Source organism: Helicobacter macacae MIT 99-5501, from assembly GCF_000507845.1.
GTDB lineage: Bacteria > Campylobacterota > Campylobacteria > Campylobacterales > Helicobacteraceae > Helicobacter_B > Helicobacter_B macacae.
Map to the genome: position 1 here is coordinate 776,971 of NZ_KI669454.1, position 57,671 is coordinate 834,641.

Below are 57,671 nucleotides of genomic sequence, written 5' to 3' on the forward strand. Positions count from 1 at the left end.
TTGCCTCTCTTTTCCAAAAACTTATCCACGATGAGATAGGCACACCCACAGAGCGAACAAGCTAGATTTAGCTAGAATCTAAAGTGATTTTAAAAAACAAGCCGATTTAGATTCTAGCCAAGCACGACAAAAACAAAAAAGCAAAAATCTTTAAGGAGACAAAATGGCACTAAACCAACGACAAAGAGCGCAATATGATGAACTCTCAATGAGTGAGAAAATCGCCATTTTGCTTATTCAGGTGGGCGAGGAACTCACTAGCGAGATTTTCAAAAATCTTGATATTGATGGAATCACAGAAATTTCGCGACAGATTATGCAGCTAAAAGGCACAGATAAAGCCATAGGTGGCGCAGTTATTGAGGAATTTTATGCGATATTTCAATCAAATCAATATATCAATACAGGTGGTTTGGATTACGCACGAGATTTGCTTACAAAAGCATTGGGACCAGAAGAAGCCAAGCGGATTATGGATAAGCTGGCTAAGACTATGCAGTCTGCCAAAAACTTCGCCTATCTCTCAAAAGTCCGCCCGCAGCAGCTTGCAGACTTTATTGTCAATGAACACCCTCAAACTATCGCACTTATCTTGGCTCATATGGATGCCACAAGTGCAGCAGAGACTTTGGGGCAGTTTAGCGATGACAATACACGCGCAGAAATCGCCATTCGTATGGCAAATCTAGGCGATATATCGCCAAATGTCGTAAAAAGGGTATCCACCGTGCTAGAAAACAAACTAGAATCACTCACAAGCTACAAAGTCGAAGTGGGCGGACCTCGCGCCGTTGCTGAAATGTTTAACCGACTAGGGCAAAAAGCAGCAAAAGCCACGCTAGCCTATATTGAGCAAATCGATGAACAGCTAGCAAGCGAAATCAAAGAAATGATGTTTACATTTGAAGACATTATCGGGCTTGATAAAAATGCTATTAGAGAGATTCTAAAAGTCGCGGACAAAAAAGACCTCACTATGGCACTAAAGTCCGCCCCAGATATGCTAAAGCAAAAATTCCTAGAGCAAATGTCATCGCGTGCTAGCGAGCAGTTTGTCGAGGAAATGCAGTTCTTAGGTGCAGTTAGAATGCGTGATGTCGAAGCCGCACAGCGCAAAATTGTCGAAGTAGTCCAAACCCTTAGCGAACAAGGCGTAATCCAAGTAGGCGGAGATGACGATGTCCTTGTCTAGTTTTGGCGAAGAAAACCTTATCGCAAAAGACCGTGCTAGCAAGCACAAAATCACTCGCTATGAGTTTAGCCCTATTGTGATTGATGAGCCAGATTCCACAAAAGAATCTATCATTGAGGAGCAAATCCCGCAAATCCCAAAAGATGACCCATTGGAGAAAGAGTTGATAGAAAAATTGCTAGGCAAAATTGATGAGCTATCCACTTCGCTTGCCAAACTTCAACTTCAGTTTGAAAAACAACAGCAAGAAATGGAAGCCCAAATCACTACCGCTCGAAATGACGCATACAAAGACGGGCTGCGAGATGGCGAGGAAAAAATAAAAACACAATTCCAAGATGAAATCCAAAAAGAAAAAACCTCTCTTATTGATTCTGCTATCACGCTTGGGAATGCGATGAAAAACTCGGAGACTCATCTGCGTGAGCTAGAAAAAGAGCTAAGTGGCATAGCCGTAGATATTGCCAAAGAAGTCGTAGCAAAAGAAGTCGATAAAGATTCTAGCGCGGTAGCAACTGCGCTAGCAAAGGAGCTTTTGGGCTCTATTGCCAATGCCACAGACATTCATCTACGCGTAAATCCGCAGGATTTAAAAGAGCTGCAAGAAGCCTTGCAAGACTACCCAAAGCTAAAAATACAAGCAGATAATGCAATCACAAAAGGTGGCGTGATAATCGATAATGGCGGGGGAATCATCGATGGCACTATCTCAAATCGCTACAAGACTTTGAAGCAATCCGTGCTAGAAAATCTAAAAGACTAACTGCAAATACCACAACACCAAAACCTAGCCTAGAAAGAATCCAAAAATGCCTAGTAGCCACACAAATAAGACACAATATAAACTTCCTAAAAAACCCATAGAATATATGGACATAGCCGAGCTATACGAGCTTGCAGAGATTTTGCGAAATAGGATTTTGGAAGTGGTAAGCCACAATGGAGGGCATCTAAGCTCTTCTTTGGGTGCGGTGGATATTATCGTGGCTATGCACTATGTGTTTGGCAAAAAGCACAATCCATTTATTTTTGATGTTTCTCATCAAGCATACGCACACAAACTTCTAAGCGGGCGGTTTGAGGAGTTTGATACACTTAGATGCTTTGGTGGGATTAGTGGATTTTGCAATCCCAAAGAATCAGATGCGGATTATTTCATCGCTGGACATAGCTCTACTTCGATTTCGCTAGGTGTGGGTGTGGCAAAGGCTTACAAGCTAGAGGGCAAAAACGGCTTGCCTGTGGTGCTTATAGGCGATGGCAGTATGAGTGCGGGGCTGACTTATGAAGCACTAAATGAGCTAGGGGATAGAAAATACCCAATGGTAATAATCCTAAATGACAATGAAATGAGTATCGCTCGCCCCATTGGCGCGATTAGCAAGCATTTATCCCATCTCATTTCTCACCCTATGTATCAGTCATTTCGCAATTTTACAAAGAAGTTTTTGGAGAAAATGCCTGATTCTGCGAGCTATCTAGCAAAGCGTGTAGAAGAGAGCTTTAAGCTAATTACCCCGGGGATTTTGTTTGAGGAAATGGGGATTAGCTACATAGGACCAATCGATGGGCATAAGCTAGAAGAGCTTGTGTTTTGCCTAAAAAGAGCACGAGAAATGGAGCGACCCGTAGTGGTGCACGTCCAAACCATAAAGGGCAAGGGCTACAAAATCGCAGAGGGACCTTATGAGAAATGGCACGGAGTGGGGGCGTTTGACTTAGAGACAGGCTTACCGCTAAAAAAACCAAGTCAGCTAAAGCCACCCACAGAAGTGTATTCTAACGCGCTTTTTGAGCTAGCAAAAAATGACAAAAAAGTCGTAGGAATCACTGCTGCTATGCCCGGGGGTGTGGGACTAGGCAAACTTATGGATTTATACCCTGATAGATTTTGGGATGCGGGAATTGCCGAGCAGCACTGCGTAACCTCTATGGCAGCAATGGCAAAAGAGGGGTTTATCCCTTTTGTAAGCATTTACTCGACATTTTTGCAAAGAGCGTTTGACCAGATTATCCACGATGTAGGGATTTTAGCCTTGCCTGTGAGATTTAGCATAGATAGAGCGGGAATCGTAGGCGAAGATGGCGAAACTCATCAAGGGCTTTTTGACATTGCATATTTGCGGATAATCCCAAACTTCACGCTTTTTGCTCCGCGTGATAATGCCACCCTCATTGAAGCGGTAAATTTTGCTTATGGCTTTAGCAAATCCCCTTGCGCGTATCGCTATCCTCGTGGTAGCTTTGTGCTAGATACGCTAGAGTCAGCTTCTTATCCACCTAGTGCGTTTGCTATGGGCAAATGTGAAGTGCTAAAGCAGGGCAAAGAAATCCTCCTTATCGGCTATGGAAATGGTGTAGGTAGGGCACACTTAGTGCAAAGAGAACTAGAACTTCTAGGTTTTGCTCCTAGCTTGGTGGATTTGCGCTTTGTCAAACCACTTGATAGAGAGATTATACACATTGTTGAGGAGCATTCTATCGCGTTTGTGTTTAGCGATAGCTACAAGCAAGGTGGCGTAGCAAGCGCGATAAGTGAGCTACTAAATGAGTGTGGCGTATGCAAGCCTATCGTTAGCTTTGAGCTAGATTGTGGATTTGTCCCGCACGGCAGTGTAGCCGATATAGAAAAGCACTTAGGCATTGATAGTGCTTCTCTTATCTCACGCACGATTGAAATACTAGACAAATACGGCATCACTCATAGCGCAGAGTCTAAGTCCTCTTAAAAGCAAAGCGATGATTGATTTTGGAGAGGACAAAATGACTTCACAAAGTAGCAATCCAAATGCTAAAAATGTTGGCGAAGTGCGAGAATTTGATTTTGCCAAAGCACAAGATTTTGGCAAAAATTTTATCAAAGCAAAAAAATGCAGTCAAGCAAAAATTGCAATCAAAGATTTTAGCTTTGAGTTTGTGCCAAGTGCGTGCAAAGAGTGCGGTGGCAAATGCTGTGTGGGCGAGAGTGGATATATATTTCTTAGTCTAAGCCAAGCAGAAGCGATTGCAGATTTTTTGCACCTTTCGCTAGAGGATTTTGCTAGGAAATATTTGATAAAGGTTGGGTATCGATTCTCGCTTATTGAGAAACGATATGAAAATGGCTTTGCGTGCGTGTTTTTTGATGAAGTGAAAAAATCCTGCCAAATCTATCCGCTTCGCCCAAAGCAATGCGTGGATTTTCCTTTTTGGGATAAAATGAGGGGCAAGAAGTGCGAGGATTTGGGAGAGCTTTTTGCTTTGTGTAGGGGGGTAAGAAATCCTGCTAATAGCGTGGATTCTCTCATAGACACAAAAGATTGCGCTATGAAGTGAGATTTTGCGTAAAAATCACAAGAGAATTTTATTATCCATTTCTTAAGGAATCAAGGTGAAAACACACTCACAAAGCATACAAATCACAAAAGACAGCAAAGGCAGTGCAAAAGTCGCAAAATGCGCCTTTGCAAAATTTGCTTTATCTTGTGCTATGTCTTGTGTCTGTATCTGTGGAGTGCTAGCAGAGCCTACCAGCACAAAAAACACACAAAAAGACACCACAGCAAACACAACAAAATCCACAAATTCTACGCCAAACGAAGCGACACCTAAAAAAACAAAAACTACCGATGAAGAATCCGCCTTTGCTTCCTCTATACAAGACTCCAAAACCACGACCGCTCAAATCGCCCTAAGACAGCCTTATAACGACTTAGAAACCGCGCTTCCTAGCGAGGATTTTGGCGAGAATTTCACTCTGCCTAAGATTGCAGATTCTAGTATGGATTTGCTACTTTTGCAGGGGGCTGATGATTTGTATCATAGTAATTTTGCCGAGTCTTTAGAGAATTTTTTGCTTTTGTATGACAAGACAAAAGAGCCCTACTATGCCAAGCTAGCTGCCCAAGCCGCACTTGGCAAAGGCGATATACAAACCGCCTTTAGCCTAGCAAATCTCTATGTAGAGCAAAGTGGCGATGAAAACGATGTCATCATCAATAAGATTTTAGCCGATGCTTTTGTGCAAAATGGACAAATGGACAAAGCAATCATCGCCCTAGAAAAAGTCAAAAAGCTAGAAGATACAGAGGCACTAAATGATGTCCTAGCAAATCTATATATGCTCCAAAAGCAGCTTCCAAAAGCACTAAGCCTCTTTGAGGAGCTGTATGAGAAAACCAAAAACCCAGAAGTGCTAAAAAAGATTTTAGTCATATTTCTATCCCAAGAAAAAACCCAAAAGGCATTAGGTGTTTTAAGCGAGCATTTGCTAAGCGAGGGGTGCGAGGATTTGTTTTGTGAGGAGGCGTTGAGCTTTTATGTCGACTCAAACGCGCTAAATATGGCAAAGGCAGTGTTTGAGAAAATCTACCAAAAATCCCCCACGATTCCCAATGCCACAAACTATATGCGTGTCCTAGTCGCACTCAAGCAATATCAAGAAGCACAAGGCATAGCCCAAAGCTTTCCATTTGACCAAGGGCTTTTGTTAGATTTGTATGTGATGCAGGGGGATTTTGAAAAAGCGCGTGATTTGAGTGCTCAAATCTACGCCCAAAGCAAAAATCCTAGATTTTTGGCACTAGAAGCGATATATGGACTAGGAGAGGGCGAGATAGCAAAAGAATCTGCCATAGAAGCAATCAAAAAGCTAGAAAAGTCTATCAAAGAGCGCAAAAAAGAACTCCAATCAAACAAGCAAAAGCCCACCAATCAAGATGCGTTTTTTTATAATTTTTGCGGATATTTGATGATAGATTTTGACATAGACTTAAAAAGAGGAATCGAATATGTCAAAGAAGCACTGCTTGTTGAGCCCTACTCGATTTCCTACATTGACTCGCTTGCGTGGGGGTATTATAAGCTCGGGGATTGCACCAAAGCAAGCCAAATATTTGGGCAAATCCCGCAAAATCGTGTCGAAAAAGAGCCCGAGCTAAAAGCGCACTCTATGCAGATAAATGCTTGCAGAAAATAGACTAAAGGCTTTATTTTATGCGGTTTTTTTTAAAGTCCGTTTTTGCAGGCAATGCAAAAAAACTTATGAAATAGATATTTTGCTTGCGTTTAAGAAATTTTATAAAACTTTAGATTTTTAAGTCATTAGCGATGCTTAAGTGCGCAACCCAAAATATCTCTATTGTTTCTCATACTAAGGTTTGGCACAAACTGAAGTATCCAAATATTCTACTACTTGTCATATTGAGATTTCGCAAGAAAGCAAAATATCCAAAAAAGAGATTTTCTAACGACTTGAATTATATATCTTTTGAGATATTTTGCTTGCACTTAAGTAAGACAAATACTTTGGTTTGTGTAGAAACTTCTTTAAGCCCCCTCCCTTAGCACGAGGATATTTGCTTTTTTAAGCCCCCTCCCTTGAATCCACTTTTTTTTCAAAGTGAGGGTGTTTGCCACTCTTAAAGCCCCCTCCCTTTGCAAGTGGTAATTTTGCGAGTTCCCCCTCCCTCTGCGGAGGGGGATAAAGGGGGTGGGTAGATTTCCGTCATTGCGAGCAAGTCGTAAGACTTGCGTGGCAATCCACCACACCGTCATTGCGAGCGAACGAAGTGAGCGTGGCAATCCAAGCATAGCGCAGTTGCTTTAGTGATGACTAAAATATCTGCATTGCCAGTAGTTGTTAGCCCTGTTTGAGATTTGGGGGAACTACCCACCCCCTAATCCTCTCCGCTTAAAGGAGGGGACACAAAAAGCAAAATCCACATAAAACACCTAAGATTTGCCAATATTTCCCTGATATTTCCCAAGTTTTTGGCATTTTTTTGTTTGCGTTTGTTATAATTTGTCCAAAGTATAGGAGAGAAACAAAGGCAAAAAGCCAAAAAGGAGAAATAATGGAATACTATGTCTTTGGCTCAATTTTTTTGGCATTTTTGGGAATCGCTTATAGCATTTTTAGTGCTACTTTGGAAGACAATTAGATTTCAAAAAGCAAACAAAACAAATCCCTTGAATCAAGGAGCAAAAATGAAACACAACAAACTTAACAAAATATTACGACAAATCACAAAATCAAAAAAAGTAAAATCTAGCGCACTGCTCCTAGCACCTGCCTTGCTAGCAAACGCGCTTTTTGCCCTAGAGTTTGGCGGGGTGGGCAATGTCTCTGCAGGTATGGGTGGCGCAGGTGTCGCGCTCAAGCAGTCCCAATGGACTCTCTACTACAACCCAGCCCTGCTAGGAATCGTAAATAAATCTAGTTTTGGGTATAGCTTCGGTGCGGAGTATAAAGAGACAAACTTGCTAGCTGCTACAAACATAGATAAAAACAATATCGAGGAAATGTATAAGGAGCTAGATGGGCTATTTAAAGGCACTGCTACAAATAACGGTAGGGGGGGGGATAGCCAGCCTGTTGTCCTAAGTGGTAGAAGTGCTACCCCGCAAAATGTCTCCCCGCAAGCAAATAGCAAAAATTTGCAATTAAATGGGGTATTTGGCGATGTGGTGAGAAATCTACTAGGCAAAGGAAGTAGTGATACCGTAACAGATAGTGATTTGACAGAATATCTAAAAAAACACGGAGGAGGCGATAATCCTAGTAGCGTAGATGATGCTTTGAAAAAAATGTCATCTAGTGATTTTGAGGGGGTAAAAAAGGATTTGGAAGCCGCTATAAAAAAGACAGAGGACACACACCCTGATAGTGGGCTAGGCATACTAGCTGGCATCGTAAGCGGGCTTACTCCCGAAAACCTAAAAAAAGCACTAGAGCAGGTAGGAAGTGGAGATAATATCGACATAACAAAACTACTTGGCAAAATGGGTGGAATCACGCTTAAAGCTGGCTCTAGCTCTACGCTAAATACATTTCTAAAAGATATGCAAACCATAAATGGCATAATAGCGCAAAACGACTTAAATGTATCTACGCAAAATGGGCTTATCATCACTTATAGTGGCAAGGACAATAATTGGGGAATCTCGCTAGGGCTACTTGCTAGTGCGTATGCCAACGCCCACGCTGACATAGACAAAACACACAATCAAATCATCATAAAATCAGGTAGCGACTACTATGGAATAAGCGTGGGTAGCGGTGGCGTAACGATAGACAAATCAGATGATACAAAATATAATGCCTCATCAATCCTCACAGGAAATCATCACATAACCTCAAATGCGATTGCCTTTGGCGAGCTACCTATCGGCTATGGCTATGCGTGGCATAGCAGAGCTGGGACATTTGGGCTTGGGCTAGCTGGCAAATATATCCACGCAGCAGGCTATATCCTAGAAGCTAGTGGCAGCTATGATAGCATAGGCAAAAGTATCAGCTTCAGCTCCAAAGACATCGTGCAGACTTCTACTTGGGGCGTGGATGTGGGGCTTGTCTATGTGCCGACATTTTCCAAAAACCTAATCTTTGGCTTGGTGGGCAAAAATCTAAACGCACCCAAAATCAAAACAAACAAAAAAACTATCGAGCTAAATCGACAAGTAAGGGCGGGGGTGAGCTACTCTCTGTGGAAAGAGCGCATAGTCTTTGCGCTAGATGCGGACTTGCTAGCAAACCAAACGCTTTCCACCGTGCGCCCATACTCACAGATGATAGGTGGGGGTGTGATGTTTGACTTTAAGTATGTGGATTTGCGGTTTGGCAGTATGTATGACTTCCGCGACACGACAAAAGAGGGCGTAATCCTAACGGGCGGTATCAATATACTAGGATTTTTAGACATTGCCGTGCAAAGCAATCTAAACCTAACGAGTATCCCACAAATCTCTAAAAATCTACAACTCCCAAGCTATCTAAATGTCAAAATCGGCGGTGGCTTTAGCTGGTAGGGATTTTTTTTGGAGGGATTTGGGGGGTTGGATTTTTGCGGGGTTTGTGATTTTTTGGAGGCGGATTGATTCCGTCATTTGCGAGAAAGTGAGCGTAGCGAAGTTTCTTTGGTAATAACAACTTTGCTTTGCAAAATCTAGCAAAATACACCCACCCCCAAACCCCCTCCGCAAAGGGAGGGGGCTTAAAAAAAGCAAATATCCTCGTGCTAAGGGAGGGGGCTTAATAGTGTGTGTTTCGCAAAAAATAAAATCCCTCCCCGTAGCAGAGGGATTTAGGGAGGGGGTGTTTGTGATTTTTGTAGGGCTGTGGGGGAATTTGAGTTTTTTTGGGTTTTTAGGGTTTTTTAGCTGGGGGATTTTTTGGTTTTGTCATACTGAGGTTTCGCTAAGAAACCGAAGTATCTATAAAAGATTCTAGCGAAATATCTCTAAATTCTACTACTTGTCATATTGAGGTTTCGCAAGAAAGCAAAATATCCAAAAAAAAGATTTTCTAACAACTTACATTATAGCTTGAGATATTTCGCTTGCACTCAATATGAAAAATACTTTGGTTTGTGTAGAAACTTCTTTAATCTCCCTCCCTTAGCACGAGGATATTTGCTTTTTTTAAGCCCCCTCCCTTGCGGAGGGGGTTTGGGGGTGGGTTCTTTCCGTCATTGTGCGTTGATTGTTCGTCATTGTGAGAATCTGCGTTAGCAAATTCGTGGCAACTCACCACACCGTCATTGCAAGACTTGACGAAGTCAAGTCGTGGCAATCTATGTCTTTTCTGTTTTTTTGTGTGGATTACTAAAGAAACTGCGCTTCGCTTGTTTTGCCACGCTCGCTTTGTTCGCTCGCAATGACGGTGGTGGCATAGATTGCCACTATTTTACTAAAGAAACTTCGCTTCGCTTGTTTTACTAAAGAAGCCAAAGGCTTTCTAAAGAAATTTCGCTTCGCTTGTTTTGCAACGCAAGTCTTGCGACTTGCTTACAATTACAAAACCCACCCACAAAAACACCCACACAAAAAATACCAAAAAAAACCACAAACTCCTACCCAAACTCTCTCAAAGTCTCCAAAATCAGCTCCCTATCTATATCATCTCGTATATCCACGCCACCGATTCCGCGTGGCAGGACAAGCGTGATTTTCCCACCCTTTGATTTTTTGTCCAAAAACAGCTTCTCATAAAACTCCTCTATACTATCGATTTTGTAGTCAAAGTCTAGCCCAAACTTGCTTAGCACACTATCTATGCGCTGCACTTGCTCGCGTGAGAGATTGCCTAGCTTTAGTGCTAGCGCGTTTGCCATACGCATACCCATAGCCACCGCCTCGCCGTGCAAAAACTTCGTATAGTGTGTGAGGTTTTCGATAGCGTGCCCGAAAGTATGCCCGTAGTTTAGCCCCGCGCGGATTCCCGCTTCTTTTTCGTCTTTTTGGACGACTGCGGATTTTAGCTCTATGGCTTTTTTGATATGCGGGGCTAGGCTATCTAGGAAATCTAGCGAATTTATATCGCCCGATACCTCCAAGCCCTCCAAATCCTCAAGTGCTTTTTCCTCAAAGCACACGGCGATTTTTATCATCTCGGCTATACCTGCGCGTAGCTCGCGCACTGGAAGTGAGCGCAAAAAGTGCGTATCGACAAACACCGCCTTTGGCTGATGAAAAAGCCCCACTAGATTTTTGCCATAAGCGTTGTTTATCCCGCATTTGCCACCCACAGAAGCATCTACTTGGGCTAGCAAAGTCGTAGGGATACTCACAAAGCTGATTCCGCGCTCATAGATTCCGCTTGCAAAGCCCACTATGTCGCTTACTATCCCACCACCTAGCGAAATCATAAGCGACTTTCTATCTAGCTTGTTTGCAAAGGCAAAGTCCAAAATCCCCTCGATGCTAGACATATTTTTGTGCACTTCGCCGTCCTCTATGCAGTATGTCAAAATCTCAAAATTCTTTCTAGTGCTTGTATCTGTGGTGCTTGCTTGCAAAGCCTCTTGTAGATAGGGCAAGTAGAGGGATTTTATCATTTCATTTGTGATAAGCAGGATTTTGGTGGGCTTTAGTGCGCTAAGTGTAGTGTGTAGATGCTCACGCAGGGGGGCTATGTGTATGGGGTAGCCAAAGTCTTGCTTTGTGAAGTCTAGGTGCAGGGTTGGCATTGTGCTTCCTTTGGTGTGGTAATTGGTGCTATGGTGATTTGTCGCTGTGGCGATTTGGCATTTTTGGCTTATGCTTGTTTGTGCTTTGGTTTGATTTTGCTTTGTGTTTTGGTTTGCGCTTGGCTTTACGCTTTTGATTTTATGCTTTTGTCCGTGCAAAATAAAATAACGGATTTTATCAAAAATTTGTGTATATGATTATATTGTGCTTTATATGTGGGGTAATTTTCTAGCGTGCGTAATCTGCCTGCTTAGATTTTGTAAAATCAACGCTTTTTGGATATTTCGCCTAAGTATGACAACACACATTACAAAAAAGATATTTCGCTTTCGCTTAAGTATGACAAAAAATTATTTTTCAAACAAAAAAAAAATATACCCACCCCCAAACCCCCTCCGCAAAGGGAGGGGGATTTTAAAAAGGCAAACTCACTTTGCCACACTTTTATCATTTGGGGAGGGGGCTTAATAGAATGGCGACTTTTCAAAAAACAGAAAAAATAGGAAAGAAAATAGTGGCATTCATCACAAAAAAGTCCCTCCCCTTAGCTGAGGGACTTAGGTAGGGGTGCATTTGCATTAAAAAAGTAGATTTTATAAAAGTTTTTTATCGTATTTGGGTTGTTTTATTTGTCTTATTTGGTGGCTTTTAAGCCCGAAGTATCAAGGGATTATCCTCTTAAACCCCCTCCCTTAGCACGAGGGGGCTAGGGGGTGGGTATATTTTAGGCTAGCTTACTTTTTGGTTGCCTAAAATCTACTTTTTTTGCAAAAATTTGCAAAATCTTGTTAAGTAGTTTTTGTAAAAACCTTATTAGGTGTGTTTTTTGTATTTGCTGTGTTTTTTTGTGATTTGAAAGTGGATACCCACCCCCAAACCCCCTCCGCAAGGGAGGGGGCTTTTAAAAAAGCGTAAAAAAAATATTGTCATATTGAGCTTTTGTAAAAAAGCGAAATATCCAAAAAGCATAAATGTAGCTTTACAAAATTTTGCAAAATATAGGGCAGTTCTTTAAGAAGTCTATTTTTGAGATACTTCGGTTTGTCCCAAACCTTAAGTATGACAAAAAGCTAAATCTTAAGTATGACAAGTAGTTGGCTTTAGGTATGACAACAAAAGGCAAAATACAACAAATCCCATAAAATCCCAAAATCCATTACAAATCATCACACAAAGACTTCAAAGCATACTCTGCACAAAATATATGCAAAAATTTTCACAAATTCCACCTCTACAACATTTCAAACATTTTAAAATTCTTTCAATTTTACAAAACTTCACAAAATCCCCTTGTGCTTCCCCACATTAGTATTCTGTTTTTTTTTTTTTTTTTTTGTAGTATCGGGTTTTGTGTGAAATCACAAAAATTAGCAGTGCTATTGGCAAAACTAAAAAAATCTACAATAGGAGATGAAATGAAAAAACTAGCGTTAGTGTGTGGAATCTTAGCAAGTGTAGTAAGCGTAAGTATGGGGGCGATGAGTTATGAGGAATTGGAAAGGGCTAGGCATAATTGCTTTAATAATGATAAAAGCGCGTGTCAAGCACTTATAAACGATGGTTTGCCAAGTGTGGAGCAGTGTGATAAAGATACTTGCACCTCTGTAGGGACAGTTTATTTGTTTGCAGAGCGTTATAGGGAGGCGATACCCTACTTTGAAAAAGCTATTGCTTTGGGGGATAATAGGGGATATGCAGCATTAGGACAGAATTATGCTGAATTACAAGATTACTATAATGCAAAGAAATACTATGAAATCGCGTGCAATAAAGGTGTAAGTGAAGTTCAAGGAGAGAGTTGCTACAATCTGGGGGTAATGTATGCTAATGGCAAAGGTGTGCGCCAAGACTACTATAAGGCACACGAATTCTACAAAAAAGCCTGTGATATGAAAAATGGCCACGCGTGCAATAATCTAGGTGTGTTATATGCCAAAGGACAAGGAGTAAGGCAAAATCTATCCACTACTAAGCAATACTATGGCAAAGCCTGTGATTTGGGAGACCAACTAGGGTGTGATAATTATAAATTGCTACATAATCAAGGAGTGCAATAATGGAGAAACAACAAATATGTGAAAATCTACACTTTGATTCTACAAAAGATAAACTCATACTTAGCATAAAGCAAGGAAAGTCATTTATCTTTGAAAATGCTTTGGATAATGCGTGTAAGCAGTGGCTAGAGGAGGGAAAGCCACAAGATGAGCTAGAAAAACTTATAAAAAAGCAAGGCAATAAATATATTATCTACAAGCCTTTGGAAATATGCACTGAAAATACCAATGATATAGAACCTAAAAAATCCACACAAGAATCTAGCGAGTGCGACAAAGAATCTAAAGAATCTAGTCGCAAAACTCTCTACATACAAGATGAGCTATCGTTTAAAAATTGCGTATTTAATGGCGAAGTAAGGTTTGAGTATATTTGCTTTGCTCCGTTTAACTCTAAAGTGCGTGATGGTAGCGAAGCAAAACAAAATGAGAAAAAACCAAATGATTTTAGCCAAAGCGCACAACCTCTGCGAATAGACTTTCAGCATTGTGAATTTCACAAAAAAGTGTGTTTCACAAATTGTGAGTTTAACGGCAATGTGTTTTTTAACCACGCAAAGTTTTTTAAATATGCAGACTTTCACGAGAGTATATTTAATGGTGTGGTGTCGTTTTATAATGCAGAGTTTAAATATGCTCCAAACTTCTCTACTTGTGTATTCCAAAACCTCCAAGCTACAAACTTTATCAATGTGAAAATAGAGGGTTTAGATTTTGACAAAGTAAATGATTTTATTGCAGAATATAAGAATGACAAAATGTATGAAAAAGAACTTGATTTACTAAGAGAAAAATACAGAGCAAAAACTAAAAAAATCAAACTACTAAAGACTCAATGCAAGCAAGAAACAAATAGATATAGAGAAAATAAACAAAAATTACATAGTAAAAAATTTCAAGCGTTCAAGCAAGAGAAAATAAAAAAGTATGAAATCCGCTATGCAAGCAATGCTCGCGATTCATTTCGCACGATAAAAAATGTGCTGATTGCAAACAACAACTTACTGGACGCTTCTACTTGGCATAAGCTAGAACTATATGCCAAAGAGCACGAAATAGATTTGAAAGCTCCTACAAAGTTTAGCAAAGAGTGGATTGAGAAGATTCAGCTTTGCTTTTATCGCCACACTTCAGCGCACCATACGGATTTGCTAAAGATTCTCTCTTGGTTTGTTGTATTGGTGGGTGGATTTGCAGTCGCACTATTTGCCACAAAGAATTTATGCAATGTGGGGGAAGTATTCTCTCTAATTGTATTTATTGTATTGACTATTGTTGCCTACAAAAAAGATTTTTTCAAAATTTGGACTTTTATAAATGTCATATTTTTCTTGGCATTACTAGCTTGGAATCCAAAATATATCTTTGGTGTGGCAAATCTCTTTGGAAATGACACAAACCAAAGCGACATATTGCTTAACTTGATTTTATCGCTTTATAGCATTGCTTTTATCCTAGTGATTTTCTCTCTACAAAAAACTGCGCGTAAAAATTCCATAATACCAAACTAAAAGGAGTAAAAATGAATAATTACAACAAAGAAAAAGTGCTATCCTGCTTACATTTAATACAAGACCATATAAAACAAATAGAGGAAATAGTTGAAACGCATAGAGATATAATAATGAGAGAGCATCTTTCGGATTATTGCAAATGGGATAATCCACCTAATAATACGAGAGAAATATATAATGGAATAGAGCCAAAAATAGGTGTGTTAGTAAAAAATCAGCTAAAAAATATCCTTGAGCAAAGGTGGTGGAGCGAGCAAGAGTTTTTAGATTTTTTTGATGAATCATACTCAAAAACTACATTTGGTATAAACTATCCCTTGCTTTCTTTGTATAGATTTGATGACAAACTATACCCACGCTACTACAAATACCCCCTATTAGTCAATGCTAAAGAGTGCTATTTGTGCTCACAATGGTTTGAAGGTAGCAGAGAAATGGTTTTGGATTTTCTTAAGCAGTATGAAAATCTCTAAACAAACTTTATAAAAAATCTAAAAAGGAGTAAGGCAATGAAAAGATTGGTGCTAATGTTTGGGATTTTGGCAGGTGTGGCGAGTGTAGGGGAGTGCATTGAAGCCGAGAACAAAATATCTGCTGAATATATTGTAGGATGTATAGCTGAAGAGTATAATAAATGCCAAAAAATTGTGAATAGTGGTGGTATCCCACCTGCTTATGAATGTGAAAAGTCAAATATGTGTACATTTGGAGCTATCGCTTTTAAAGTTTTAGGCGACAAAGATAAAGAAGCACAATATGCCGAAAAAATTATAAGCCTAAGTCCTGCTTTGTTGCAAAGAGATTTGGTTGTAATTGCTATTAGAGACATTGATGCTAACATAGCACAATCAATTTTGGGTGGGACATATTTCAGGTTAGTTGAATATTATCGAGCAAAAAATGATGGAGAAAATTTTGTGAGGATAGCAGCAGAAGGATGCGGTAAAGTAGTTGGAATGTCTGAGGAGTATTTGCCATTCTTATGCAATTGGACAGGAGTTGTGCTATCAGAAGCGAAAATGTATCACGAAGCACAAGCACTTTTTAAAAAAGTATGTGATTTGAATCTTAAGTCAAAATTTTCAGAGATGCTTAGCAGTTCAGGGGATGGTTGCTTTCTTTTAGCTTCTTTATATATGGAAGGCAAAGGTGTGCGACAGGACTATGTAAAAAAGGCAGAATTACTTAAAAAAGGCTGCGATTTGGATTCATCTATAAGCTGTGGAGCACTAGGTGAGTCATATCTAAAAGGACAAGGGGTTGTAAAAAATCATTCAATAGCAAAAAGATTTTTTGGTAAGGGTTGTGATTTGGGTAGCCAAGAAGCGTGCAATGAATACAGAAAATTAAATCAAACAGGGGGTGTGCAGTAGCGACAAAGCCATAAAGTCTAAAAATAATCTAGCCCTTAAAAATATACAAAAAAAGATACAAATGAACACAATGCAAAAACTTCTACTAATCATCATAGAACAAGTAAAAGATTTTGTTTATTATATAAGAGATATGATGATATTTTTTGCTTGCATTGCTGGGCTACTTGTGGTTTTGGCAGTTGGTATCGGGGTTTTGTGCTTTGTGCTATTTCCTAGGACGAGCATTTCTTATGCGGCGTATTATGCGGGGGAGTTTTGGGAAAATATGCGCTATGAAGCACTGCAAGAAGCGCAAGCAGAATATGAAGCGGTGTTTTTGGAGCTAGTGGAGTCATATCAGGTGTATGAGGATACATTCGCTAGAGTAGAGGAAGTCTCAAAGAAATATAGCCTAAGAAATCAAGCCATAAAAGAAGCGGTGGGTAAAGCAAATAGCCTAATAGCCGAGTTTGAAGCTAAGCAGCAAGAAGCAAAAGAAGCCTTTGAATACGCGCAGGGGCAAATCCACACTGACAAAGAAGCGGTGCACTCCTACACGGCACAGCTAGAGCAAGTCCTGCAAGCACAGCAAAAAGCTATATACGCCCTGCAAGAATACATACAAATCCAAACCCTAGAATCCCTACAAGCAAAAAATAAACGCAAATAATAACGATATAGCCAAGAGAGAAACATAGATATATATAGAGAGATAAAGAGGTGGGAAATATGACAAAGACAACTCTAGCAAAATCAATGCTTCATTTCGTATTTGGACTTTGTATGTGTGCTTGTATCCTAAAAGCGATAAATGATGAGGAGTGGGAAGCAGCCTATAATCTCTGCACACAAGATAGGCAAGCACAAGCCTGCTTGCTACTCATAGAGCAAGGGCTAGATAGCGTAGATGAGTGTGAGGAAGCGTGCAATGAGATAGGGACTATCTATCATAGCGTAGGAAGTGATGCGGGCAAGATAATCGCTACGAAATACTACGCAAAAGCCGCCCTAAAAGGCAATGTGCTAAGCGTGTATAACATAGGTATGATATTTTATGAGCTAAAGGAGTATGGCAAAGCTAGGGAGTATTTCTCACTTGCGTGTGATAGTGGGTTTGCTAAGGCTTGCAACAATCTAGGTGTGCTATATCGTGGTGGGTTTGGCGTAGCGCAAGACTTGGCAAAGGCAAAATCTCTCTATGCAAAGGCGTGCGATGGTAGAGAGCCACTAGGCTGCTACAATCTGGCGTTTATGTATGCCTTTGGTATAGGGGTAAATCAAAATATGCCACTAGCAAGGAGCTACTTTGGCAAGGCGTGTGATTTGGGAAGCGTGGAATCTTGCGAGATGAATGCTGACACGCTACAAAGAGAGGATTTGCAAAGATTTGAGAAAGAAGATAGAGGGTTTGAGATTTAGGGGGATTTTGGTGGGGGTTGTTTTTTTGTGGGTTTTTTGGGTTTTTGTGTTTTTGTGTGCGTGGTTTTTTTGTTTTGTTTTGAGTGATTTTGGGTGGTTTGCGCGTGCTTGTAAGTGTTTGTAAATTTTGTGCTCGTTTGTAGATTTGGGTGCGTTTGTAAGTGTTTGGCTTTTTGCGCGTTTGAGGGCTTGCGGTGTTTGGGTTTTTTGTGTGATTTTGGTTTGTGTGATTTTTTGGCTTGGCTTGCATAAAAAACAATTTTTGCATTACTTAAGCCAAATACTTGTCATACTTAAGCGAGCGCGAAATATCTCAATGCAAATTTGTCATATTGGGGTTTCGCAAGAAACCGAAATATATCCAAATGACTTTACGCATTTGCGTTTTAATTTTCTGGATACTTAATTTACATTTAAGTATGGCAAATGCTTCGAGTTTATGGGGAGGCTTCTTAAAACCAATTCCCTTAGCGCGATGATTTGTGTGTGGAATGGTATAATGTGCTATACTTAAGGGTTTTGTAATCTAGATTTTTACTAGATTTTACAATCAAAGCGCACAAAGCACAAAAATCTAAAGATAAAAATCAAAAAAATCCAAAAATCAAAGGATAAAAATGGCGCAAAATCCCCCAAAATCTAATCAAAACCTTAATCAAGATTCTAGTCAAACTCCTCCCAAGCGCGTCATCGCCACGCAAGAAGCACTAGCACTTATCTCTCGCCTGACACAAGAAAACAACCAAGAACATAACCAAGAAACTAAAAACGCCGACAAACAAAGTAGCCAAATCATATTTGTCCAAAGCGGTGGCTGCTGTGAGGGAAGCGTGCCGATATGCACACTAAGAAGTGATTTTGCGCTTGGGGAGGCTGACATACTCATAGGTAATATCGGGGGAGCAGACTTCTATCTACACCAAAGTATGCTAGAGTATTACAAAAGCACACAGCTCATCATAGACGCAAAAGAGGGATTTGGCAGTGAATACTCACTAGAATACGGCAGTGGCTGGAAGTTTGAGCTATCTCTTAGGCTATTTGGCGATGAGGAAATCGCACTGCTTGAACAATAATTTTGCAAAGATTTTGTAAATCTTTTTGGCTTAGCGTGGTTTTTAGCAAGGCTTTTTAGCGAAGTTTTGGCGTGGCTTTTTTTAGCAGTGCTTTTTAGCCACACCAAAACTACGCACTGCTTTGTGTTAGCGCATAGTGCTACTTGCATAGCTACTACTGCATAGTTTCCCTTACCTCCGCATCAAGCATAGCTATGCTTTCATATTCGCTTAAGTCCTTGCTCTCACTCTCAAATCGCTCTAGCGCACCAAAAACAATCCTAGCTATCTCGCCAAAAGCTATCTCATCGCGCAAAAATTTAGAAATCGCCACCTCATTTGCAGCATTTACCACCACGCCTAATTTTGGGTTTTCTAGCAGTGTGTCTTTTAGCTCCCATAGCGGATAGCGCACGCACTCGATATTCTCAAAGCACAAAGCCCCTAGCGCACTCAAATCAAGCGAATCTAGGATTTTATTAGAGCGTGCTTTTGAGCTATCTAGGGCATAAGCTATGGGTAGCGACATATCAGGCAGGGCAAAATGCGCTGTGGTGCTACCATCTATGAATTCTACAAGCGCGTGGATACTCGAGCTACGCTCGATAACAGCATTCACTTCCTTGCACCCAAAAAGCCAATACGCCTCAAGCACTTCAAATAGCTTGTTTGCCATACTTGCAGAATCTATGGTGATTTTTTGCCCCATTTGCCAATTTGGATGCTTGAGGGCTTGCGCTTTTGTGGCGCAAGGGATAGATTCTAGCTCCATATCGCGAAACGCCCCACCACTTGCGGTGATGATAAGCCTTTTGATATGTTGGGGTTGATTATCTGCGCTTTGATTACCCTCACTTTGATTCTCAATGCCTTGATTGCTCAAACTTTGGCTACTTTGGCTAGCACTATGCGGATTGTTTAGTAAATACCACAGTCCAAAATGCTCGCTATCAATAGGTGTAATCGCACTTCTATCAAGTAGCCAGCCACCAGCAACTAGAGATTCTTTGTTTGCTAGGGCGAGTTTTTTGCCACATTTTTGAGCGTGAAGCGATGGCAGTAGCCCCGCAAAGCCCACAATCCCATTTAGCACAAACCCACTCTCACACCCCTCTATCATCTCACACATTCCGCTCTGCCCCACAAACACTTGCGCACCTTGTGGCTCTAATTTGTCTAAATCCTCCTTAAAAGCAATGGCGACTTTTTTTGGCTTGTATCGTGCGATTTGGGAATTTAGCAAGCTGATATTTCGCCCTGCTGCTATCGCCTCTATGCGCTTGCCAAACTTGCAAGCAATCTCCAAAGCACGCACACCTATCGTGCCCGTGCTTCCTAGTATAATCATCTATGAAACCTTACAATGTCCCAAAAAGCGCAGGGCTTATACTATCCCCCCCAAGCAAAAACGACAGCGCGAAATACATACCAATCGCCCCAAACAGCAATGCGTCAAGCCTATCCAAAATCCCTCCGTGTCCGGGCAAAATACTCCCAGAATCTTTTACGCCCGCCATTCGCTTCAAATAGCTCTCATACAAATCCCCAAACACTCCACAAACCCCCACAAGCACACTAAGCAAAATACACACAAAAAAATTCACACCCAATGCCCAAATCCCAACGACACTCCCCACCACCACACAAAACGCAAGCCCGATAATCACGCCTTCAATGGTTTTTTTGGGCGAAGTGGGGCTAAAGGGGGTTTTGCCAAACAATCTCCCACCAAAATACGCACCAATATCACACAAAGCCACGATGACAATAAGCCACAAAATGCCAGCCAAGCCAAAATCCTCATATATGCTATACAACGCCAAAAATGGAATACTAGGATAAATAAATGGCAAAATATTTTTGGGAGCAAGGGTTTGCTTAAAAGCGAGATAAGAAGACATAGCCATACACGCTGTGATACCGCAGATGACGGGGTTTGAACTAAAAAACGCACATATCCACACAAAAGTAGCGATGACATAGAGATATGCCTCATCATTGATATTATATAGATTTAGGCTTTCTTTAAATCCTAGCAAAAACAGCACTCCAAGAGTTGCCCACATAAGAAAGGAGTTGTTTATATACATTAGCAATGCCACAAATGCGATGAGTAGCGCACCTGTGATATAGCGTGCCTTGTCTTTTTTGAGCATTTCTATAAGATTAGACATTTATATCCTTAGGAATTTTGGTGTTTAGGATTTTGTGTTGCTAAAATTGCTAAAAAATCGTAGTATTATACCAAAGAAAATAAATAAGCGATAAAAGCAAAATCCACACACAACATAAAATAATGCCGTGTCAAAAATAGTGTGTAAAAATCTAAAAGGAGTGCTTATGAGAAAACCACCGCTAGCAAAACCACCGCGCAAAAATACAAAATCTACAATTCCCAAAAATTCTACAAAATCTGCCAGCCACGAAAATGGCAAAATCACTATAAAACCAAATAAAAACCCACGCACAAAAAGTGTCCTAAAAAGTAAAAAATATTATGAAAATTTCATAAAAAAAAGTGTGAGATTTTTGCAAAAAGAAGCAAAAAAGCGCGGTGCAGAAAACTTCGTAGTGGGGCTTAGTGGCGGGATAGATTCTGCGGTGGTGGCTTGCCTTTGCAAAATGGCTACAAAAAAACAAATGAGAAAAAAGCAAATTATAAACAATCCAAAATCTACAAAGCCACAAGACGACAAAACACCAAAAGCCGTTTTTACCCTCGCACTTCCCTCGCTTAGCTCAAGTGAAAAATCACTAGAGCACGCAAAAGAGCTAGCTACAACGCTTGATTTGCATCTAGAGATTTTGCCACTAGAGGACTATCAAAATGCCTTTTTGCAATCCCGCACAAATAGTGCTACCAAAAGCGACACGCAAAAAAAGCCATTGCCACTTGAAATAGGCAATTTTTGTGCAAGGATTAGAATGGCACTTTTGTATGACTACTCTGCGCAAAAAAAGGCTATCGTCATCGGCACTAGCAACAAATCCGAGCTAATGCTTGGATATGGGACGATTTTTGGGGATTTGGCTTGCGCAATAAACCCTATCGGCTCTCTGTATAAAACCGAGATTTTTGCCCTAGCCAAAATCCTAAAAATCCCAGATTCTATCATCTCTAAGCCACCAAGCGCGGAGCTATACGCAGGACAAAGCGATGAAGCCGAGCTAGGTTTTAGCTATGATAAAATCGACATTGTGCTAGAGGCGATATGTGAGAAATACGGGGATTTTAGAGAGGTAAAAAATTTCCAAAAAATCGACATAAAAACCTTGTGTGATAAAAATCCAAAAGGTATAGCCAAAATGGTAAAAAAGCGCGTAACCCAAAATCTATTTAAACGCACACTGCCCAAAATCTTTGTGCCCTAGATTTTGCGAAAAATTTATCACAAAATCTAGTAAAAATTTGCTTGGAAAAAATATGGAACAAAATTCCCCTCACAAAAAAATGCAAGATTTTAAAATGCAGGATTTTTTGGATAGCTATTTTTATAAACCAAATTTTTTTCAAAAAATCCTAGCCTTTGCTCTTTTGCCTATTAGTTTTGTGTATTGGTGTGTGGCGACTTGTAAGCGTAAGTTTTGGCGTTTGGGTGTTTTGGCGTTTGGTGGCAATGGCTTGCCTGCGGGTATTTTTGCAAAATTTTTTGGCACAAAAAATTTTGGAGTGCCTATCATTTCGGTAGGCAATATCATCGCAGGTGGCAGTGGAAAAACACCTTTTATCATCTATCTAGCGCGGTTTTTGCTATCCAAATATTCACTCAAAATCTGCATAATCTCACGCGGATATGGCAGAAATAGCAAAGGGCTTGTGTGGGTAGCAAGAGATGGGCAAATATGCGCTAGCGTGCAAGAAGCAGGCGATGAGCCCTACCTCATCGCAAAAAGTTTGATAGCCAAACAACATTTGCCACAAGACACACAAACCAAAAAAACCTCGCAAAACATATCCCTAATCGTTTGCGAAAATAGAGAAAAAGCCATAACAGAAGCTATCAAAAATCAAGCAAAAATCATCTTGCTTGATGATGCTTTTAGATTTTGCTTTGATAAATTTGATATTATTTTGCGCCCTAGCAAAGAGCCGTATTTCGGGTTTTGTCTGCCAAGTGGGCTATATAGAGAATCTATCCGCGTCTATGACACATACACGCAAAAAAATGATGAGCAAAAAAAATGTCTGCAAAAAAACGCAGAACAAAAAAATATGTCAAAAAATATCACGCAAAAAATTTTGGCACAAAAACATTACCCTTTGGGAATCATACTCAAAGAGGGGGTAGATTTTGTGCGAAAAGTGCGCGTGGATAATCCTAGCTCCAAAATGCTCCTACTAACTGCGATAGCAAATCCATCTAGGCTAGAATCTTTTTTGCAAGACTACTCCCAAAACATACTAGGCAAAATCGCGCTAAAAGACCACGCTACCTTTGAAAAAGATGCGTGTGAGAAGTGGCTAAAATCTAGTGGTGCGACTTCTATCCTTACCACGCAAAAGGACGAAGTCAAGCTAGAATCTTTTGGACTTCCACTTAGTGTTATGCAGCTAGATTTGGAGGTAAAAATAGAAGTGCTAGAGCCAATCACAAACTACATAGATACGACTTTAGTCGCAACTTTGGATACAAATCCAAAGTTAGATACAGATTTAGACATAGATTTAGACGCAAAATAAAAAATTTTCGATAAAAATATTTCGCTAGATTTTTGAAAACATAGCTTATTTTTTCTTTTTAGATTTTACTTCAAATTCTCTAGCATTTTTTGATATGTCGCCTTTACCCCTGCACGCGGTGTGCTACATAGACTTACAAGCACTATTGCGATACTAGCACACACAAATCCCGGCACGATTTCATAGATAGGGAAATGCAAAGCACTTGCTAAGAAATTTTTATACGCCACGACAACCACCGCACCCGTTATCATTCCGCATATCGCACCACTTCGCGTCATTCTCCCCCAAAATAGTGAAAAAATCATTACCGAGCCAAAGCTCGCACCAAACCCAGCCCACGCATACGCCACGATACTTAAAATACTAGAATCTTTATCGCTAGAAATAACAAAGGCGATGAATGCCACAAGCAAAACCCCCGCCCTGCCTAGATTCATAACCGTTTTTGAGCTTGCGTCCTTGCGAAATACGCGCTTATAAAAATCCTCTGCGATAGTAGAGCTAGATACCAATAGCTGCGAGCTAGCCGTGCTCATAACGGCTGCTAAAATCGCGGAGAGTAAAATCCCTGCTATCCAAGGGTTAAATAGTAGTTGGCTCATAACGATGAAAATCTTTTCAGGGTCGCTTAGTGCTAAATCAAATTTATGTGTGTAAGCGATTCCCAAAACACCGATAAAGCAAGCCCCAAGAAGCGAAATCGCCATCCACGAAATGCCTATAATTGTCGCTAGTGGAATCTCTTTTGTGCTACGAATCGACATAAATCGCACCAAAATATGAGGCTGTCCAAAATATCCTAGCCCCCACGCAAGCGCGGATATTATCGCTACCCAGCTTGCGCCACTTCCCATAGATAGCGCGCTTGGCTTGATTTCGCGCACGATATTCATCATCTCGCCAAATCCACCCAAATGATAGAGCATTACCGCAGGAACGACTATAAGCGCACTCATCATAAGTAGCCCTTGAATTAAGTCTGTCCAGCACACTGCTTTGTAGCCACCCAAAAATGTGTAAGCTACGATGATAATCGTGCCTGTGGTAAGTGCATATTCATAGCGCAAGCCAAAGGTGCTTTCAAATAGCTTTGCCCCACCTACTAGTCCGCTTGAAACATAAAAAGTAAAAAACACCAAAATCACCACTGCGCACACCACGCGCAAGATATGTTTGTCATCATCAAAGCGCGTTTCAAAATAATCAGGTATGGTTATGCTATTTGCCACCACGCTTGTATAAATTCTAAGCCTCTTTGCGACAAAAGTCCAATTTAGCGTAGCCCCGATAGTAAGCCCTATGGCGATATAGCTCTCTATAAATCCACTCACATACAATGCCCCGGGTAATCCCATAAGTAGCCACCCGCTCATATCACTAGCCCCAGCACTTAGTGCTGATACCACAGGTCCAAGCGAGCGCGAGCCCAAAAAATAATCCTCCGTATTTTTGTTTTTCTTAAAAAAATAAAACCCAATGTAGAGCATTAAGCCCGAATAAGCAATAAACATTATGGCGATTTCTGTGCTAAAGTGGACAACTTCCATTTCACTCCCTTTTGTTTTTGATTTTGAATTCTAGCATTTTTTATATTTTGAAAACCTTAGCCACTTCGATAAAACATTCCCAAAATTTACACCAAAATCGCTAGCAAAATGAGCTAGATTTCGCGCTTTTAGTCAATGAGATAAAGTAATACAATTTACTTTCTGCTGAAAATCAAACTTAAGGTGGAATCAATGAAAACCCTAATATTACTAGCATTTATCACAAATGCGTTTGCGGGTCGTTATATTCACTAAATTTCCTTGTATGAGTGCAATGTGGATACGCATTGCAAGCGATAAATTTGCCGTATTTGCCATTTCTAACGCGCAAAAAATCCCCACAATCAGGGCATTTTAGATTCCACTTCACTTGCGCAATGTCAAAAATTACATAATCGCAGTAAGGAAAATTTTTACAACCATAAAAAGGCTTTTGCTTATCAGCATTTCTTAGCGTTAGCTCACCATTGCAGTGAGGGCATTTTAGCGAAGTGGTGTCGGTAGCATTTATGCTACTATCTATTTCTTTGACAAAAATTGAAGGGTTTTCTTGATTTGAAAGAACATAAACGATATTGCGCGTGCGTGTCAAAGCGACATAAAACAAACGCCTTTCCTCTGCGTGTGGATATTCGTTTTTCGCTCCCAAAACCAACTCTAAAAGCCTATCGTCCTCTATGGTGTTAGGGAAGCCATTTGCTCCGCCATCTGCGTTGATTAAAATCACAAATTCAGCCTCCAAACCTTTTGATTTATGCACGGTTTTATACTCAAATGTGAGTTGGCTATTGTGTTTGATAAAAAACAAAATCCGCTTTATTTTTTCCTCATCTTTGTTATTTCTGCCCAAAATTAGCACTTTGGCGGTTTTGTTTAGAGTGGCGATTTCATCACAAGCCTTGCGAAAAGAAGATTCTATGTCGCCATTATGATAAAAAATTCTCACGGGATTTTCTTGGTGCTTTTGTGAGTTTATATGTTTGCTGATTTGCTGCTTATTTGCGCTAATAAAAGGCTCGACAATATCTTGTAATTCTTGTGAGTTTCTATGCGTAGAAGTAATATAACAAAACCTTGCATCGCTAAAATAATTTTTAAATTCCAAAAATATATTTATATCACACCCTGCAAAGCGATAAATCGCCTGCCAATCATCCCCCACAGCAAACAACTTAGAATCTCCATTTTTTATCAACGCCTGCAAAAATCGCGCTCTGCTTTGCGAAATATCTTGGAATTCATCTACGATAATGTATTTGTAGCGATAGTTTGCCAAATGCGGAATCTTTTTAATCGCTTGCATTATCATATCATCAAAATCAATTTTCCCCTCGCTTCGCAAATGTTCATAATAAGCCACATAAAAATACTCACAAATTTTCAAAAAAAGTAGCGTTCTTTTGTCATCATAGTTTTCGTTTTTGTGTTGAGATTTAAGCGTTTCAAAGGTTGTAGAATCAGGATAGCGAGCTTTGTAAAGATTTAAAAAACTTGCCATAAGGTTGAAAAAGGATTGTAAATTATAGCTTTTGTAAATATCATTTAGATAGTTTGAAATCTCTTTTTTTGAGAGTGGCTTAAAAATTACGCCATTATCTTGTAGATTTTGTTTTAGGGAGGTAAAAATATCGCCCTCGCTAAATTGATACGAATAAGTCTCTATGCAAATGGTGTTGTTTTCCTTATGTGTTTGTCTTTTCCAAGCCATTGCTTCTTTGTATTTTAGTGCGTCTTTTGGTGGGTATTGTGGAGTGTCGCCGTTTTTATCAACGCCATAATGCTCCAAATATATATCATAATCGCTAAGATAAAAATCAGGCTTGTATTGGCGTTTTTGTGGGGTTGAAGTGTTGATTTTATAGGAACTTTCATATTCATAATTTATGCCGTTGATAAAAAGAAAATTTGCGATAATGAGTTCTTGTTGGCTTTTTACACATTCTTTTTTCAAAGTTTTTAGTCGCCCTTTTTGGGAGGATTGTGATAGTATATCTTTTAGCGTGCAAAAATTCGCTTGTTTTAAAAAGGCAAATTTTTCGCCTAGCGTTTGGTAGGTTTCATCACTACTTGCAAGCGGATAAAGTGTGCAAAAGCGAAAAATATCCGAAATAATCTCCTCATTTTTAAATTCTTCAAAAATCTTTTTTATATAAAAAGATATGTCTTGTTCCTCTATGAGTGGCTTTGTGGAAGTGTTTTGTTTAATGATTTCTAAGCCTAGTGAATGAAAAGTTTTTACTTTTAAATTTGGCTCTATCAAATGCGCCTTTTCTTGTAAATCATTAGCCGAAGCCTTAGAATATGATAAAAGCAAAATTTCATCTGCGTTTACCTTGCCTCTGCTAAGTAGCCATTTTACCTTACCGCAAATTGTAAGTGTCTTTCCCGCCCCTGCCCCAGCTATCGTTAAAATCGAGCCACTATCGCTAAGCACTGCCCTCCTTTGCTGTGCATCCAAAGATTTTCCGTTAATGGTATCAAAAATAATGTCATTGCTGTGCCTTGCGATAAATTCCTCATTATGTCGCTCTATTAGCGTGTCATCGCACTTAGGTGTAGGGTAGAATCTCTTACCAAGTGCTTGTATATTTTCTGCTATGCTAAGCATTTTTAAGGCAGTTTTGCCATCTATAAACTCATCTTTGAAATCCGCACTAATGCTTTGAAAATCTGCAATAAGGCTATATTGCCTGATAATAGTCGTGTAGTTATCAAAAATCTCGCCTATATCGCGCATATACCGCAAGTAATCATCTCTTTGCTTTAGCGAATGTGGCAGGGTGTATTTACTCGCTTGCAAGGCGATTTCATTAAGAGAGTGGATAGCCTCAAAGCTGTATTTATCGATATTTGCCAAAATATATTTGGTGCTATGTTTTGCTAGGGCTTCATCTAGCTTTTGTTTTAGCTGGGCGATAATGTCATTATGAGATTTTATAAGCAAAGTGATATGATTGAAGTCATTTAGCGTTTGGGTAGCTTTGCGATATTTGGCTAAATCATTTGCAAGAGTGTAAGTATCCTTGCTAATGCTTATAGTGTCAAAAACTTTGAGTTGCTTTTCTAGCTGTGCTATGCGTTTGCGCAAAATGGCTCTTTTGCGGATATAGCCAAAGTATGCAAATAAGGTATCAATAAACTTCATCTTTTTGCTCCATTTGACTTGCCCTACTAAATTATCCAAAAAGCAATGCCTGCTCTCTTGAGGGCTTTTCATCAGCATTTTTGCTAATGCTATAATTTCGCACCAACGCTTCTTTTATCTCATTGCGATTGTTTTCGCTCGCCCCTAGATGATAAAAATGCGAGATAATGCTACTATGAAAATCACTCCAAAACTCCCTTATATAGACATTTTCTCTATATTTGTTGCTATGCCAAGTAGAGAGGATAAATCTCGCCTTTGTGGAGCGCAAAATCTCATAGAGTTGCTTCTCATCTGCCTCACTCCACGAATTAAAATAATCGCTATGCCTATGGATATATGGCGGGTCGCAGTAGATAAAATCCACCTCCTTAGCACCACGCAAAATAGAAGTAAAATCACAGCACACAAACTCCCATTGATTACCCTCAATGCGCTTAGCCACCCAAGCGACTTGATTTGCGATTTTGGTAATGTATGCGGAGGAGAAGCGATTGTCTTTTTTGCAGTAGGGGACATTAAAGCCACCTTTTGCATTAAAGCGCATAAGCCCATTAAAGCAACTGCGATTAAGAAACAAAAAATCAAATGGGCTTTTGTGTGTGTTAAATCTTGTGCGCACTTCTAAGTAATATTCCTGCCCGTATTTTTTGAGATTTTTCCCCTCGCACTTGAGGTAGCTAGCGATAGAATCTTTAGTGATTTTGCCATTTTTTATCGCGTTATAAAAATCAATAATATACGGATTTGTATCGCTAAAGATAGCTTTTTTGGGCGCGAGATTAAACCCTACCACGCCACTTCCCATAAAAGGCTCAAAATATGTTCCTACACAGCTTCCCGCACTTTCCCAATGGATATGATTTTTTATATGTGGCACGAGCTTGCTTTTTATCCCTTGAATCTTTAGTGGCGGGATTAAAGTCTTTTGGGTGATAAAATCTTGTTGTGGGGCGTTCATTTTTTGCCTCTATATGCCAGATAGTCTTTAAGTTTTGTGATTTTTTTGACACTGCCATTTGCATCTTTTATGTGTATTTGTCCATAATTTATCCAATAATCATCAAACACCTCTTCGCCCAACTTCGCAAAAATCCCTCTTTGGTTTATAATATCATCAATGTTTTTAATGCTCCCTATATTTGCGGTGTTGCCACTACCACTACAATCGCTTGCGATTTTGTATTTTTCGACAAAAAATAGCGTGAGATTTTTTATCACTGATTGGATTTTGTCTAGCTCTTTTAGCTCATATTTTTGTAGCTCATCTACTAGCACTCTATCATAAATCACGCCCAAGCAAAAATGTCCCAAATACTGATTATAAGGGAATTGTATGTTTTTGCTAGATTCTCGATTCTTGAAATATTGCCCGTGTGAGCCTAGCGTAAAGCCATTGCAAAGTTTAGGATTTTTCTCGTTGCGATAAGTGGTTTTTAAATCAAGGGCGAATTTTACTTTAGAATCTACCTTTAGCACGAATGACAAATCAGGGTAGTAATTTTGATAAGTAGGCAGGATAATCTCAAAGCCATTTTGCTTAGCAAAATCTAAGATATAGGGAAAAATGTGAATTTCTAGAATCTTAGAAATCACTTTTGTGTCATTTGAAAGGCTAAAAATATTTTTATCACTATCAATAAAACCTTTGATTTTCCATTCATCGTTTTGACAGATTTTGCTTTGCAGGGGTTTGAGAAACTCGCTAAATTTGCTTATAAAATCTTGCTTTGTCATACGCTTACTCCCAAGTGTGAATTTATGCTTTGATACCGTATGCAATATTTTGCTAAAAATTTTTATATTTCATATTTTCTTTCTCTCTTTTTGAATGCTTCCTTACCACCTTCAAGTTTGAGTAAATCTTCTCTATTTTCACTGTCCTCAATGCTGAATGATTGTGCTGTGATTTTATTGTTATCATTGCTAAGTTTAATGATGAGTTCAGCGTCTGCGTTTAGGACAAAATTAGCATTGTGAGTAGCAAAAATGATTTGCCTATCTTTCTTTTGCTTTTTTATTAGCTCAACCAAATAATTTGCAATCAAAGAACTATCTAAATGTGCTTCAGGCTCGTCCATTATAATAGGATTATTTCCCAAAGCAAGCAGTATGACAATAACCGCTGTGCATCGTTGTCCAAATGAAGCATTAGAAAGAATTTTCTCATCATAATACGCACTAAAGTTTTTTACATTTTTAATATTCCTAAGGTTTTTTAGCATTAAAAGATGATATACACTAAACAACATTTTATTATTAAAGATTTCTTTTAGTATTTTTGAGGTTTCTGTTGTTTTAACAAAATTATTGATTTTATCCCGAATGTCTTTAAATGTTGAATTAGGATTATTTAATTCTAGTTCTTTTATATATGATTTAAATGTAACCTTTTCTCTTATGTCTATTTGAAAGTATTGTTTTAAAATCTCAATAAATTCATTGCAAATGATTTCAAACACATCGTTTTGTGAGTATTCAATTTTTATTGTTTTTATATCTTTGTGATAATCACTCGCTACTGCTTTAAATAATTCATTTATCTTATCTAATTCAACTTTGACTAATTGACTGAAATCTTTGATAATTTTATCAATCTCATCAATCTTAAAATCAATGATTTTTTGTTTAATACCTTTTATCTCAAGTTTCATATTATTTATATCATTTTTTGTAGCTTCGATTATTTCCCCTACATTCTTTAAATCTTGTATATTATTTTCACTCAATCCTTTATCTTGTAAATACTTATAAATTTGTTCTTCAATTTCTCTTTTATTTTTTTCTAGTGTAGCTATTTCATCTTTTTCTTTTTGGTAGTCAGCGTTTTTTATTGTTTGAATTAAATTTTCTATTTTGCTTAGACTTTCATTCAAAACCTTATCATACATATTTTGTGGCTCATCTATTGTGCTATGAGTTGTATTTATCTCTTTTAGTGAATTAAATAGTGTTTTTAGGCGTTCTTTTGATGAGTTTAACTCTAATAGTTTTTTACCTATTTCTTGTAACTCTCCCTTGTTTGTTAAGTATGTTTTATCATTAAATGTTTGAATAATATTGTTTTGTCGCTCTAATTCTTGTTTTTTGACTTTTAATTTCTTATGTAAAGAATTTCTTTGTAGTAAAAGCTTTATTTGCTCATCAAAAACTTTTATTCTTTCACCTATCTCTTGTTCTTGTTTGTGAAGTTTCATTTCGCTATTTTTATCAAGTCTCTCAAAAATAGCTTGTGTAAATTTGACTGAATTTGTTGCAAACTCCTCTATTTCATTTTGAGCCAAAAACTCAATATTATCAATCGCATTAGGCTCTAATATAATTTTTGCCTTGCTATCAGTAGGGAGTTTTCTTTTATTTTCATCATCAAGTTTATCTATTTTGTTGGCTATGAGATTAAGCAAAGTGCTTTTGCCGCTCCCCCTCCCACCTATGATACAAGTAAAATATGGGCTAAAATATAAAGGTTGATTAAAATCTGCAAAGCAAAATGTGTCTTTTTTCTCATTATTCCACACTGTATTTTTGTCAAAATTAAGTTGCGCTTTTTCTAGTTTATATAGCGGACTTGGTGGAGATTCTTTGCCTATATATACTCTCTCAATTTCATAAATCACTTGTTTTAGCCCATCAAAACTTGGCTTTGCTTTAATCCAACAATATCTATCATTATCTGGTGCAAACAACTTGCTTTCTGTATGCGCATCTGAGCCGTGTATGCAAGGCTTTAATGAACCGCACTTTTTTATGACTTCTTCCTTTGAATCGTTTTTTAAACCAGAAAAATATTTAATATCCCCCTCATTAGATGAAAAAATCATATCTGTAAGTTGATAAATAGCTCTTCTGGTGGCTTCTAAGCTACTATTTTGGTCATTCTCAAACAAACTATAATGTTCTTGTATCCCAGAAGCACCATCTACACTACTATTACTTGTAACAAGTATAGTATTTTTTCTAAATTCTGCATTTTCTACTGATATTTTTTGCAAATCGGCGTGAGAAATTGCAAAATTTTCAACACCTTTTTTGTATGCTTGTTCATCATCATTTTCTCCCATTGCTTTGCCAAGATCAATCAAATTATTTTTATTCATTCTATATTTTCTATTTCCATAAGAAAATTCAACAGCGTTGAAAAAATCATTGTCTAGCTTTGATACATATTTAGGGTCAAATAAACAATGTATATTGATAAGTTTTCCTTTATTTGTTGTTGGCAACATTCTAAGTTCTACATTAGGGATAATCACGATTTGTTTGATTTGTTGTTTCTCATTCTCATCAAAATGAGAAGAATTTGATAAGATATTTTTTACAAAATTATCTACTTTTTTATAGTTTTCAATCGAAAAATAATCCGTAATCCCTATGACTGCAATTTGTTTCTCAAGTGCTTTTTTAAACATTACATTGCAAAATTCATCAAATGTTTTGCTTACAAATTGGTCATTTTTGCTTGTCCCTTTTGTATGTATATGCAAATCCCACTTATTCCACGCAGAGCCGTAGTTCGCTTCATTTTCAACTACCAATTTTATATCCTTTGTGTAATATTTGTGCTACCTCCACTCAAAGAATTATACCCCACAATCGCTATATTTCATAAAACAACCATTTTGCGCCTTATTCCCTCCCCTTTTGTCTAATCCTATCCAAAATCTCTCTCACACTTACTTCATAGCATTCAAACTCCGCGATATTGCTCTCTTTTAGCCATAGTTGTCCCTCGCCTACATTGCCTCTATGCTGTCCTATGGAGTAGTATTTGTTGTGTGCCACTTCATCGCTTGAAAGCACAAAGTAGCGGAGTTTATCCCTCCACACCGCAATCCACACAAACACATCGCAACAAGCTGGCTTTATCTGCTGGAAATTCATATCAAAGCCCTGCTTTGAATCGCTTGATAATGCCTTGATGATGAGTGATTCCCCACTTTGTCTTTTTACCGCCCTTGAGGCTTTGACTTCGATTTTTATGCCACCATTTGCACTACTACTATCATCTAGCCAAAAATCATACTGCCCACTATAATTTGAGTCAATCTTGCTTGTAGGTCGTTGCAGTTCTGGCACGATTTCGTTTAGATGCCTTTGTGCCCACGCTTCGCCAAATGTGCGTGGCGCAGTAATCTCAAACACATACAAATATTTATTGCGCTCCAAATACGCATTTCTCATATCCAAATATTCACTTAGGCTAATTGCCCCACTTGCGATGAGATGAGAGATGATAAATTCAAATTTATTAAACGGATACACGCTGTATAAATTATCTAATGATTCAGTGCTAAAGTCTATATTTGCCTCGCGCTTCATTTGGGCGATTTTTTGTTGCAACTCATCGCTTAGCTTTTCCACTTAGCACCTTTTTTATGTGGATTTGCTCTTCACTGCTGATTTGATAAATCTCATAGATTTTATCTTGCAATATCGCTTCAATCGCGCTATTTCCACTAATTATTTTGCTAACTAACGCGCAAATCTCGCTATCTTGTTTGCTTGTGATTTTGGGGAATGGCAACTGCGCTAGATTGCCCTTTAGCACTTTGATTTCGCCAAATAGCACACTATGTAAATACGCAAAAAGTTCAGAATTTAAAAAGCCTAGCACGGTTTTGATTGACATATTGGGGATTTTGGGGATTAGGATATTTGCGCTATTTAAAAACAACGCTTTGCTTTCATCATAGGCAAACACAAGTTTGCTTGATATAAATTTATACACAAGTTTTTCGCCTGCGCGATAATACTCATCTTTTGCCACCTGCTGAAATTTCGCCCTATCATAAAGAATAAAATTCCGCGCTTGTTTTAGGCGATATGGCGCAATCTCTTTACCCGTGTAGATTTCCTCACTTCCTTGAATTCGCTCTTTATGCAGGGCATTTTTGTTATCCCCTGTAACGATTCCTAACGCCCAAATGCTTTGATTCAAATCATATTTGCCAATGCTTTTTATCTTTTTTATAATCTCTAAATCTTTGTTTGAAAGCACGCTAAAGTTATGATTTTGGCTTTGCAAAAACGCTGATATAGGCGTCAAAAATTCATCATTATTTTTTATGATTTTGCATTTTTGGGATTTTGGGTTTGATTGAGTAGCTTTATCCGCTCTAGATTGAATAGATTTTTTATGCGTTATGCTTACAAACTCCGTGCTAACGCCACTAAAAATATTTGCATAATGCTTGATTTGCTCTAACGCACCATTATGTAAGATAAACTCTCGCAAATCCTTGTGCGCTTTAACATTTAGCATAGCATTTGGAAGTAAAAAATTCATAACACCATTTGGCTTTAGCTTGGCATAAGATTTGACAAAAAATAGCGAAAATCGCTCGCCTGAAGTGATAATGCTTTGCGTGGGGTTTGTGTGTTTGGATTGTGCTTTTTTGCCATTTTGATTTTTTTGGTAAGTTTTGCTCTCATAGATTTTAGCACGATAATTTTTTGCGCGATAAATCCCCCACGGCGGATTTGTGCAGATATAATCAAAACTTAGACATTCACTCACGCCCTTATCCCCACACAAATTTTCCTCAAAGTCCAAAAAATCCGCACAATAAATTTGCGGGATAAAATCCATATCACTAAATTTTATAAGCATATTTATTTTTGCGATAAACACGGCTAGTGGATTATTATCAATGCCAAAAATTTGATTTGGCATAGCATTTTCCAAGCTAAGCATAAATGCCCCACTCCCACACGCAGGGTCTAAAAAAATCTCTCCATTGCCAAAATCTAGCCCCTTTGTCATTTCTCTTGTGATAGCGTGTGGCGTGTAGTAAGCACCAGCGATATTTTTCTCCCCCTCAAGCAAAAGGCACTGATAAATAAGCCCAAGCAAATCCGCCTCATCACAAGGCAGGGAAAAATCTAGCAAATCATCATAGCACGCAAATCCGCTTTGAAAATCCTGCACACAATCGAGGGCAAAATCTTTGTATGTATCTAGCACCGCTTGTATATGGGCTTTATGCAAGAGATTTTTTGCTTTTAGCAGATTTAGCGCAAGGGAATATATGGCGTTTTTGGTGGAGTAGTTTTTTTGGACAATGAGTCGCACAATGCGCTCTATAAGCGCGATATTGTTGGCATTGCAAAAATACTCCGTAGGGATAATATTTTTGCAAGAGAGTTTTTTATTTGCCCGAGTTGTGAGTTTGGGTTTTGTGATTTGTGTGTGGTTTTGTGGGTTTTTTGGATTTGCTAGATTTGACAATCCTAAATCTAGATTCTGATTTTGCAAGATTCCAAGTTTGCGCCAATTTTGCCTTGTCGCAGGGGATATGAGGGAATCTAGTCGCTCTAGCTGTAATGTCATTGCTAAGCCTCATTTGTGTTAAAATAATTTTGATATTGTGCCATTATTTGCAAAATAATTCAAATTGCAATATAATCGCCAAGCACATAAAAAATCACAGAATCTAAAAAGGACGCGCTATGCCACGCCCACAAAACAAAGATGAGTTGATAAAGGCGATAAATGCCGAGTTTAGCAAACTTTGTAAGATTGTCGATGAGACGCCAAAGGACATTTTGAATAAGGATTTTATAAATCCCTTGCCGAGTAATTCGCGTGATAAAAACGCCCGAGATGTGCTTATCCACCTTTATGAATGGCAAGTTATGCTCCAAAATTTCATTAGCAATAATTTAGACTTTAAGGGTGGCAAATTCACTCCAAAGGCTGAAATTTCGCCCTTTTTACCACCCCCTTATAATTGGCACACTTATCCAAAGCTCAATGTAGAGATTTGGCAAAAGCACCAAAGCACAGACTTTGAAAGCGCACTAGATTTGCTAGAATCAAGTCATCAAAGCATTTTATCCATCGCCCAAAAATTTAGCGACAACGAGCTTTTTGACAAAAAACATTTTGCTTTTACAGGCACGACAAATCTAGGCTCTTATGTGATTTCGGCAAGTTGTAGCCACTATGCGTGGGCGATAAAGCAACTTAAAAGCGGACTAAAACACAGCTAAAATCAAATCTTAAAAAATCCCAAGTCAAGCACTGCGCCGTTACTTGCATTACTCACTAGCTTTTGATATTGCGCAAGCCAGCGAGAATGCAGTGGCTTACTTATGGGCTTAAATTCCGCCCTGCGCTTGGCGATTTCTGCTTCGCTTAGTCGCACATTTATGGCGTAGCTATCCACATCTATGTCGATTATGTCGCCGTCTTTGAGTAGCCCGATTAGTCCGCCTTCAGCCGCTTCTGGGCTGATATGCCCTATGCTTAGTCCGCGTGTCGCCCCGCTAAACCGCCCGTCCGTGATGAGTGCGACATCTGCGCCCAGCCCCATTCCCATTATGAGGCTTGTGGGGCTTAGCATTTCTTGCATTCCCGGTCCGCCCTTTGGTCCCTCATAGCGTATCACGCACACATCGCCTTTTTGCACTTTGCCCTTGATGATGCCCTTTATCGCTTCATCTTGGCTATTAAAGCACACGGCTTTCCCGCTAAATTTGCGCTCACCCGTGATTCCCGCTGTTTTTATCACGCAGCCTTGCTCTGCGAGATTGCCAAAGAGTATCGCTAGTCCGCCCACCTGCGAGTAGGCGTTTTCTACCTTGTGGATTACGCGCTCATCTTTGATTGTCGCGTCTTTTACGCGCTCGCCTAAGCTCTCGCCCGTGATAGTGAGCGCGTCTAAGTCAAGCAGTCCATTATCCCTGCGCGAGATTTCTTTGATAAGCGCGTTTATGCCCCCTGCGTTGCCGACATCTTCCATAGCCACTTCGGGCAAGCTCGGCGCGACTTTGGCGATATGCGCGATTTTTTTGCTAATGTCGTTTAGCTCGCGTATATCTAGTGGCGCACCTGCCTCGCGCGAAATCGCAAGGATATGCAAAATCGTATTTGAGCTACCGCCCATAGCCATATCCACCACCATTGCATTGCGAATCGAATGTTTATTTATAATGTTGCGAATCTTAAATTTATCATCAAGGGCGATTTCACAGATTCGCCTTGCGGCTTGGCGCAGTAGCTCCTCGCGCTCATTGCTTTGTGCCAATGCCGTGCCATTGCCACTTAGGGCGATTCCTAGTGCTTCACAAAGCGAGTTCATCGAGTTTGCTGTAAATAGCCCCGAGCAAGAGCCACCGCTAGGACAGGCTTTGCACTCTATGTCTTTGAGTTCTGCCTCGTCTATTTTTTTGACTTCATACGCGCCCACCGCTTCAAACACGCTATTTAGTGTGAGCTTCTCGCCTTTCTCGCTAAATCCCGCCCTCATAGGACCGCCACTTACAAAAATCGTTGGCACATTCACGCGCAGCGCACCCATAAGCATTCCGGGCGTGATTTTATCGCAGTTTGGTATGCAAATAAGCGCGTCAAGCTGGTGTGCGTTCATCACAGATTCCACCGAGTTGGCGATGATTTCACGGCTTGGCAGGGAGTAGAGCATACCATTATGCCCCATAGCTATGCCATCATCAACGCCTATGGTGTTAAATTCAAAGGGCACACAGCCATTTTTGCGGATTTCATCCTTGATAATCCGCGCGTATTCATTCAGGTAAAAATGCCCGGGAATTATGTCTATGTAGCTATTTGCCACGCCGATAAAGGGCTTATCAAAGTCCTCCTCGCTTAACCCGCAAGCCCGTAATAATGAGCGATTCGGGGCTTTTAAGTAACCTTTCTTAATAACATCACTTCGCATTGTTTGTCCTTTTTGTTGTGTTTGTTTTTGCGACTTTTGAGATTGCTTTGTCGCATTTGTGCTTTGTCGTGTTTTTGCCTTGTCGCGTTTATTTTATTGTGCGTTGGGTTTGTTTTTGTGATTTTACATTTGCATTTATCTTTGGTATTATAATGAATTTTGATTAAATCCATTTGCGCGACTTTAAAAACCTCAAATCATTATTTGTCATATTGATATCCTTTAAGCTCAAAATTATCCAAAATGTAACCATAAATGTGTAAATTCTTTTGAATACTTCGGGCTTAAAAGCTCTTAGGTATGACAAAATGTAAGTTTTTGGATATTTTATTTGCGTTTAAGAAAGGTAGTTTTTGCAATGATTAAAAGTCTTTAGATTTTAGGATTTCCCTTTTTGCTCTCTTTGTTCTTTTTGCAATCGCTTTAGTTCTTTTTCAAATTTTTTTCTACGCAAGATTGGTAGTTTATCGACAAATAGGATTCCATCTAGGTGGTCTATCTCGTGCTGCAAACAGATAGCAAGCGTGTCATTTGCCTGCAATATATGCTCCTTGCCAAATCTATCTTGATATGCCACGCTAACACTCTCAAACCGCTCAACATCCTCAAAAAATCCCGGCACCGATAAGCACCCCTCTTTATACAAAGTCTGCCCCTCTTTTTTCAAAAACACTGGATTTATGATTTCTAGCAAGTCCTCTTTGCGCTGCTCTGTCGGCACAGCATAGCTACCATCTTCTTGTAGCTCTGGCTGTGCGCCCTCTACCTCACGCGGGATATTTATCACTAGCGCACGGATAGGCTCTCCCACCTGAATCGCTGCTAGCCCGATGCCCCCACGGTCTATCATCGTCTCATACATATCATCTAAAAGCCTGTGTAGATTCTCATCAAACTCACGCACGGGGTTTGATTTTGTTTTTAGCTTAGAGTTTGGGTGCTTCAATATCGTCAATATCGGCATTTTCGTCATCTTGCTGGTAGATTTTGCAGTGCTGTTTTTCTTCTAGGGCGACTTTGAGAGTTGAGAGGCAAGCACTTTGGGTTTCTTCTATGGAGCGCTCGGGCATTATCTTTGCGATACTTGTGGATATGTCTAGTTGCAGGTTCAAATCCCCTACAAACACATCAGTGATTTGCGCGGCTTGGTAGAGGGCGACACAGATTTCTTGGGCTTCTCTAATGTCAGAATATTTTAGCAAAATCCCAAAAATCCCCTCGCCTATGTAACCGATAAAATCACTCGTAGGGACGTGCTTTTGCAAAAACTTTGCCAAAGTCTTTAGCAAAATCATAAACACAGGCGAATCCTGCCCGACATTTCGCGATAGTTCATTAGAAAGCGAGGAATACACCAAGATTGATGGGTGGTTAAATTCTTGGCAGAGTTGCTGTTCTTTTTGCAAGGCGGCGTTGAAAAAATTGCGATTATAGACATCTAGATTTAAGTCATAGACAGAATTTTGGCTAATTTGCTTTAGATTTTTATCAGTCTTTACATACAAGTCGCGGATTTGGTCTAGCTGCTTTGAAGTAATGGTGGTTACTTTATTCATATCCCGCACAAAAAAATCCATAACATTTCTTAGGGTAAGTTTGTTGTCTGCTTGCTCCATATCTTGGCTATATTGTCTTACCACATTTTGTGCGATTAGGAAGTTTTGATACACCACCGACATACAATTTAGCACTTGCTTTATCACTCGCAGACTTTCTCCCACTGATTTTTCAAAGATAAGTGCGCGATTTTCTAGGTCTGATTGAAGTCGCATAATCGTGCGGATTTTTTGCTTTGTCGTGGGGGATTCTTTTTCTAAAAATTTTTCAAAATATAAGCGATAGTTTGAGGGCAGGCAGGGTAGGGACTCTTGCTGTATGGTTTGGACTGCGGTTTCTGAAAGTCTGCTAACCACACTTAAGAAATCCTCCCCATCGCCCGGGGCTATATCGCCCTCCTCGCCACCTCTAGGCACGGTAGGATTTACGCCAGAGAGAAATGGATTATCTGAGATACTTGCTTTATCTTCTTTTGCCATTTGTGCCTACCTTATTGTGGGATTTGATTTTGGGATTTTGTGTAATCTTGTAGTTTTTGCTCTAATTTTTTACTTTACTTGATTTTATTTTTGACTTGCTTTTGCCTTGATTCATTTTGGCTTTGATTTTGCTTTTTTGGCTTTTGTGGTTTGGCTACTTCGCGCTTCGCTCCAAAATCTTATCTATCAAGCCGTATTCTTTGGCTTCTTTCGCACTCATAAAAAAGTCCCTTTCGGTGTCTTGGGCGATTTTTTTGAGACTTTGTCCTGTCGTGCCTGCCATTATCTCATTTAGCTTTGCCTTTAGTCGCAAAATCTCTTTTGCTTGGATTTCTATATCGCTAGCTTGCCCTTGTGCGCCACCTAGAGGCTGATGAATCATAATGCGAGAATTTGGCAAAGAAAATCGCTTGCCTTTCTCCCCGCAGCTTAGCAAAAACGCTCCCGCACTCGCTGCTTGCCCGATACAAATCGTGCAAACGCTAGGGCGGATATAGTTCATCGTGTCATAGATACTAAACGCACTTGTGATGACGCCACCGGGGGAATTTATATATAGATTTATGTCCTTTTCGGGGTCTTCTGCTTCTAGGAAAAGTAGCTGCGCGACAATAGAGCTAGCAACCATATCATTTATCTCGCCACTTAGCAAAATCACTCTGTCTTTTAGCAAGCGTGAGTAAATATCATAGCTTCGCTCGCCTCGCCCTGTTTTTTCGATGACATAGGGGATATAGTTCATTTCTAGCCTTTATGATTTGTTGTCTATGCTTTTGTAGATTTGGTATGTTTGCTAGCAGTGCTTTTGGACTTTCCGCTAGAGGTAGAATCGGCTTTAGATTCCGCATTTTTAGCCTTAGAATCTTTAGACTCTGCTTTTTTGGTGTTTTCTTTTGTGGTGGATTCTGCATTTTTGCTTAGCCCTGCTTTTTTATCTAGCAGTGTATGTAGCACGCGATTTTCTATAAGCGACATTTTTATAGCGGGGAGTAGGTTATTTTTTTGGTAATACTCTAGCACTTCTTTTGGATTTTGCCCACTTATGAGTGCCTCATAATAAATCGCATTCATCACTTCTCTATCATCGATTGTGATATTTTGCGCTTTGGCAATCGCATCAATGATAAAAGTAACCTTGACATTGCTTTGGGCTTCTTGGCGATATTCTTCGCGCTTATCTTTTGCTTTTTTGGCATCTTGCTGATAGGTTTTTAGCTCATCTTGTGAGATAGTGGATAGGGCGTTGCGAAATAATATATCCATTTCTTGCTCGACAATTATTTCAGGCAAATCAAAACCAAAGCCAGAATCTAGTGCTTCTAGGAATTTGCTTTTCATCTCTTCATTGTAGTGTTGCGTTTTTAGCTCATTTGTCAAATCATCTTTTATGCTAGATTCTAGCTCTTTTAGCGTGGCGTCCTCTTTTCCCATTAGCTTTTTGGCAAGTGCGTCATCTATGACTTGCTTAGCTTTTTCTTTTAGAGCGTTTATTTTGACTTTGAAAGTAGCGGGCTTTCCTGCGAGATTTGGCGCGTGATAAGTGGAGGGGAATGTTACGCTGATTTCTTTTTGCTCGCCTATTTTTGCGCCTATGAGTGCCTCCTCAAAGCCAGCGATGAACTGTCCAGAGCCAATAGCCAAATCAAACCCTTCAGCTTTGCCCCCATCAAAAGCAACGCCATCGACAAATCCCTCAAAATCAATATTTGCGACTAAGTCGTTTTTGACACTTTTGCTAGTTGATTCTATGAGTGGAGCATTGCTTGAAGCGAGGTTTTCTAGTCTTTCTTTGATTTGCTTCTCTGTGGGAGTTGGGATTTTGGGAGTTGGGATTTTGGACTCATAATCGCCTAGTTCAAATTCAGGCACGATAGAGATTTTTATCTCTACTTCAATGTCATCTTTGCCTTTTTCAAATTTGCTTACTACGGGATTGCCAATTAGATTTTGCTCTTTTAGTCCTAGCTTTTCTAGGGCGAGTTTTAGCATTTCTTGGATAGATTCTCTTTCTGCATCTTGCTGCATAGAATCTTTATAACGAGATTTGATGATATGGGTTGGGACTTTGCCTTTTCTAAAGCCGTCTATTTTTAGATTTTTGCTTGCTTTTTGTGCGATAGATTCTAGCTTGGATTCTAAGTCTTTGAGTGCGATTTTGCCTTTTGCTATGGCATTTGCAGCGTTTATCTTTGTCGTCTCAATGTTCATTTATGCTTCCTTTGGCTTATGATTTATGCTTTTTGACTGCTTTGTCTTGCCCTATTTTGCCTTTTGCTTCGCGCTTTAAATGGCGTTAAGATTTTAGAGCAAAATTGTCTAGCATTTTAGCCAAAAATCCCAAAAAACATTATAAAATTGCGCAAAACTTTGCGCTTTTATAAGCGTTTGCGATTTTAGATTTTAGAAATATTTAAGGATTGCAATGTCGCTTGATTTGCTAAAAAACAAGCTCGCCACTCGCCCAAATCTCTCCCCACAATATGGCGTTATCCACAAAATCACTCCTACGATTATCTATGCGCGTGGGATTACGCCAAGTGTGGGCGATATTGTCAAAATATTGCACAAAGACAATAGCCAATCTCTTGGCATCGTAACCATAAGTGAGGGGAATGGCTTTGGGTTCAATCCTTTTGAATTTGTCGAAAATTTTGGCATACACGATAAAGTCATTATCCAAAACAATGGACTTACTTTCCCTGTGGCAGATTCTATGCTTGGCAGGGCTTTTGACCCGTTAGGACAGCCTATTGATGATGAGCCACCTCTTCAAAATCCTACTTTTGTGCCTATCATAAATCCCCCCATAAAAGCCCTAAAGAGAGGAATCATAGATGAAGTATTTGATGTGGGTGTGCGCTCTATAAATTCGCTACTTACTTGTGGAAAAGGGCAAAAGCTAGGGATTTTTGCAGGCTCGGGTGTGGGCAAATCCACACTTATGGGAATGATAGTGCGCGGGTGCAATGCCCCAATCAAAGTCATAGCACTTATCGGCGAGCGGGGTAGGGAAGTGCCAGAATTTATCCACAAGTCTTTGGGGGGGAGTTTGGAAAATACCGTGCTTATCGTGGCTACAAGCGATGATTCTCCGCTTATGCGCAAATACGGCGCGTTTTCGGCTATGGCAGTAGCAGAATACTTCAAATCACAAGGTAGAGATGTGCTTTTTATTATGGATTCTATCACGCGGTTTGCTATGGCACAGAGAGAGATAGGGCTAGCACTAGGCGAGCCACCCACAAGCAAGGGCTATCCACCAAGTGTGCTCACACTTATGCCACAGCTTATGGAGAGGGCAGGCAAAGAGGAGGGCAAAGGCTCAATAAGTGCGTTTTTTACCGTCCTTGTGGAGGGCGATGACTTAAGCGACCCAATCGCAGACCAAGCTAGAAGTATACTAGATGGGCATATCGTGCTAGATAGAGGGCTAAGCGATTTGGGTGTGTATCCGCCAATCAATATCTTATCATCTGCTTCGCGCGTAAGCAATGACATCATAAGTGATTCTCAAAAAGAGCTAATCCAAAAATTTCGCCGTTATTACTCACTTTTGCGCGAAAACGAAGTGCTTATCCGCATAGGCTCATATCAGCGAGGTAGCGACCCCGAGCTAGACTATGCACTTGATTTAAAGCCCGCTATGGAGGCATTTCTAAAACAAGGAGAAAAAGAAGTCATAAGTTTTGATGAAGCATTAGAGCAACTAGGGAAACTTTTTAGATGATTTTTATTTTTGTGTAATTTTTAGATTTTGGTGTTTTATTTTGTGAGTTTAGCTCTAAGATTTCGGTATTTTCTAGGATTTTTTGGAGAATTTTTTATCGTTAAAAAAAACATATTGCAAAAATGTATTGCCACAAAAACTAGCGTGATTCTAGCGCGGGTTAAACCGCGCTATTTTGCTACTTTTGCACGGCTTCTTCGTATTGCTTTGCTACTTCTTCATACTCTTTGACTGCTACTTCGTAGTCATTTACTAGATTTTCAAAAACACTTACCTTTTCTAGCGCACTTTTTACGACTACTTCGTATTCTTTTACTGCTGTTTCAAACTTACTTAGCGCAACGGTATTGATACTTTCGCTACCATTTGAAGCATTTTCCGCAGGGCTTGTAGCAGGTTTTATCCTACTTCGTGCATTATCGACTTTGCTTTTTATGGATTTTGCTTTATTTAGCTCTGCACTTGCCTTGCTTGCGGCACTTTTTGCATCATCGCTTATCTCCATTACCTTAAAAGTCGCAGCCATATATTCGCCCTCTTTTGCCTTTGCATTTTCGCTTGTGCTTACCTCTGTATCGGCTTTTTGGTTTGCTTCTTTGTTTTTAACTATGGCTTTTTTTGCAGCTGCTATGGCTCTGCTTTTTGCTTCATCAGCCCTTGATTTTGTGGCTTTGGTTTTTTCTAGCACAGATTCTATTTTGCTTAGAGCTATTTTGTATTGATTTTCTGCTTGTGTGTATCTCTCATCAAACACTTGCAAATCAGCCCCACTGCACAAATGTGTAAGCCCCACAAAGCAAGCACACAAAGCTACCAATGCTATTTTTCTCATCTAAGCCTCCTATTTTGATTTTGCTAAACTTGATTTTGCTAGCCTAATTTCCTAAAAAATAAACGCCAAAAAGAGTTGGAATTTATCATAGGCAATGTCATAAATATCTCGCCCTCGCGTTTGAGTGATGATATTAGAGCCATTTATATCGTTGCTACCCGCAGCAGTGTCAGGCTTTGTCTCATCTTTGCGGTTTGTCATATCGCCGTGCAAGTAGCGAAATCCTATGTTTATCACATTGCTTACTTTGTAGCCAATCCCAGCTCCATAGATGATTCCATCATAGCTTGTTTCTACTCTAGGAAACGCTCCATTTCCGCTTTGATTTGTAGTGGGGTAAATATCAGTCATAAACAACCAGCCATAGCCCACAAGTCCTGTGAGATAAAATCCACTTTTTTCTATCCCTAGCATTACAGGGATTTCACTTCCCCAGCCCACGATTCCGTCATAGTCTTTTGTTTGGAATCCTCTATGGTCGCTCAAAATATTTGATTTCCCGCCAGCTTTTAGATAGATAGGGAAATTCACCCCAGCACCTGCTAGGAAGTTTATCCCACCTACCGCGCTTTCAATCGTGCGGATATAGACATTATATCCCAAATCCACCGCCCAATAATTTGCCTTGCCAAGCATAGTGTATGAGCCACCTACTGCGCCTTCGTTAAATATATACCAACGCCGTTCAGAATTGCTAGCATTTGCCCTAGAGCCAGAGACGATTGAGCCACTCGCGAAATTTTTGGTAAATCTGCTTTGGTTGCTTTGTAGGCTTTTGTAGCTATTGCTAGCACTACTTTTTCTGCTTGAAGCACTCCAAGCACTGCTAAAAACGCCAGAAACTCCTACGCTTAGCACAAGTGCCAAAAGTCCATTTGAGACTTTTAGAGCCATATTTTTAGAGCTTTGTGTGTGTTTTTTCATTTTACACTCTCCTTTTAAGGAATTTTTGCTATGATACCAAATCGACAACAATACTAAATCAATAAACAATAAAAGTATTTTTGGGAGCAAAAATTGGATTCTACCACCACTGAACTACCTGCTACTAAATTATCTGCACAAGCGCAATCAACCCACCCAAAATCATCTACACAAAATATATCACAGCCCACTTCCAAACTTTCTCAATCCACTCAATCCGCCCAACTAGCTCAACCTCTCTCACACCCATTTCTAGCACTCAAAGCCTCCGCAGGCAGTGGCAAAACCTTTAGCCTTGCTTTGCGCTTTGTGTGGCTACTTTTTCGTGGTGCAAAGCCTAGTGAGATTTTAGCCCTTACCTTTACCAACAAAGCTACCAAAGAAATGCAAGAGCGCGTCCAAAACGCCCTAAAAGAGCTTGCAAACCCTCACACTCTGCCTACCTCGCCCTTTCTCTCGCAGCTACAAGCTATGGGACTTAGCCTACAAGAAATAAAAGCAAATAGTCCAAAAATCTACCAAGAATTTTTGGATTCTACCCCTAGAATTTGCACAATCGATGCGTTTTTTAACTCGATTTTGCACAAATTTTGTTGGTATGTCGGGCTTAGTCAAGACTACCAAATGGGCGAGGACATAGAGGAAGAAGAGCTATTTGAGGAGTTTTTGATGATTTTGTCAAAAAATAGCATTGCAGATTCTACAAATATCTTTGATAGGCTGATTAGATTTTGCTTTGACTTTGACATAGATTTTAGTCGCGTTATGAAGCATTTAGAAGTGTGGCACAATGACAAAATCCACTTCAATGATAAGTTTTTGCAAGAGATAAAATCTCACTCAATAGCTAAGACAAAAAAAGAGCTAGCTCAAGTAGAATCTAGCATTTTATCCACACTTAAGTATCTAAAAGCCCTGCTAGAAAAGGGCAACGCCTCACAAAGCGCACTAAATGCAGTGCAAGCCACAAGCGCGCAAGAATTTATCAAAGAAAAGAGATGGACATTTTTGCAAAAAGATGAGCCAAGAGAATATAAAAATTTTGCAAAGCCGCTCAAAGATGAAGCAATAAATGCGGAGTTTTGTAAGCATATAGCAGTGCTAAAGCAATATCTAAAGCAATATTTTTTGCTAAAAGAGCGCGTGATTTTTGTGGAGCTAGAGAGGATTTTGGACGCTTTTGGCAGGGCAAAAAACCTCTCTATACGGTCAAGCAAAAAGCTAAGCTTTGCAAACTGTGCGCTAAAAGTGTATGAGCTACTTATACTAGGAGAGGGGCTAAATGTGAGTGCGGGTGGTATCGACCCGCAGTTTTTCTACTTTCGTATGGATAATACCATTAGCCATATTTTGATTGATGAGTTTCAAGACACTAGCCCTATGCAATACGCTATTTTAGAGCCACTAATTGATGAAATATACGCGGGTAGGGGGAGGGATATACGCGGGCAAGTAGATGATAGAAGTGTGTTTTTTGTGGGGGATTCTAAGCAGTGCATTTATGGATTTAGAGGGAGTGAAGCGGGATTTTTTGATGAGGTTATTTCTCATTCGCCATTGCACACACATAGTTTGCCAAACAACTATCGAAGCAAAAAATCTATCATTGATTTTGTAAATGCGTGCTTTGGCAAAATCTTTGCAGAGCAATACCAAAATCAGACGCTACCACAAAATCAAATATCACAAAGTGGGCTCTCAAAAATCAAAGATTGCACTACAAAAGCTACCACAAATAGCTTTGCAAAAAACGACTTTGATACAAATGGCTTTGTTTGCATTGCACAAAATTTGAGCCAACAATCAAACGAAGCAGAATCTAGCCCAAGCAAAACCAAAAACATATCTAATGATTTTGGTGATTCTGCTAAATCCACTGATTCTACTGAATCTACAAATCCCGCAGATGATGCAAGCGAAAATATTGTAGTTACGCAAGTGCTAGAGAGTTTGCAAACGCTATTTTTGCTAGGTGTGCAGCCAAATGACATCGCGATATTGTGCTTTAGAAATGATGATATTTTTAGCATAAATGAAGCGATAAAAGAGCGGTTTAAAAATATCAAGACTACGCCTGAAATCAAATCTGCCTTTGTCCAAAAGCCTAGCGTGCGCTTTATCCTAAGTGCGCTAAAATTTATCCAAAGTATCAAAGATAATCACGCACAAGATAATGACGCTACACAAGAAAAATCCTCCAAAAACTTGGCTGATTTTTATGTGTATGAGTGCCTAAAAATCGCAGGTAAAAAGGTATTTGACTTGCCACAAGAAAAGCAAAAAGAGCTACTGCAATCATACAAAAACACCCTAAAAGAATGCCTAAAAAAATCCTATCAAACCACTTCCACACACTCTGCGCATTCCACACATTTTGCAAATTCTGCAAATGAAAAAATCATAAAGCCTAGCAAATGTATCCTAGAAATCATCAAATCTTTTCATATCTATGATAAAAACGGCCAAAAACTCCTTGAAGTAAGCCTCCAAATAGCGCAAACAGGGCATAGCGAAACTCTTAGTGAGTTTATCACTAGAGTAGAATCACAAAGCATCACACCACCAAAAGAGAGTTATGCAGGCATTAGGATTTTGACTATTCACGCAGCAAAAGGGCTAGAGTTTCCCTATGTGATTTTGGCTGATAGACTTGGAGGAGAGAGACATAGTCCCAAAAATTTTGTCTATGATGACAAAGTATATTTCGTCCAAAAAAATAGAGAGATTGTCGATGAGGGATTTCGCCTAGCACTAGAAGTGGCTAAAAATGCCGAAAAAGTAGAAAAAAATAATGTCCTTTATGTCGCTTGCACTAGGGCAAAAGATGGGCTTATCATCGTCCCCAAAGATGACAAAAGTGCGTTTGAGGAGATACTAAAATCCATTGAATCATCATCGTTTTTGGATAGCTCTGCAGAGATAGAGACACTAAAAAGCCTGCGCTCAAAAGCTACTCAAAAAACACAAGCAAAAACAAAAGAGGAGCAAAAAACAACTAACCCCAAAATCCTAACCCAAATGCCCTTTGGCGCGCAAAATCAAACGCTAAAAAAAGAATCCCAATCATTGCTAAACGCCCTGCCAAACGCAGAAAAAATCCGCTTTGGTAACGCACTTCACTTAGCACTAGAATACGCGCTAGGCTTTGGAATTGGCGATGAAATCTTGCGCAACATTTTGCAAAATCATTTTGGAGAAAACATTGATATTTCACGCCTTTTAGCTCTCACTCGCGCTACAAAAGAAAATCCGCGCTTCCAAGCGTTTTTGCAAAAATCACAAAATCCACAGCAGAATTTAGCGCAAGCGCAGACTTCACAAGAATCTTTAGCGCAGATTTTGACACAGACTTCACAAGAGATTCCACAAGAGAATTTGCAAGAGGTTTTACAAGAAGTTTTAGTAGAAGTGCCATTATTTTTTGATGGCGAGCTAAAGCGTATTGATTTGCTTGTGCGGGAGGGGGATAGGATTTTTGTCTATGATTATAAAAGTGGGGCTTCGCAGGAGTATAAAGATGAGCACAAAAAGCAAGTAAGTGGCTATGTCCGCGCACTAAAAAGCCTATATAGCGACTATGAAATAAATGGCTATGTTGCTTATATCCGTGATGAGATTGTGTGGGAATCCTGCGATAATGTGTAAAAATACACAAAAACCAACTAAAATAATGCCAAATTTTACTTAAAAATCCTAATCTTAAATTCTAATCTAAGGAAACACAATCTATGTTAAGTATTAGGCTTCCATTTTTTGTTACCACACTAGAGCGACAAACAAAGATTTTGCTACTTCTTATTGCGTTTGGTTTTTTGCTTGTATCTATCACGGGTTTGCTAGCACTTAGTGGGTTAAAATATGAGTATGACGCAAGTATAGGCTCTCGCGTGCACAAATCAAAATCCCTCCAAAATATCCAAAAATTCTACACTTCCTTGCCAGCTTATCATTCGCCAGCTTATAATCCCCTCTCCCAAAATCAATTAGCCCAAAAAGAGCTACAATCCAAATACCAATCCCTGCTGAAAGAATGGCAAGACTATGAGGAGGACACCGAGCAAAAAGTGATTTTGCATTCACTAAAAACGCTTTATCAAAATCTATTTTTTGCCAAATCCATTGCCCAAGTGAGAGAAAAAATCGCCCAAAAAGACGCGCTTAAAAATGAGCTATCCACTCTCATAGAGCAGACAAACGACATAATTGCTAAGCAAGATTATATAAAGCAAGATTTTGCTAAACGAGATTCTAAAGATTTTGACAAGCACACCACACAGCTACTTTATCACAGCATAGAAGTCAGCAACAAAATCAATGATATTTTTGAGAAAAATATCGAAATCTTTAGCCTCCAAGATAGCATAACAGATTCTATGTATGCCAATACGATGATATTTTTGCTTGGGTTTATGATTTTTGTGAGTGTGGTTACGCTGTATTCTTCAAGCGTGTTTGTAGGATTTATGCGTGGCAAAAATGCGAGGCTAGAAAAAATCATTTTGCAAAAAACAAATGAGCTTAAAAAAACTAACCAAAATCTACAAAAAACTATCACAGAGCAGATTGAGCAATCGCGCAAAAAAGACCAAATAATGTATCAGCAAGCCCGCCTTGCTTCTATGGGGGAGATGATACAAAATATCGCACACCAATGGCGACAGCCACTAAACTCACTCATCATTCTTATCCAAAATTTTAAGCTCAAATACGACAATGGCACGCTTAGCAAAGATATAGTCCAAGCCCAAACACAAGATGCTCTAAGGATTGCAAACAATATGTCAGACACCATAGAGAATTTCCGCAACTTTTTTCAGCCACATATCAAAAAAAAGAATTTTTTTATTTGTGCGAGTATTAAGGATTCTATCGCGCTAATCAAGCCTACTTTGGAGCAAAACAATATCCAAGTGTTTTTTGAATATGAGGAAGATATTGAGATTTTTGGGTATGAAAATGCCTTTAGTCAAATCGTGCTAAATATCATCAAAAACGCCCAAGACGCACTCACACAATGCGCACTTGATTTTAAGCAAGATTCTATGCACGATTTAGCCCAAGATTCTAGCGATTTTGATGCACAAAGCGGGATTATCCAAATCACTCTTTCGCGCAACTCTCATTGTGCGCTAACTCAAGGCACTCAAGCAAGCAAAACAGCTGATTGCGCTCAAATCTGCATAATGGATAATGGAGGCGGAATCAAAATCCCACAAATTGATAAAATATTTGAGCCGTATTTCACTACCAAGCACAAATCCATAGGCACGGGCATAGGGCTATATATGGCAAAGCAAATCATCGAAAAGCAAATGGGTGGTTGCATAGAGGTGGCAAACAGCGCGTGGGTGGCAAAAGAACTCAATAAAGAATGCTACGGAGCGAAATTTATGATAAGATTTCCATTGAATTTCAACAAAAACAGCACCACAAATGACTAAGGGGATAAAATGAAAGACTTAAAGGAGCTAAAAAATCTCACTCTACTTTATGTGGAGGATAATGAAGAAGTGGCAAGAGTTACCACAATGGTGCTAGAAGAGTATATAGAGCGTGTTTTGGTGGTAAAAAACGGCATAGAAGCCTTGCAGGTTTTCAACACCTATCAAGTAGATTTAATCCTAAGTGATATTTTGATGCCAAAAATGAATGGCATTGAGTTTGCTCGCAAAGTGCGCGAGGGTAAGCACAATGCTCAATGCCCCATTATCTTTACCACTGCGCACACAGAGGTAAATTATCTACTTGATGCCATTAGCTTAAGCGTAGATGGCTATGTGCTAAAGCCTATTAACATTACCGAGCTACTTCACACGATGCTTAAAGCTATATTGCCAAAAATCCAAGCCAAAGAAATAGAATCCAAAAATATGCTTTTAAGCGCGATAAATACTTTTGTAGGTGGTAAAAAAATCGAAATCATTCGCTTCTTGCTAGAGCATTGTGATGAAGAGGGGATTTTCTATGGAAGCTATGAATATATCATAGATGAGCTAAATGTAAGCAAGCCCACAATCGTAAAGACATTTCATCAGCTTATGGAAGTAGGCTTGCTTGTCAAAATCCGCAACAAAGTCTATAAAATCTGCCTAGATAAATAGCGTAAAAAATAAATAGTGTAAAAATAGTGATAAAGTAGTGGCAAAATCGCGCAAAAAGCGCAAAAAATAAAGCAAAATCAAAAGTGGCAAAAAGCAGATTTGGCAAGATATATTAGGATTTCTGTGATACACTTAGCGCGACTTTGGCAAATCTATACAAGCCAAAGAGCAACCACACAAAGGAGACATAATGAAAGTCTATGAAAATATCACCGACATCATCGGTAAAACACCAATCATCAGTCTAAAGCAAATCGCGCCAAACCTTTATGGCAAGTGCGAATTTCTTAATCCCAGCCATTCTGTCAAGGATAGAGCAGCGTATGCGATGATAGATGAGGCACTAAAAAGTGGCAAAATCAATTCTAGCACCACCATTGTAGAATGCACGAGTGGAAATATGGGAATCTCTTTGGCGATGATTTGCGCGAGCTTGGGGCTAAAAATAATCCTAACAATGCCAGAATCTATGAGCATTGAGCGTAGAAAAATGGTGCAACTCTTTGGTGCGAAGCTCGAGCTTACCCCAGCTAGCGAGGGAATGAAAGGTGCGCTTAATAAGGCGAATGAGATTTTGGCAAATACGCCAAACTCCTTTATGCCAAGCCAATTTAGCAACCTTGCCAACAAAGAAATGCACAAAAGAACTACCGCAGTAGAGATTTGGGACAGCTTTGGGGCGGATTTGGACTACTTTGTAGCGGGCTTTGGCACAGGCGGGACGATAAGTGGTGTGGGCGAAGTGCTCAAAGAAAAAAATCTAAGCGTAAAAATCATAGGTGTAGAGCCAGCTGCCTCACCACTGCTTAGCAAAGGGCAAGCAGGCGGGCACAAGATTCAAGGCATTGGGGCGAACTTTATCCCAGAAATCTTAAATCGCACCGTTATTGATGAAATAATGTGTGTAGAAAATGATGATGCTATCGCTATGGCACAAAAGCTCGGCAAAATCGGCATAATGGTCGGAATCTCCAGCGGTGCAAATGTGAGTGCAGCACTCCAAATCGCAAGAGCACACAGCGATAAAACTATCCTAACAGTGCTTAATGACACCGCAGAGAGATACCTAAGCACAGATTTGTTTAATACGCTTTAGTTTTACGCAAGAAGTTGCCAAGCCTTGATTTTGGGCTTGGCTTTGATTGTGCTTGCCACCAAAAAGTATTACTGCAAAACTTGCGGAATTTATCTTGTTTTTACACACAGGCTTATAAAACTTCCAAAATCACTGACTTCCAAAATCACGCATTGATACGCACGCAAAGAGGGCAAAATCTTAGAATCTCTATTCTTTCCCCCATTTTGACTACATTACGACAATATTTTGACAACCCTTATTTATATGGTAATGTTACGATAAACACATTTTTTATAATCGCTTTTTGGCAATCACATTTCAATCTGCGCTAAAAATCTATTATAGGAAATCCACTTGCTAAAAAAACCTCACTTAGATTTTTTAGGATTCTTTTTTGTATCTTTTTTTGTTAGATTTTGCTTTTGACTCTGCTTTGGCTTTTTTCTTAGCTTCTTTTTTAGGCTCTTTAGGCTTTTTCTCTTTTTTAGGCATTTTTTGCTTTTTTGGTTTTTGACTCTTTGGCTTACTTGGCGTAGCTCCTGCCTTGCCACCAAACCAATAGGCATATTTGAGATTCAAAGTAGTGGTTACACCATTAAACCTATCCTCCGCGCCCTTATCAAATTTGTTTGCATAGAGAAGCCCATCATAGCCCAAACTTAGCTCGTGGTTTTTCTTTATTAGCCAGACAAAATCAAGTGCGAGATTCCCATACGCAAGTGGCAAATTTATAACACCATTATCATCAAAAGCTCCGATGCTAAAGCGCGCCCTTTGTGTGCTAAATATATTGTATCTCACGCCTGCTTTGAAGCTCGTGCGAAACACCTCTCCCCACATTTTATAGTAGCGCACGCTAAAAGATGCTTGTGGCAAATGCCAAGAAATAGCGTTGTGCAGCTCATCTGCACCGATTTGCACAGGCTTTTTCATTGCCATATCAATGCTTGATAGCAAATCATAGCTAACCCCGATTTCAGGGGCTACATAGCTATTGTATTTGTATTGATAAAAAGTAATCCCTGTGCGCATTTCCGCACCCACACTCCACATAAGTGGCACTTTAGAAGCATTAGAAGCAGAGGTTAGCTTCACACTTTGCCCAGCCACCTGCATAGAAAATTGTGGGAAATCAACCCCACCACGAATATTGCCTTTGATAAATCCCTCCCAAGCCCTTTTGCGAAAGGCAAATGACTTAAAGTAGTGCACTCCTGCTTGCAAGGCATTTGTTTGGATTTTTGTATCTTGCCCAAGTAGCTTGGTGCTAGTATTTACAAACTCATAGCCCACATAGCCACCGATGATTCCCGCTGCTCTTAGATTTTTTTGCAAGCCCACAAGCGTGCCTCCCACCCACTCTATCGCATTTGAGCTGCCCATATCTGCATACGAGTGTGCGCTATAAGGCAGCACAAACACTCGATTATCCCTCCTACCATCATAAGGGATAAACATCGCATCTAGTTGGTCGATAAGCTCAAAATTATTATATTTTTTAAGATTTTGCGCCCTGCTTTGCTCTAAAGTCAGTTTTGCTACCTTTTGGCGCACTTTGTCGATAGAATCTTGGTTTTTTGAGCGTGTTAGTTTAGAAAACCTTTTGCTAGAATTTGTAAGCCTGCCCATATCCTCTTTTAGTGCTTTTAGCTGTGCTTCTTGCTCATAGTATCTATCGCTGTGAAATGTCTTTGTCGTCATCGTATCAAGGATATTTTGCGTCATCACACTTCTACGCATATAGCTTAGAGCAAGTGCGCGATACACACTAGAGCCTTGAGAAGTGCTGACATCTGCTTGGAGAAAAAATCCATTTGAGCCTTTTGTAAGCCTTACGCCTTGCCCTGCTGTGATATGAGTGCCATTGATGCCTGCTAGTCCGCTATCACCTTTAAGTATGAGATTTTCATACTTGTATTCTACGCCTTTTTGTGCTCCTTGCCCAATGTTTATTATGATACTTTGTGGCTTGACATTATGGGTGGTGAGAGAATCCGTGCTAAAAGATAGATGTTGTTCTCTTGTTGCGCTTTTATCTGTATTCCAAGTGTCGCCACTATTGATATTTAGGCTAATCCCATCTAGCTCAAGTCGCTCTACCTTTATGCCAATGTTGTTGCTACCTAGCAGGGCATTGCCCACGCCTTGCTCTATGCCATTTATGGTAGCTCTCTCACCTAGTCGTAGGGTTTTTATAGTTGTGGTGGTGGTGCTACTACCAGACTCAAGCCGCCCCAAATACGCACCAGAGCCAAAAACACTAAGTGTTTCCATATTTCCTGTGAGGATAAGCCTACCCACCACAGCACCTGCTCCCACTTCCACAGAGAGAGTTATAGGAGCATCTGCCCCAGACTTTTCATTGCGAAAATCAAACCAAGTGTTTGGTGCGCTGACATTGAGAAATCTTACATTGTGTCGCCTATCAGTCGAGTCATTCTCATTCTTTTTGAAATAAGCTATTATTCGAGAGGGACTTACTATGTAAGAGTATGTGTTTGCATTGCCTATGTAGTAGTTTGTCGTGCGATATTGTGTTGTTTGTGTTATGGTGGTTAAAAATGCTTTACCTGACAAATCGCTACCTGTAAATCCCGAAGTGATTGCGCCCTCACACCTTATATCTCGGGTAGAGGTAGCATTATTTTCTACAAAAGTGCAAATCGCCACAGCAGTATTTGCGCAAATCCCACTAGCTAAGCCTATTCCAAGCAATGATTTTGCTAGCTTGCGTGTAAGGAGGATAAAAGCTGATTGGCTTATTTTGTTGTCATATTTAGGTTTGGCGTAAATATCCACTTTGTTATATTGAGGTTTGGCACAAGCCAAAATATCCAAATGATTTTGTATTTTCGTGCTTATGCTTTCGGGCAGATTTGTATTTTTGGATATTTCGCTTCGCTCAATATGACAAACTGCGGAATTAGCAACTTTAAAAGCCCCCTCCCTTGCGGAGGGGGTTTGGGGGTGGGTATCTTTTGCATTGGAAAAAGAATGGAAAGATTCGTCATTGCGAGGCAGTGGCGAAGCCACAACGAAGCAATCCAAAATCTCATCATTACTAAAGAAACTGCGCTTTACTTGTTTTACTAAAGAAACTTCGGCTTCGCCTTGTTTTACTAAAGAAGCCAAAGGCTTTCTAAAGAAACTGCGCTTTGCTTGTTTTGTCACGCAAGTCTTTTGACTTGCTCGCAATGACGGAATGGTGTATTCGCTAGCAGTTGCCGACTTTGCTTGAGTTTTGGAGTGAGAATTTACCCACCCCCTAGCCCCCTCCGCAGGGGAGGGGGAACTAAGTATCAGTCGTGAACTACTCTCTCTCTCTCTCTCTCTCGTTTTGACATTGTGATACCTTTTTGGCAGACTTTTTTGCATTTACTACAACCCCTTTTGAAAAGATAAAACCCAAAATCAAATAAAATCAAGCTCCTTTGGCTTCTTGCTTTGCATTATGACTTTTCGTATCTCGCTAATCGCACTTGGCGTGCCTATCATTAGGAGTTTGCACTCGCTTGTGATTACCACATCTGCATCGGGCATAGTGAAGTATTTGCCGTCTTTTTGCGTGATACCTACGATAAAGACTTTTGCGATTTCGTTGAAATGCCCATCTTTTAGCTTGCGAAGCACAAGCCAACTATATCGTGGCACAAAGACTTCTTCTAAGTCAAGTCCTGTGTTGTTTTTGTAAGCAAATCTCTCAAGTAGATTTTGCATATCTGGGCGCAAAACCATAGCACTGATTCGCTGCGCCATAAGCTTGGGCGCAGAGATGACAATATCAGAGCCTAGTTTTTGGAGTTTGCCTTGCTGCTCCTCGCTGTGTGCGCTAGAGATGATATAAAGTGGTTTTCTATTTAGCTCTTGGGCAAATAGCTTAGATGATACGATGAGGGCGATATTATCAGAGAGATTTTTTGAGAATGTAACGATACCTCGCGCGGCAGATAGGTGGGTTTTTAGCATTGAAGTGGTTGATTGGGGGTCGCCTACGATATAGTATGGGTATCGATGAGAGATAGCCTCCTCCTCGAAGTTATCGCTATTATCCACCACGACAAATGGTATATGTGCTTCTCTAAATTGCTTGCTAAGCTCGATTGTGTATTCGTTGTGATAGCACACTACATAATGATTGCGCAATCTAGCGATATTATTTATCATTTTTCTCTCCTTTAGTATTCTAGTTAGCGTGCCTGCATTGACAATCCCTACGATAAAAGCCACGCTAAAAGTGATAATCCCCGCACCACATAGCATCAAAAACGCCGTAAAAAGTATCGCTAGTGGCGTGAAATTGCGCTCATTTAGCGCACCAAATCCCGTGTTGGTAAAAGTATAGGAGGATTGGAAAAATGCTTGCACGATTGAGTAATCCTCAAGCAAAAAATACCCAATCGTCCCCACAAGGATAAACACCTGAATCAGCACAAGAGGTAGGCGAAAGGCTTTAAACTGCTCATATAGCTGTGGGGATAAATCTATATCTGGTTTATTGGAGTTGCCCCATTTGATGAATTTTTTGATTTTACTAAGCAAGCTAAATCCTCGCTTTATTTGACTTGTGGATTTTGATGATTTGATAGATTTTGCTTATTTTGCTTGATATTTTTGGGCTTATATAACGAAGTGTAGATAAAGTTTTATGTATTTTAAGGATTTTTAAGAGTTTTGATTTTTTTTGCTTAGATTTTTTAGCTTGGACTTTTTATGCGGTTTAGACTTCGCTTGGCTTATACTTTACTTAATAAACCCTAGAATCTAAAACGACTTAGACTTGCTTAGATTCTAGGGTTAGATTCTAAGCAAGGATTTGCTTTAGCTATTGTGTTTTTTCATCGTTCGTAGTGTGGACGCAGCGACTTTCACTCGCACACTTGTGCCATCTTCTAGCTTTATGCGGATACTTCGCAAGTTTGGCAAGCTACGCTTTTTTGTTTTGTTGTTTGCGTGGCTTACATTGTTTCCTACCATTGGTCCTTTGCCTGTGAAAAAGCATTTTCGTGCCATTTTCTATCCTTTGTTTGAATTTGCCTTTATTTGAATCTGCTTAAAAAACAATCGCTTAAAACTTTTAAGCGCAAATAAAGGCGAATTTTAACAAAATTTTCTTGCAATCAAGCTTAAAACCTCACAAAATCCCCGCAAATATTTACACCAAAAGTATCGCCCTAAAATCCAAAGCCTATTTCAAGCATTGCCAAAATATTATTACTCGCAGGGTATTGCACATTTACGATAGCACCCGTTTGTCCCGCACCCGAAGTGTGTAGCAGTAGTTCGCTTTGCCCGATATAGCTATATCTGCCACTTACCTTTATGAAAAACAAAGCCTTATCAATTATGGGCATAGAGATTCCTATGCTTCCATTTA

47 protein-coding genes and 1 pseudogene (2 of these 48 only partly in view) are annotated in these 57,671 nt (G+C 39.6%); 23 read left to right on the forward strand and 25 right to left on the reverse strand.

The features are described 5' to 3' along the window. The 6 genes from fliF to HMPREF2086_RS03495 all read left to right on the forward strand — a co-directional run. Positions 1-65 carry the 3' end of a flagellar basal-body MS-ring/collar protein FliF gene (fliF, locus tag HMPREF2086_RS03470; RefSeq protein ID WP_023927387.1) on the forward strand. 1,630 nt of this gene lie to the left of the window's left edge, so 65 of the gene's 1,695 nt are visible here — the last part of the coding sequence; its start codon lies beyond the left edge, outside the window; it ends in the stop codon at positions 63-65. A 98-nt stretch (positions 66-163) separates the two neighbouring features. Then, entirely contained in the window at positions 164-1,192 is a 1,029-nt protein-coding gene (gene fliG, locus HMPREF2086_RS03475; protein ID WP_023927388.1) for a flagellar motor switch protein FliG, read from the forward strand. Beyond that, entirely contained in the window at positions 1,173-1,955 is a 783-nt protein-coding gene (fliH, locus tag HMPREF2086_RS03480; protein ID WP_232219082.1) for a flagellar assembly protein FliH, read from the forward strand. Before fliG ends, fliH begins: the two co-directional genes overlap by 20 nt. Before the next feature lie 106 nt (positions 1,956-2,061). Continuing rightward, positions 2,062-3,921, forward strand: a complete 1,860-nt coding sequence (gene dxs, locus HMPREF2086_RS03485) for a 1-deoxy-D-xylulose-5-phosphate synthase (protein ID WP_034560884.1) — start codon at positions 2,062-2,064, stop codon at positions 3,919-3,921. A 163-nt stretch (positions 3,922-4,084) separates the two neighbouring features. Continuing rightward, positions 4,085-4,507, forward strand: coding sequence for a YkgJ family cysteine cluster protein (locus HMPREF2086_RS03490; RefSeq protein ID WP_408605731.1), 423 nt, complete (start codon positions 4,085-4,087; stop codon positions 4,505-4,507). Between the two features lie 55 nt (positions 4,508-4,562). After that, a complete protein-coding gene (locus tag HMPREF2086_RS03495; RefSeq protein WP_023927392.1) occupies positions 4,563-6,149 on the forward strand; it encodes a tetratricopeptide repeat protein in 1,587 nt (528 codons plus the stop codon). A 350-nt stretch (positions 6,150-6,499) separates the two neighbouring features. Here HMPREF2086_RS03495 and HMPREF2086_RS03500 read toward each other — a convergent pair whose 3' ends face one another. Continuing rightward, positions 6,500-6,763, reverse strand: coding sequence for a hypothetical protein (locus tag HMPREF2086_RS03500; RefSeq protein WP_034560309.1), 264 nt, complete (start codon positions 6,761-6,763; stop codon positions 6,500-6,502). Positions 6,764-7,159: 396 nt separating this feature from the next. Here HMPREF2086_RS03500 and traF point away from each other — a divergent pair, with 396 nt between their 5' ends. Together traF and HMPREF2086_RS03510 are read left to right on the forward strand one after the other, a co-directional pair. Beyond that, entirely contained in the window at positions 7,160-8,980 is a 1,821-nt protein-coding gene (gene traF, locus HMPREF2086_RS03505; RefSeq protein WP_023927393.1) for a conjugal transfer protein TraF, read from the forward strand. A 229-nt stretch (positions 8,981-9,209) separates the two neighbouring features. Then, positions 9,210-9,401 (forward strand): hypothetical protein, encoded by a 192-nt coding sequence (locus HMPREF2086_RS03510; RefSeq protein ID WP_034560311.1) that lies wholly within the window; start codon positions 9,210-9,212, stop codon positions 9,399-9,401. Positions 9,402-9,554: 153 nt separating this feature from the next. On the opposite strand, the gene HMPREF2086_RS03515 is transcribed toward HMPREF2086_RS03510, so the two are convergent. From HMPREF2086_RS03515 to aroB, 3 genes are all read right to left on the reverse strand, one after another. Further along, a complete protein-coding gene (locus HMPREF2086_RS03515) occupies positions 9,555-9,743 on the reverse strand; it encodes a hypothetical protein (RefSeq protein ID WP_034560312.1) in 189 nt (62 codons plus the stop codon). Between the two features lie 32 nt (positions 9,744-9,775). After that, positions 9,776-9,901 (reverse strand): hypothetical protein, encoded by a 126-nt coding sequence (locus tag HMPREF2086_RS12325; protein WP_267902071.1) that lies wholly within the window; start codon positions 9,899-9,901, stop codon positions 9,776-9,778. Between the two features lie 122 nt (positions 9,902-10,023). Further along, on the reverse strand, positions 10,024-11,139 hold the full coding sequence (gene aroB, locus HMPREF2086_RS03520; RefSeq protein WP_023927394.1) for a 3-dehydroquinate synthase: 1,116 nt from the start codon (positions 11,137-11,139) through the stop codon (positions 10,024-10,026). A gap of 1,416 nt (positions 11,140-12,555) precedes the next feature. Between aroB and HMPREF2086_RS10690 the strand changes: the two genes are divergently transcribed. The 7 genes and pseudogenes from HMPREF2086_RS10690 (at position 12,556) to HMPREF2086_RS03560 (ending at position 18,561) form a co-directional block, all read left to right on the forward strand. Beyond that, a complete protein-coding gene (locus HMPREF2086_RS10690) occupies positions 12,556-13,197 on the forward strand; it encodes a tetratricopeptide repeat protein (RefSeq protein ID WP_023927395.1) in 642 nt (213 codons plus the stop codon). Next, positions 13,197-13,808, forward strand: a pseudogene (locus HMPREF2086_RS12590) (pentapeptide repeat-containing protein); the annotation flags it as partial. The gene HMPREF2086_RS10690 and the pseudogene HMPREF2086_RS12590, both read left to right, overlap by 1 nt. Before the next feature lie 911 nt (positions 13,809-14,719). After that, on the forward strand, positions 14,720-15,184 hold the full coding sequence (locus tag HMPREF2086_RS03540; protein ID WP_023927397.1) for a hypothetical protein: 465 nt from the start codon (positions 14,720-14,722) through the stop codon (positions 15,182-15,184). A gap of 36 nt (positions 15,185-15,220) precedes the next feature. Then, a complete protein-coding gene (locus tag HMPREF2086_RS10695; protein ID WP_023927398.1) occupies positions 15,221-16,084 on the forward strand; it encodes a tetratricopeptide repeat protein in 864 nt (287 codons plus the stop codon). A 61-nt stretch (positions 16,085-16,145) separates the two neighbouring features. Then, positions 16,146-16,736 carry a hypothetical protein gene (locus HMPREF2086_RS03550; RefSeq protein WP_023927399.1) on the forward strand — a complete coding sequence of 197 codons (591 nt, stop codon included), beginning with the start codon at positions 16,146-16,148 and terminating at the stop codon, positions 16,734-16,736. Between the two features lie 59 nt (positions 16,737-16,795). Then, positions 16,796-17,485: a tetratricopeptide repeat protein gene (locus tag HMPREF2086_RS10700; protein ID WP_023927400.1), complete on the forward strand. Its 690-nt coding sequence runs from the start codon at positions 16,796-16,798 to the stop codon at positions 17,483-17,485. A 617-nt stretch (positions 17,486-18,102) separates the two neighbouring features. Further along, positions 18,103-18,561, forward strand: coding sequence for a DUF779 domain-containing protein (locus HMPREF2086_RS03560; protein WP_023927401.1), 459 nt, complete (start codon positions 18,103-18,105; stop codon positions 18,559-18,561). Positions 18,562-18,715: 154 nt separating this feature from the next. Here the strand turns inward: HMPREF2086_RS03560 and dxr are convergent, their stop codons facing one another. Further along, positions 18,716-19,888: a 1-deoxy-D-xylulose-5-phosphate reductoisomerase gene (gene dxr / locus HMPREF2086_RS03565; protein WP_023927402.1), complete on the reverse strand. Its 1,173-nt coding sequence runs from the start codon at positions 19,886-19,888 to the stop codon at positions 18,716-18,718. Between the two features lie 10 nt (positions 19,889-19,898). Then, positions 19,899-20,714: a phosphatidate cytidylyltransferase gene (locus tag HMPREF2086_RS03570; protein WP_023927403.1), complete on the reverse strand. Its 816-nt coding sequence runs from the start codon at positions 20,712-20,714 to the stop codon at positions 19,899-19,901. Positions 20,715-20,880: 166 nt separating this feature from the next. Between HMPREF2086_RS03570 and nadE the strand changes: the two genes are divergently transcribed. Both nadE and lpxK read left to right on the forward strand, forming a co-directional pair. Continuing rightward, a complete protein-coding gene (nadE, locus tag HMPREF2086_RS03575) occupies positions 20,881-21,912 on the forward strand; it encodes an NAD(+) synthase (RefSeq protein WP_023927404.1) in 1,032 nt (343 codons plus the stop codon). Positions 21,913-21,964: 52 nt separating this feature from the next. After that, positions 21,965-23,221 carry a tetraacyldisaccharide 4'-kinase gene (lpxK, locus tag HMPREF2086_RS03580; protein WP_023927405.1) on the forward strand — a complete coding sequence of 419 codons (1,257 nt, stop codon included), beginning with the start codon at positions 21,965-21,967 and terminating at the stop codon, positions 23,219-23,221. Between the two features lie 65 nt (positions 23,222-23,286). Here the strand turns inward: lpxK and putP are convergent, their stop codons facing one another. The 7 genes from putP to HMPREF2086_RS03615 form a co-directional block, all read right to left on the reverse strand. After that, a complete protein-coding gene (putP, locus tag HMPREF2086_RS03585) occupies positions 23,287-24,771 on the reverse strand; it encodes a sodium/proline symporter PutP (protein WP_023927406.1) in 1,485 nt (494 codons plus the stop codon). A 220-nt stretch (positions 24,772-24,991) separates the two neighbouring features. After that, the gene (locus tag HMPREF2086_RS03590; RefSeq protein WP_187367099.1) at positions 24,992-27,988 is read right to left on the reverse strand and encodes a UvrD-helicase domain-containing protein; all 2,997 of its coding nucleotides are present in this window, start codon (positions 27,986-27,988) and stop codon (positions 24,992-24,994) included. Then, positions 27,948-28,877, reverse strand: coding sequence for a DNA adenine methylase (locus tag HMPREF2086_RS03595; RefSeq protein ID WP_023927408.1), 930 nt, complete (start codon positions 28,875-28,877; stop codon positions 27,948-27,950). Before HMPREF2086_RS03595 ends, HMPREF2086_RS03590 begins: the two co-directional genes overlap by 41 nt. Beyond that, entirely contained in the window at positions 28,874-29,653 is a 780-nt protein-coding gene (locus HMPREF2086_RS03600; RefSeq protein ID WP_023927409.1) for a type II restriction endonuclease, read from the reverse strand. The genes HMPREF2086_RS03595 and HMPREF2086_RS03600 overlap by 4 nt, the downstream gene beginning before the upstream one ends. A 62-nt stretch (positions 29,654-29,715) precedes the next feature. Beyond that, complete coding sequence (locus HMPREF2086_RS03605) at positions 29,716-32,451, reverse strand: TrlF family AAA-like ATPase (protein WP_023927410.1); 2,736 nt, start codon at positions 32,449-32,451, stop codon at positions 29,716-29,718. Between the two features lie 91 nt (positions 32,452-32,542). Beyond that, entirely contained in the window at positions 32,543-33,277 is a 735-nt protein-coding gene (locus HMPREF2086_RS03610; RefSeq protein ID WP_023927411.1) for a hypothetical protein, read from the reverse strand. Then, on the reverse strand, positions 33,258-35,246 hold the full coding sequence (locus tag HMPREF2086_RS03615; RefSeq protein ID WP_023927412.1) for an N-6 DNA methylase family protein: 1,989 nt from the start codon (positions 35,244-35,246) through the stop codon (positions 33,258-33,260). Before HMPREF2086_RS03615 ends, HMPREF2086_RS03610 begins: the two co-directional genes overlap by 20 nt. Positions 35,247-35,365: 119 nt before the next feature. Here HMPREF2086_RS03615 and HMPREF2086_RS03620 point away from each other — a divergent pair, with 119 nt between their 5' ends. Next, the gene (locus tag HMPREF2086_RS03620; protein ID WP_023927413.1) at positions 35,366-35,908 is read left to right on the forward strand and encodes a ClbS/DfsB family four-helix bundle protein; all 543 of its coding nucleotides are present in this window, start codon (positions 35,366-35,368) and stop codon (positions 35,906-35,908) included. A gap of 2 nt (positions 35,909-35,910) precedes the next feature. On the opposite strand, the gene ilvD is transcribed toward HMPREF2086_RS03620, so the two are convergent. The 6 genes from ilvD to tig all read right to left on the reverse strand — a co-directional run bounded on the left by ilvD (position 35,911) and on the right by tig (position 41,843). Next, complete coding sequence (ilvD, locus tag HMPREF2086_RS03625) at positions 35,911-37,599, reverse strand: dihydroxy-acid dehydratase (RefSeq protein ID WP_023927414.1); 1,689 nt, start codon at positions 37,597-37,599, stop codon at positions 35,911-35,913. Next, complete coding sequence (locus HMPREF2086_RS03630; protein WP_034560320.1) at positions 37,566-37,772, reverse strand: hypothetical protein; 207 nt, start codon at positions 37,770-37,772, stop codon at positions 37,566-37,568. Before HMPREF2086_RS03630 ends, ilvD begins: the two co-directional genes overlap by 34 nt. A 206-nt stretch (positions 37,773-37,978) precedes the next feature. After that, positions 37,979-38,563, reverse strand: a complete 585-nt coding sequence (gene def, locus HMPREF2086_RS03635) for a peptide deformylase (protein ID WP_023927415.1) — start codon at positions 38,561-38,563, stop codon at positions 37,979-37,981. Then, the gene (locus HMPREF2086_RS03640; protein WP_023927416.1) at positions 38,526-39,635 is read right to left on the reverse strand and encodes a GGDEF domain-containing protein; all 1,110 of its coding nucleotides are present in this window, start codon (positions 39,633-39,635) and stop codon (positions 38,526-38,528) included. Before HMPREF2086_RS03640 ends, def begins: the two co-directional genes overlap by 38 nt. Before the next feature lie 154 nt (positions 39,636-39,789). Beyond that, a complete protein-coding gene (gene clpP / locus HMPREF2086_RS03645) occupies positions 39,790-40,377 on the reverse strand; it encodes an ATP-dependent Clp endopeptidase proteolytic subunit ClpP (RefSeq protein WP_023927417.1) in 588 nt (195 codons plus the stop codon). Between the two features lie 23 nt (positions 40,378-40,400). Beyond that, positions 40,401-41,843, reverse strand: coding sequence for a trigger factor (tig, locus tag HMPREF2086_RS03650; protein ID WP_023927418.1), 1,443 nt, complete (start codon positions 41,841-41,843; stop codon positions 40,401-40,403). 214 nt (positions 41,844-42,057) lie between these two features. Here tig and fliI point away from each other — a divergent pair, with 214 nt between their 5' ends. Continuing rightward, positions 42,058-43,362, forward strand: coding sequence for a flagellar protein export ATPase FliI (gene fliI / locus HMPREF2086_RS03655; protein WP_023927419.1), 1,305 nt, complete (start codon positions 42,058-42,060; stop codon positions 43,360-43,362). Between the two features lie 178 nt (positions 43,363-43,540). Here fliI and HMPREF2086_RS03660 read toward each other — a convergent pair whose 3' ends face one another. After that, positions 43,541-44,194, reverse strand: a complete 654-nt coding sequence (locus tag HMPREF2086_RS03660) for a hypothetical protein (protein ID WP_023927420.1) — start codon at positions 44,192-44,194, stop codon at positions 43,541-43,543. Between the two features lie 51 nt (positions 44,195-44,245). Continuing rightward, positions 44,246-45,118: a hypothetical protein gene (locus tag HMPREF2086_RS03665; protein WP_023927421.1), complete on the reverse strand. Its 873-nt coding sequence runs from the start codon at positions 45,116-45,118 to the stop codon at positions 44,246-44,248. A gap of 93 nt (positions 45,119-45,211) precedes the next feature. On the opposite strand from HMPREF2086_RS03665, the gene HMPREF2086_RS12330 reads away from it, so the two are divergent. The 4 genes from HMPREF2086_RS12330 (at position 45,212) to cysK (ending at position 52,315) form a co-directional block, all read left to right on the forward strand. Continuing rightward, positions 45,212-48,763: a UvrD-helicase domain-containing protein gene (locus HMPREF2086_RS12330; RefSeq protein ID WP_023927422.1), complete on the forward strand. Its 3,552-nt coding sequence runs from the start codon at positions 45,212-45,214 to the stop codon at positions 48,761-48,763. 83 nt (positions 48,764-48,846) lie between these two features. After that, positions 48,847-50,559, forward strand: a complete 1,713-nt coding sequence (locus HMPREF2086_RS11465) for a sensor histidine kinase (protein ID WP_023927423.1) — start codon at positions 48,847-48,849, stop codon at positions 50,557-50,559. Positions 50,560-50,568: 9 nt separating this feature from the next. Beyond that, positions 50,569-51,219, forward strand: a complete 651-nt coding sequence (locus HMPREF2086_RS03680; protein WP_023927424.1) for a response regulator — start codon at positions 50,569-50,571, stop codon at positions 51,217-51,219. Between the two features lie 190 nt (positions 51,220-51,409). Beyond that, on the forward strand, positions 51,410-52,315 hold the full coding sequence (gene cysK, locus HMPREF2086_RS03685; protein WP_023927425.1) for a cysteine synthase A: 906 nt from the start codon (positions 51,410-51,412) through the stop codon (positions 52,313-52,315). Between the two features lie 363 nt (positions 52,316-52,678). On the opposite strand, the gene HMPREF2086_RS03690 is transcribed toward cysK, so the two are convergent. The 4 genes from HMPREF2086_RS03690 to HMPREF2086_RS03705 all read right to left on the reverse strand — a co-directional run. Beyond that, positions 52,679-55,672, reverse strand: a complete 2,994-nt coding sequence (locus tag HMPREF2086_RS03690) for a hypothetical protein (protein ID WP_023927426.1) — start codon at positions 55,670-55,672, stop codon at positions 52,679-52,681. Between the two features lie 36 nt (positions 55,673-55,708). After that, on the reverse strand, positions 55,709-56,836 hold the full coding sequence (locus HMPREF2086_RS03695) for a potassium channel family protein (RefSeq protein WP_023927427.1): 1,128 nt from the start codon (positions 56,834-56,836) through the stop codon (positions 55,709-55,711). Positions 56,837-57,115: 279 nt separating this feature from the next. Then, on the reverse strand, positions 57,116-57,307 hold the full coding sequence (gene rpmB, locus HMPREF2086_RS03700; protein ID WP_023927428.1) for a 50S ribosomal protein L28: 192 nt from the start codon (positions 57,305-57,307) through the stop codon (positions 57,116-57,118). 161 nt (positions 57,308-57,468) lie between these two features. Continuing rightward, a protein-coding gene (locus HMPREF2086_RS03705; protein WP_023927429.1) for a hypothetical protein crosses the window boundary here: on the reverse strand, positions 57,469-57,671 show its 3' end. 649 nt of this gene lie beyond the right edge of the window; only the last 203 of its 852 coding nucleotides appear in the window; its start codon lies off the right edge, out of view; its stop codon occupies positions 57,469-57,471.

Excerpts from the sequence above, each read along its gene's own strand:
- ilvD (WP_023927414.1), bottom strand. The coding sequence starts at position 37,599 with ATGCGAAGTGATGTTATTAAGAAAGGTTACTTAAAAGCCCCGAATCGC.
- traF (WP_023927393.1), top strand. The coding sequence starts at position 7,160 with ATGAAACACAACAAACTTAACAAAATATTACGACAAATCACAAAATCA.
- HMPREF2086_RS03690 (WP_023927426.1), bottom strand. The coding sequence starts at position 55,672 with ATGCAAAAAAGTCTGCCAAAAAGGTATCACAATGTCAAAACGAGAGAG.
- fliI (WP_023927419.1), top strand. The coding sequence starts at position 42,058 with ATGTCGCTTGATTTGCTAAAAAACAAGCTCGCCACTCGCCCAAATCTC.
- HMPREF2086_RS03570 (WP_023927403.1), bottom strand. The coding sequence starts at position 20,714 with ATGTCTAATCTTATAGAAATGCTCAAAAAAGACAAGGCACGCTATATC.
- tig (WP_023927418.1), bottom strand. The coding sequence starts at position 41,843 with ATGAACATTGAGACGACAAAGATAAACGCTGCAAATGCCATAGCAAAA.
- nadE (WP_023927404.1), top strand. The coding sequence starts at position 20,881 with ATGAGAAAACCACCGCTAGCAAAACCACCGCGCAAAAATACAAAATCT.
- fliH (WP_232219082.1), top strand. The coding sequence starts at position 1,173 with ATGACGATGTCCTTGTCTAGTTTTGGCGAAGAAAACCTTATCGCAAAA.
- HMPREF2086_RS10695 (WP_023927398.1), top strand. The coding sequence starts at position 15,221 with ATGAAAAGATTGGTGCTAATGTTTGGGATTTTGGCAGGTGTGGCGAGT.
- aroB (WP_023927394.1), bottom strand. The coding sequence starts at position 11,139 with ATGCCAACCCTGCACCTAGACTTCACAAAGCAAGACTTTGGCTACCCC.
- HMPREF2086_RS11465 (WP_023927423.1), top strand. The coding sequence starts at position 48,847 with ATGTTAAGTATTAGGCTTCCATTTTTTGTTACCACACTAGAGCGACAA.
- dxs (WP_034560884.1), top strand. The coding sequence starts at position 2,062 with ATGGACATAGCCGAGCTATACGAGCTTGCAGAGATTTTGCGAAATAGG.
- def (WP_023927415.1), bottom strand. The coding sequence starts at position 38,563 with ATGCCGATATTGACGATATTGAAGCACCCAAACTCTAAGCTAAAAACA.
- fliG (WP_023927388.1), top strand. The coding sequence starts at position 164 with ATGGCACTAAACCAACGACAAAGAGCGCAATATGATGAACTCTCAATG.
- HMPREF2086_RS03595 (WP_023927408.1), bottom strand. The coding sequence starts at position 28,877 with ATGAACGCCCCACAACAAGATTTTATCACCCAAAAGACTTTAATCCCG.
- HMPREF2086_RS10700 (WP_023927400.1), top strand. The coding sequence starts at position 16,796 with ATGACAAAGACAACTCTAGCAAAATCAATGCTTCATTTCGTATTTGGA.
- HMPREF2086_RS03640 (WP_023927416.1), bottom strand. The coding sequence starts at position 39,635 with ATGGCAAAAGAAGATAAAGCAAGTATCTCAGATAATCCATTTCTCTCT.
- HMPREF2086_RS03665 (WP_023927421.1), bottom strand. The coding sequence starts at position 45,118 with ATGAAAAAACACACACAAAGCTCTAAAAATATGGCTCTAAAAGTCTCA.
- HMPREF2086_RS03540 (WP_023927397.1), top strand. The coding sequence starts at position 14,720 with ATGAATAATTACAACAAAGAAAAAGTGCTATCCTGCTTACATTTAATA.
- HMPREF2086_RS03615 (WP_023927412.1), bottom strand. The coding sequence starts at position 35,246 with ATGACATTACAGCTAGAGCGACTAGATTCCCTCATATCCCCTGCGACA.
- rpmB (WP_023927428.1), bottom strand. The coding sequence starts at position 57,307 with ATGGCACGAAAATGCTTTTTCACAGGCAAAGGACCAATGGTAGGAAAC.
- putP (WP_023927406.1), bottom strand. The coding sequence starts at position 24,771 with ATGGAAGTTGTCCACTTTAGCACAGAAATCGCCATAATGTTTATTGCT.
- cysK (WP_023927425.1), top strand. The coding sequence starts at position 51,410 with ATGAAAGTCTATGAAAATATCACCGACATCATCGGTAAAACACCAATC.
- HMPREF2086_RS03550 (WP_023927399.1), top strand. The coding sequence starts at position 16,146 with ATGAACACAATGCAAAAACTTCTACTAATCATCATAGAACAAGTAAAA.
- HMPREF2086_RS03620 (WP_023927413.1), top strand. The coding sequence starts at position 35,366 with ATGCCACGCCCACAAAACAAAGATGAGTTGATAAAGGCGATAAATGCC.
- HMPREF2086_RS03590 (WP_187367099.1), bottom strand. The coding sequence starts at position 27,988 with ATGAAAAGCCCTCAAGAGAGCAGGCATTGCTTTTTGGATAATTTAGTA.
- lpxK (WP_023927405.1), top strand. The coding sequence starts at position 21,965 with ATGGAACAAAATTCCCCTCACAAAAAAATGCAAGATTTTAAAATGCAG.
- HMPREF2086_RS10690 (WP_023927395.1), top strand. The coding sequence starts at position 12,556 with ATGAAAAAACTAGCGTTAGTGTGTGGAATCTTAGCAAGTGTAGTAAGC.
- clpP (WP_023927417.1), bottom strand. The coding sequence starts at position 40,377 with ATGAACTATATCCCCTATGTCATCGAAAAAACAGGGCGAGGCGAGCGA.
- HMPREF2086_RS03680 (WP_023927424.1), top strand. The coding sequence starts at position 50,569 with ATGAAAGACTTAAAGGAGCTAAAAAATCTCACTCTACTTTATGTGGAG.
- HMPREF2086_RS03630 (WP_034560320.1), bottom strand. The coding sequence starts at position 37,772 with ATGGATTTAATCAAAATTCATTATAATACCAAAGATAAATGCAAATGT.
- HMPREF2086_RS03560 (WP_023927401.1), top strand. The coding sequence starts at position 18,103 with ATGGCGCAAAATCCCCCAAAATCTAATCAAAACCTTAATCAAGATTCT.
- HMPREF2086_RS03660 (WP_023927420.1), bottom strand. The coding sequence starts at position 44,194 with ATGAGAAAAATAGCATTGGTAGCTTTGTGTGCTTGCTTTGTGGGGCTT.
- HMPREF2086_RS03600 (WP_023927409.1), bottom strand. The coding sequence starts at position 29,653 with ATGACAAAGCAAGATTTTATAAGCAAATTTAGCGAGTTTCTCAAACCC.
- HMPREF2086_RS03500 (WP_034560309.1), bottom strand. The coding sequence starts at position 6,763 with ATGCTTGGATTGCCACGCTCACTTCGTTCGCTCGCAATGACGGTGTGG.
- dxr (WP_023927402.1), bottom strand. The coding sequence starts at position 19,888 with ATGATTATACTAGGAAGCACGGGCACGATAGGTGTGCGTGCTTTGGAG.